Source organism: Homoserinimonas sp. A447, assembly GCF_054489325.1.
Genome location: NZ_JBTMWW010000001.1, coordinates 2989606 through 3044751 on the forward strand (window position 1 = coordinate 2989606; position 55146 = coordinate 3044751).

Genomic DNA, 55146 nt, shown 5'->3' on the forward strand with positions numbered 1-55146 from the left:
GCGCTTCTCGAAGAGCAGCTCAGCCACCTTCTTGGCGCGGGAGATCTCGGACAGCACCGCAGCATCCGTCGCCGTCAGGGTGAGCACGCCGTCGTCATCGCGCTCGATCACCAGCCGGCCGTAGCGGGACACGGTCTCGACCATGTCGACCGCGACCGACTGGGGGATGGCGAACTTGCTGTACTTCTCCAGCGTGGCCAGCATGTCTTCGGCGGTGTGGCCGGCGGCGCGGGCATTCCACAGGCCGAGGCGCGTGATGCGGTAGGTGTGGATGTGCTCGGGGGCACGCTCCAACTCGGCGAAGACGGCGAGGTCGTGGCGGGCGTCGGCAGCGTCCGGATGCGCGACCTCCAGCAGCACGGTGCGGTCGCTTTGAACGATGAGCGGCCCATTAGTCATAACGTTCTAGTCTACGCCCGTCCCGCTTACCGTCAGTGGGCGGGGGACACCCCGGCGATACTCGACAGCGGCAGGGTGCGCTCGATGTCGGAGTTTCGGTCGCGCGCCCGCAGGCGGCCGCCGACGATGCTGGCCGGCTCCAGTTGCAGTTCGGTGGTCGAACCGTTCGGCATGGTGACGCTCACGGTGAGGGCGAGTTTGCCGCGAACGGCCGCATCCAGTTGCTTGATCAGCCAGGCGTGGTCGTTCTCGCCGGCGTCGGGCTCCCCGCCGACGCGCAGTCGTGCGACGAGCTCGGCGGCCGGGTCGCTCGTCGCGTGGTGCGCCACCTTCGCGGTACGGCGGCGTTGCAGCACGACGATCTCGCCTTGCGAGTTCTCCGCCGCCACCGGATAACGCGCGTCGCTGAGCGTCCAGAAGACCAGGTCGAGCGGGAACCGGCTCACCACCCGGTGCGTTCCGGTGCGGGTCAGTCCGAGCCCGCTCAGGCTCTGGTCGACGACGATGGTGCCGAGCAGGTTGGTGTCGTCGGAGCGCAGATAGCTTCGCGCGCCGTACTCCGCGTTCTCCGGGTCGACCCCGCCAGTGAGCTCGCCGATGCGAACCAAGCCGTACCGGGCGGCGCTCTCCGCGATGAGGTACGACAGGGGCTGCGGGATGCCGGTCAGTGAGATCGACTCCAGGTATTCGAGGATCGAGTTGGCGGTCTCACCGGATGCCAGTGCCCGGTTCACGCTGGACGCCGACACCCGGTAGGTGGCGGCCAGTGCGCGGTTCTCGGCGTCCGCGATCACCCGCAGCCGTGCATCCACCGCAGGAGTGAGCGGACCGGGCGCGACCACCGACAGGTCGTGCTGCAGGTAGACCTTCTCGACCTCGGTGGGGAGGAGGGGGCGCAGTGCCGCCTCAGCCTCAGTCGGCTTGCCGTCCAGCAGCAGGGCGCCCTGACTGCTCGGCGCCTCCCCTCCGGTGATGCCGAGAAGCTCGGCACTCTGGGTGAAGGTCGCGATGCGCTGCTGCATCCACTCGCCGCCGGCCGGGTAGAGCCAGGCCAGATGGGCTCGAAGCCCGTCGCCCCATTTTGCCTGCGAGTACCGGCGGAGCACCCGCCGCACTTCGGGCAGCACCCCGCTGACCCAGCCGTCTACCAGCACCAGCCACCGCGCGAGGGTGGGCTCCAGCAGCCAGTCGTTTCCGCGTTCGGTGACCAGCCAGGCGCCGGCCTCGCGGGTGGTGAGGCCGGCCTGGTCGGCGACGGACAGGTACGCCGCAACCGAGTCCAGGTCGGTTGCGATGGCGTTCGCCAGTCGTTTCTTGTCTGGCAGGGCGATGCCGCCCTTGGCCAGCTCGCGTGCCGGCTCCCGCTCCAGCTCGAGCAGCAACGCGGTCACCACGGTGATGGCGCTGAACGCCCGCTCCGCGGCGAGGCGGTCGATGGCGTGACGTTCCGTTTCGGCGACCGGGGCGGGCGGATGCCCCACCGGGTCTGCGGCGAGTTCTTCCCGGGACGGCAGTCCGAAGACCGGCCAGGACCGCAGTTGCTCGATGACGACGTCGTAGACCTGGGCGCGATCGTCGGTGGTCTCGGCGAGCAGGAACCGTACCGGCCTCTCGAGGCGCCGCGTGACATCCGCCTGCTCCCAGCCGAGAGCGGTGGCGACCTGCGCGATCGTCGACGGGGTTTCCGCGGTGGCCAGCTCGCCGGCGGTCGCCAGCAGCGCGAGGGTGCTGCGGTCGAGCCGGCTGAGCGCCTGCTGCACCGAGGTGCTCTCGAGCAACGATTCGGCGAGGTCGAAGAAGTCCTTGATGCCGGCGGCGGGGAAGGTGCGTGCCTGCAGCGCGCTGACCAGCGCGGGGTCGTCGATCAAGCGCAGGCGCGTGGCGAGAGACAGGATGTCGTTCATTCGTCCCCCCGCCGATTGTCGTGTGCAGCTGGGTCGGCGTCGGTGCCGACCTTCCTAGCTTGTCCTATTCCCGGCTCGGCGGCTGACGTTGCTGATAATCAGGAGCGCGATCGTCAGCAGCATGGCCGACGGCAGGGCGAAAAGCGGCAACATGAGAACGATCGGCCAGACGCCTTGGCCGGATCCGATCTCGGTGTTCGCACCCACGGCGGTGCCGACGATGACGGCGATGAAGGATGCGAGTGAGGCGAGCACGAGAACAACGATCAGGTAGGCCATGATCCGTTGGCTACGATTAACGGTACCGGGAGCGCCATTTGTCACACCCACAACAATACGTCCATCGGGTGCCCGTAAGCTTACGAGTTACGACTCGTGCATGAGAAAGAGGTACGCCATGCCTACCGGCAAGGTTAAGTTTTACGACGAAGAGAAGGGCTTCGGCTTCATCAGCTCTGATGACGGCCAGGAGGTCTTCCTTCACGCCTCCGCCCTGCCATCCGGTACCACCGCGGTGAAGGCGGGTACCCGTCTCGAGTTCGGAATCGCCGACGGCAAGCGGGGCGCGCAGGCGCTGTCCGCGCGCATTCTGGATGCTCCGCCCAGCCTCTCGAAGATGAGCCGCAAGCCGGCCGACGACATGGCGATCATCGTGGAAGACCTGGTGAAGATGCTTGACGGCATCGGCACCAACCTGAAGCGCGGACGCTACCCGGAGTCTGGCCACAGCCACAAGATCGCGGCGATGCTGCGCAAGGTCGCGGACGAACTGGATGCCTGAGACCCTGGCAACGCCCGCCGACTTCGAGCTGGCTCGTGCGGCACTGCTCGACATGACCCCGGCGTCGACCATCGGCGAGCGCGCAGGCTCGATCGATGAGGGCGATGGGGTAGTCACCCTCTACTTCGACACCACCATGCCCGGTTACAAGGGCTGGCGCTGGACGGTCAGCATCGCCCACATCGAGGGGGGCGACCCGACCGTTCTCGAGACCGAGCTGACCCCGGGGGAGACGGCGTTGCTGTCCCCGGCCTGGGTGCCGTGGGCCGATCGCCTCGCCGACTACAAGGCCGGCCAGGCCGGGCAGGCGGCGGAGGAGCTGGACGACGACGACAGCGACGACGACGACGATGATGATGACTTTGATGATGAGGACGTCAACGACGATGACGAGGCGTTGCTGCACAGCGGCGATCTCGACGGTGTCGACATCGATTCACTCGACGATGAAAATGACGACGACGAAGATCATGACGACGAGTCGGATGACTTCGGCGGGTCAGCGCTTGCGGTGGGTGTAGACGAGGCCGATGAGGCCCAGGACGAGTCCGGTGACGCAGGCCCAAACCCACCAGCGATCGGCCGGGGTAAGCGCCGGGCCAAGCACTAGTACGGCGACGAGAGCGACCAGCCACAGCCCGATCCCGACGAGGACCGGTTTGCGGTCATCCGTTTTCGGCGGCACCGGGTCGGGCCGCCGTTCGGAGTCTTTCAGCCACAGCCGCATGGGTTAAAGGTAGCGATTCGTCAGAGGTTCTCGACGACGTATTCGATCGACGCGATCAGCTGGCGGATGTCGCTGGGCTCGACCGCGGTGAAGGTTGCCACCCGCAGCTGGTTGCGTCCGAGCTTGCGGTACGGGTCGGTGTCGACGACGCCGTTGGCGCGGAGCGTCTTGGCGATGGCGGATGCGTCGACCTGGTCATCGAAGTCGATTGTTACGACGACCTGCGACCGGTGGTCGGGGTTGGTGACGAACGGGGTCGCGTACGACACCGACTCGGCCCACTCGTACAGGGCAATCGAGGACTCCCGGGTGCGGGCATCCGCCCAGGCCAGCCCGCCGTTGTCGTTGATCCACTGCACCTGGTTGTCGAGCAGCAGCAGTGTGCTGAGTGCCGGGGTGTTGAGGGTCTGGTTGAGTCGCGAGTTGTCGATCGCGTTCTTCAGGCTGAGGAATTCGGGGATGTAGCGTCCGCTGGCCGCGATGCGTTCCACCCGTTCGATGGCCCGGGGGGAGAAGAGGGCGAGCCACAGCCCGCCGTCGGAGGCGAGGTTCTTCTGCGGGGCGAAGTAGTAGACATCCGCCTGGGACGCGTCGAAGTCGATGCCGCCGGCCGCGCTGGTGGCGTCGATGACGGTGAGCGCATCCGCCTGGACCCGGGTGACCGGGGCCATGACGCCGGTCGAGGTCTCGTTGTGCGGCCAGGCGTAGACGTCGACCCCGTCGGTGACGACCGGCTCGCTGCGGGATCCCGGGTCGGCGCTGATGACGGATGGCGCATCCAGCCACGGGGTTGTCGCCGCCTTCGCGAACTTGCTGCTGAACTCGCCGAACACCAGGTTCTGGCTGCGCTGCTCGATGAGGGAGAATGCGGCGGCGTCCCAGAACGCAGTGGAGCCGCCGTTGCCGAGCACCACTTCGTAGCCGTCGGGGATGGCGAACAGCTGGCCGAGGCCGTCCTGCACCCGCTTGACCAGGTTCTTCACCGGCGCCTGCCGGTGGGAGGTGCCGAGCAGTTCCGCACCCGCAGTAGAGAGGTACGCGAGTTGCTCGGCGCGGACCTTGGAGGGTCCGCATCCGAACCGTCCGTCGGCGGGCAGAAGGGCTGAGGGGATTGTGAGCTGCGGCATAGAGAAATCTTATTGGGGTGCCAGAGGTTAGGCTTGCCTATGACGTTCGAGGACGGTGAAGGGCGACGATGGCTGATCTCATTGACACCACAGAGATGTATCTCCGCACGATCTACGAGCTCGAAGAAGAGAACATCATCCCGCTGAGGGCGCGCATCTCTGAGAGGCTCGGCCACTCCGGGCCGACGGTTTCGCAGACCATTGGTCGGATGGAACGTGACGGCCTGGTGCGGGTTGAGGATGACCGGCATCTTGCGCTCACGACCGCCGGGCGTTCGAAGGCCGTTGGCGTGATGCGTAAGCACCGCCTGGCTGAGCGTCTGCTTGCCGACGTCATCGGCCTCGACTGGGCGCTCGTCCACGAGGAGGCGTGCCGCTGGGAGCATGTGATGAGCGAGCAGGTGGAGCGGCGCATCCTGGAACTGCTGGAGCACCCGACGCATTCCCCGTACGGCAACCCGATCCCGGGGCTGGATGAGATCGGCGACCGTACTACCTCGAAGTTCTCTGATGGCGTGGTCAACGTCGTCAACTACACCCTGGGCGCGGTGGGGCCGATCACCGGTACTATCCGCCGGCTGGGGGAGCCGGTGCAGTACGAGTCCGAGCTGCTCGACCAGTTGCGAACGGCCGGGGTGGTTCCGGGTGCGGTGGCTAGCTTCACCGGTTCCGGCCGCACCTTTCGTGTCGAGGTGGAGGGCATCCCTGAGGGCATCGAGCTGCCCATCGAGGTGGCGCAGCACGTCTACGTCGGCATCTAGCTAACTCGGGGCCGCTTTTCGAGGGCTAAGGATTTGTTTCCGCCCATAGAAGCCCGGCCCACCCGAAACAAACCCTTAGCCCTCGAAAAGCTTGAGCGGCAAGATACCGGCGCAATCCGTTTATTTAACGGAACGGTCACGTGGCGTGGCTGCGTCACATCCGCTTCGCTGAGTGCGTTAATGTGGAACCCTGTGATTCTTCGTCAGCCAGTCGGGAGAGAAACATGAGTGAGGGCCGCGCCATCCACGCCTTGGATGCCCGCCGCCCTGCCGTGCGGAGGCAGCCGGTGCTGCTGCTGCACGACAGTCTCATACGCCCCAGCGGACGTCGCGGCGCACTGTTCTGTGCGTCCGGACACCAGGCACTGCCATGTCGGCAGTGCCTTTTTTCGTGTCCGGCGTCGCGCGCGACCGACTCGGAGTTCCACAGGAATTATCGGACCCCTGGAAGCCGTCCAGGGCGAAATCGATGGGAACAGTATGCGCACACTGGTGCTGAACGCCGGGTTTGAGCCCCTGGCCGTAGTTTCTTTCAAGCGAGCACTGGTGCTGGTGATGAATCAGAAGGCAACCGTGCTCGCGCACGACGCCGAGCATCCGGTCTGGGGCTTGTCGGCGTCGTATGAGCGGCCGTCGGTGATCCTGCTGACCCGGTATGTGCGCATCCCGAATTCGCGGCTGCTGCCGGTCAGTCGGCGCGGGGTGCTGCGGCGCGACGACCAGCGCTGTGGTTACTGCGGTGGTGCCGCGACCACGATCGACCACGTGTTGCCGCGCTCCCGTGGCGGGGTGGACAGCTGGGAGAACCTGGTCGCCTGCTGCCTGCGCTGCAACAACGCGAAGGGCAACCGCACGCCCGGCGAGATGGGCTGGAAGCTGTTGTTCCGTCCGCAGCCGCCGCACGGCACCTCCTGGCTGGTGCGTGGCGTAGAGCGCGCGCAGCCCCAGTGGGAAGAGTTCCTGGCCCCCGCCGCTGCCTGATTCTGTGGGTCGAGTAGCGCGCGACGAAGGAGCACGCGTATCGAGACCTCTTAAGCAGGTCGAGCCCGTCGAGACCAGCCGAGCTTGCCGAGGCGCCCCCTCCTCTCCGCTAAACTCAACTCACCAGCCTCTGTAGCTCAACGGAAGAGCAGTTCCGTCCTAAGGAAACGGTTGGGGGTTCGAATCCCTCCAGGGGCACACTTCCTTTTGCCTCGATTGCCTTGTATTTGTAGGAATCTAGCGGGCCGCTGAGATTTAAGATCGGTGTTTGCCCACATTTGGGTGAAGACCGGGCACGAGGTCGCAGGTTCAGGGTAGATCTTCGTGGACTGTGGCGGGCGGTGTTGACCCCGCACCCGGACTCTGCCATCCCTGAAGGCGGCAATCGGGGCACGATCTCGGGGCTCGCGGAAATGCATCAATCCTTCTGGGCGGTGCCGGGTGCGAACCAGTCTGCACCTGGCGGCGGTGGCACCCAGCGACGACACCGCCCTCTGATTTATGCGTATGCATTGAATCTGGTAGGATGGAAGCACCAAAGCAGCCGCGCCGGCCTGGGGCACAAGCAGCCCGTTGAACGCGTATCGCACGACGCAAATACGCCTTCCAGCGTGCGGGCGCGGCAAAGAAAGGAAGCTTCATGAGTCGTCTAGAAAACAAGGTCGCCATCGTGACCGGAGCCGGTTCAGGCATGGGCGAGTCCCACGCTCGCGTGCTCGCTGAGCACGGAGCCCGGGTCGTGCTGACCGATGTCAACGCTGAGGCTGGCCAAAAGGTCGCCGACGAGATCGGCGAGAGCGCACTGTTCATCAAGCACGACGTCACAAATTTTGACGCCTGGGCCGACGTGGTCAAGCAGGCGAACGACAAGTTCGGCCCCGTCAACGTGCTCGTCAACAACGCGGGCCTCTCAGGCCCCATGGCCAAGATTGAAGACCTGTCTCTTGAAGACTACGACCGCACGGTCGCCGTCGATCAGCACGGCGTCTTCTACGGCATCAAGGCTGTTCTGCCGGGCATGCTCGAGAACGGCGGCGGCTCCATCATCAACATCTCGTCGGTCGCGGGCTTCGTCTACCAGGCCACGAACGCCGCCTACGCTGCGGCGAAGTTCGCTGTTCGCGGCCTCACCAAGGCTGTCGCCATCGAATACGCCGACAAGGGCATCCGCGCCAACTCCGTTCACCCCGGAGCGGTCTGGACGCCGCTGCTCGCCGGTGTTCCGAAGGAAGACGTCGACGCGTTTGCGCAGACTATCCCCGTGAAGCGCATGGCCGACGTGCGTGAAATCTCCGACCTCATCGTCTTCCTCGCATCGGATGAGTCGACGTACATCACCGGCAGCGAGCTCGTCATCGACGGTGGTGCCACGGCAATCTAGCTGTACCCGGTCAGTACGTTGGTGACCGATAGAAGAGAAGGCCTGCAGTCTGAGTGGTGCCATACGCACTCAGGAGCTGCGGGTCTTCTCGCGTTCCACGGCAGAGTGGGAAGCACTCACCCTCAGGGCACGTTCCTGCAACGGCGGACTGTCTGCAAGCCTTAACCCCCGCGACTCCCAACCTGTCCACAGCTGCCACGTTTAGCTATTTACTGCGAAGGCGCTCAGCGTAATCTTGCTTAGTCTCGTCCCTATATAGGTACTTCTCGATCGTCTCCGCGCGCACTCGCCCCTCACTGACATCGTTGAGGGTCTCCGCTGCGCTTCACAGATGCGGAGATTGAGGAACTTGTCCACACGGTTGGTAACTTGGTGCTCCTCAGCAAGGGGAAGAACTCGTCGGCAGCGAACAAGGAGTTCGCAAACAAGAAGTCCACGTACCTTCAGCCGCGAGTATCAGACTATCCACGCAGTCTCGAGACGCTTGGATACGAATCTTGGACGCCGAATACCGTTCGAGAGTCAACCAAATTCGCCCATCGGGCATCACTCGAGCAGGGCCACGAATTTTGGGACTGCTGGGGCAGCGGCCGTCATAGGGCAGGTTCCGTGGCCGCCTAAGGGCCCTTTGTCATGGCCGCTGATGTGCAGGAGGATGGATGGTGAAGTCGACGCCATACCGGAGTCGACGCTCAATCGTTTTCTATACCAAGAGAGGTGTGCCATGACTTTCCCGGTTCTCCAAGACAAGGTCATCATCGTCACCGGCAGTGGACAAGGAATGGGGGCTGCAACTGCGCGCTTGGCAGCGGCTGCGGGTGCAAAGGTAATCGTGGCTGACTGGAATGAGGCCAGCGGTCAAGCGGTGGTCGATGGCATCAGAGCAGATGACGGCGACGCCACGTTTGTGAAGACCGACGTGTCCGACCCTGCCTCCGTCGAGAACATGGTGAAGCAGACCGTCGAAACCTATGGGCGCCTCGATGGGGCTGTCAACAACGCGGCAATCAAGCCTGACACGTCACCGCTCTCAGAACTCGACGAGAACTACTTCGACCGTCTCATTAGCGTCGATCTCAAGGGCGTGGCACTGTGCCTCAAGTTCGAGCTTCGACAGCTAATCAAACAGGGTGAGGGCGGATCGCTCGTAAACATCTCCTCAACGAACGCATTCCGCCCGCAGTACAACCAGGGCATCTACACGGCCGCCAAGCACGGGGTCGTCGGCCTCACCAAGAGCGCTGCTCTGGAGAACGGCCCACACAACATCCGAGTAAATTCAGTCGCCCCGGGCGCGATCGAGACTCCGATGCTCACCGAGTCCATAGCAGACAACAACCTAAAGGCCGAAGACGTCGCGGCTGCCCTGTCGGTGCTCAACCGCTTCGGCAAGCCCGAAGAAGTCGCCGAAGGCAGTGTCTGGCTGCTCTCCGACAACTCGAGCTACGTGACCGGTTCGGTGCTGCACGTCGACGGTGGCTACACCGGCCGCTAGTCCGGGCCTGACCCGGCTGCTGCCCTACTAACGATCGATGCTGGCAGCCGTTTTCGGTTCCTTGACTTCTCAGTGGTCGAGAAACGCACCCAGGCGAAAAGGACTGCCACCATCCACGTCGCGCTCAACCTGGGCGGCGTCGTTCTCAGCATGATTGGGCTTGGCCGCCCTCGGCACTTCCGGTTGGTTGGACGGCAAGCTCGCTTACCGCTACGGCGTTCGCGTCGCCAGAGAGGCGACCCAGGCTGAGGGGTTCAGCTCAGCCCAGCTGGTCGCCCGTGATTGCTGCACACTCGTGCGCCATTGATGCTCCTGCAGTCGCGATATTCGACCAGGCCGTCGCGCACTCGGTTGTGCCCACATTGTGCCCACATTCCGTAAGAAACCCCGTGATTGAGACCAGTGTATGGTGAGTAGGAAAGCCTAGAATCTCGGGGATTTTAGACCCGCAACGCGTAAGTAGCGGGCACGAAATAGGATTCGAATCCCTCCAGGGGCACGGTCGCGTCAGCATCTATTTTCCGTATGTGCACCGCTGCGAAGCGAATGAGCTGGGATTGGATTGCGATGACCATGGACTTGCGCTGGTTGACCGCGCCGGATCAAGAGGTTGCGGCGGCCATGGCAGCCGTGCGTCACGACTCGCGGCCGACCTGGGTGCCCACAAGGAGGCAGGTTCTCGCGCATGTCAACCGCTGCCTCATCCTCTGGTACCTCTGCATCGTCTTCATGGTCATCGGTATCCGCGTGGACGGCTACCAGGACGGTCAGGTCATGGCGTCAGACATCAGCGCCCTGATGGTGTCGATAACGATCCTGGCCGCCTGGCTCTACGGCACCTATTGGCTGCAGGTCTGGGCCGGCAAGCCTTCGTCGCCGCGAGCACGCCTGAAGCAGTGGCGCCAGACCCTGACCGCTCTCGCAAATGGCTACGAGTCACGGCCCAGCCAGGTCGCAACCTTCTCCTCCCTCATCAGCGCCGGGAGCCGCCGTGTGCACCAGTACCCGCGATACGTCGCAGACGGCGTCGAGTTCGGCAATCTTGTGCGTGGAACCGCCCGGTCGAACGGGTGGCACTACCTCGCCGTCAAGCTGCCAGCGCCGTTACCGCACCTGACTCTCGACGCAACGTCGAACAATCGGATGGGCAGCGACTTGCCCGCCGGTGTCGAACGCGGCCAGCGGCTCTCTCTCGAAGGCGACTTCGACCGATGGTTCCAGGCCTATTCGCTTCTCAAGTACCGGAACGAAGCGCACTACATTCTCACCCCGGATGTGATGGCAGACCTCATCGATAACGCTGGGCGATTCAACGTCGAGATCGTCGACGACAACCTTGTCTTCTTTACCTCGCCGGCCGTTGATTTCACGGAAGCCGAGCACTGGCACTCTCTTCATGCCGTCCTCACGACGGTTGCCCCGCGCATCACCGCAAAGGCGCGACGGTACCTCGATGAACGGGTGCCAGGTCAGGAGGTGCCGCGGATGCTTTCGGCGATCCGCGCCGAGCTCGAGAACCCCGGTATCGCCTGGGTACCGCCGGAGCCTCGTATTGGGCCGGACGGACGCCGACTCAACATACGCGACCGTAACAAGGGCGTGTGGCCAATAATCGGCGCTGTCGGATGGTTCACCCTTCTCGCATTTCTTTACGCGGTCCCCGGGATCTTCGCGTTCGCAGGACTCATGTCCATCATCGACGGCAGGTAATCCGGCCGGAGGGGTGATCCTGAAGTACCCGGGTAGCACGCCGAAACACAGATCGCTGGCCTGAACCGATCTCTCGCCACAGACTGGGAGCATGCCCGAACTCCCGGAAGTGCACGCGCTCGCCGCCGACCTTGACGGCCGTCTCCACGGCCGGGTGGTCGCGCGGCTGGACCTCCTGTCGTTCGCCGCACTGAAGACCTTCGACCCGCCAGTTTCCGCGATAGAGGGGCAGAGCATCCGCGGTGTGACGAGGCACGGCAAGTTCCTCGATTTCATGATCGGCGACCTTCACCTGGTCATGCACCTGGCCCGGGCCGGATGGGTGCGGTGGAACGACGGCACCCGTACCATGCCGGTGCGCCCGGGGAAGAGCCCGCTGGCCGCCCGCCTGATCCTCGACGACGGAACCGGGCTCGACGTGACAGAAGCGGGCACCAAGAAGAGCCTCGCCATCTACCTGGTCAGGACGCCGACGGATGTCCCCGGTATCGCCCGGCTTGGGCCTGACCCCCTGAGCGAGGACTTCACCGAAGACCAGTTTCTGGGCATCCTCACCGCCGCCGGCCGGGCACAGATTAAAGGAGTCCTGCGCAATCAGTCGACGATCGCCGGCATCGGCAACGCCTACTCGGATGAGATTCTGCACGTCGCCCGGATGTCGCCGTTCAAGCCGGCAGCGATGACGACGGATGAAGCCGGTCGCCTCTTCGACGCCTTGCAGACGACCCTGCGCGAAGCCATCGCGCGCTCGGAAGGACTGGCAGCATCCGAACTCAAGAAAGAGAAAAAGTCCGGCATGCGCGTGCACGGCCGAACCGGCGAAGCGTGCCCGGTCTGCGGCGACACCGTGCGGCAGGTCATCTACTCCGACTCCACGCTGCAGTACTGCCCGACCTGCCAGACCGGCGGCAAGCCGCTGGCCGACCGGGTGCTGTCCCGGCTGCTGAAGTAACGGACGGCTGCCGCACCGAGGCTCAGGCCACGAGCGGAGCCGCGTGGGACGCACCGGAAATGGCGCGGAACTCGCCCTCATTGCCGAGCAACTGCGAGAACACCCGCGTGCTGACGGACGCGCTGTCTGGAGCCACCGACCGGAGATCGAAGACCCAGCGCAGGGTGCTCGGCTCGATGATTTGAAGCTCACCTGCGGTTCCCGAGACCCGACGCATTGCGGCCAGCGATCGTAAGTTCTCGTCTCGCACCAAAGCTGTCAGCGGCAATCCCATCGCCTGGAACGCCGCGATGGACGAATGCTTGACTACAGCGTTCGCCCCGGTACCACGCGCTTCCGGTGCCAGGTAGGTGCCAACCTCGAAACGACGCCGCTCGTCATTGTGGGTGAAGCCGAAGAACCCCAGCGGCTGGTCGTCGCCGAGCAGCCAGAAGAACCGCCGACGCGGGGCAACGATCGCCAACTCGACGTACTCGGCGAGCGTCGAACATCCGGAAACCGGCCAGTCCCACCCCGCGTGCAGCGCGGCGGCAAAACGGTCCGCCCCGATTTCCGCCGGCAGGATCCGGAACCGCGTCTCATCAAGCGTTGTCACGGACTGAGAGTAGATCTGCGACGCCCCCGGGGCACCCCAACAACGGGTGAACAATCAGCGGCAGGATGCGCCTACGACCGCCCGGGAACCCGCTTCGTCTCGTGCGCCCAGATGGCGATCTCGACCCGGTTGCGGGCACCGAGCTTCGTCATCAGGCTGGCCAGGTGCGTCTTCACCGTGCTGAGCGTGATGTAGAGCTCGCTGGCAATCTCGCTGTTGCTCAGCCCGCGAGCGACGGCCGCGAGCACCTGCTCTTCGCGTTGGGTGAGCGGCTCGATCGGTTGCGCGGTGGGCGCCGGCGGTGCGGCATCCGCGAATGCCTCCAGCAGTCTCACCGTCACATTCGGGGCGATCAGGGCGTCACCGCTGGCTGCGGCGCGCACCGCCTGCCCGAGGAGTTCTGACCCGGCATCCTTGAGCAGAAATCCGCGAGCACCGGCACGCAAAGCGGCGTAGACGTATTCATCGAGGTCGAATGTGGTGATGATGACGACCGCCATCGGGTCGGGCACACCCGGCCCCGCGATGGCGCGGGTGGCCTCGATGCCGTCCTGACCGGGCATCCGGATGTCGAAGAGGCAGACATCCGGTCGCAGGCTCCGGGCGAGGGCAACGGCTTCGTTCCCATCGGATGCCTGGCCCACCACTTCGATGTCGGGCTGCGCGTCGAGGATCATGCTGAGCCCGGTGCGCACCAGCTCCTGGTCGTCGGCGATGAGCACGCGGATCGTCATGTGGTCCATCCAACACGAGGGAGTACCGCGGTCACGACCCACCCGCCGCCGGGCGCGCGGACGGACTGGCAGGTGCCGCCGAGGAGAGAGGCGCGCTCCAGCATTCCAGTGATGCCGTAGCCCGGGGTGGAGACCGGCGCCACCTCACCGTCGTTGGTCACCGTCAACCGCACACCGCCCTGGTCGGCCTCCACGACCACGTCGATGAGGGAGGCGCCACGGGCGTGGCGGCGAGCGTTCGTCACCGACTCCTGCACCATGCGGTAAACCGCGGCTGCGACCGTCGGCGGGATGCTGGCCGTGTCACCGGCCACCCGAACATCCACGCGCGGGCCGGCCACTTCTTCGTTCGCGAGCTGCTCGATGTCGGCGAGGCTCCTGCCCGGCGCCAACTCCGGCGCTTCGCCCTGACGCAATACGCGCACCATCGAGCGCATCTCGGCCAGCGTCCTGGACGCCTCCGCCTCGATCACGCGGAGGGCATCCGTCGCGGCCTCCGGCTTCAGCGCCGCGACGGCCAGCCCGGCCTGGGCGCGGATCGCGATCGCCGACACGTGGTGCGCAACCGTGTCGTGCAGGTCGCGGGCGAGCGTTTCGCGTTCCAACAGTTTCGCGCGGTCCAGCTCCCGCATCCTCGCGCGGGCTCGGAACCGGAGGGCGACCCCCAGCGTGACCACGCTGGCGCTGAACGCAGCCTCGCCGATGAGATCGCCGAGGGTCGTCCCTGCGATCGCGGAAGTTGAGAGGTTGGCCAGGAGCAGGCCGGATCCGACGATCAGGGCGCGACCGTTGCCCCAGCGGAACAAGGCGTAGAGCGTGAAGATGACGAACCCGCTGGCGAAGAGAACGGAATCACCCATCAGCAGGGACGCCGCCGCCATCGCCCCGACCGCGATTGCGAGCATCAGGAGCGGACGCGTCCGCCGCCAGAGCACGCTGGGCGCTGCAGCGATCACCATGACCGCAGCCAGCAGCGGCTGGGTGAGATCGGTGCGGAGGATGGCCTCAAGTACGGCCGCCACGATGATGAACGCCAGCAGGGCCCAGTCCCGCCACACCCGCGGCGGCGGTGAGGGAACTGCGCCAGGCGCGTTCCACGCGGTGCGCAGGAGACCGGTCACCTGCTCATGATACGAGGGCATCATCGTCGGACGGCGGATGCGCGGCGGCGGATGACCAGCTCGGCGACGCCGGCGTTGATCACCCAGGCGACGCCCATGAGCAGGGCGTCGGTGAAGCTGTCGAGCGGTCCAACGCTGAGGATCCAGATGGCGAGCACGACGGCTTGCGTGCCGGCTGCGATGCCGAGTGCGTAGGCGCGAGTCATCCAGGCACCGTGGGCGCCGAAGTCCCGCTTCTTGATCGCGACTATCCCGAGGATGATGCTCGCCACCATCGCCGAACCGAAGGCCAGGCGGATGCCCATCAGCAGCGGGCTGTCACCGTCCGGCGATGAGTAGAACGCGGCCATCCACACACCCGACAACGCGGCGACGAGCCCGGCCGGGATCAGGATGCCCCCGGCGATGCGGTGCCACCCCCGCCGGCCGCGCAGGGCCGGGACGAATTGGAATGCACCCAGGAGCGTATAGACGGTGGCGCCGACAATGTGTGCGACAACCGGGACCGGTGAGGCGAAGAAGCGGGCGTTGTCGGCGGTGACGGCGCCACCGGTGAGATCGGTGAGGCGGAAGGCGCCGCCGAGCACCGGGATGAGGCTGAGCAGGAGGAGCCCGGTGACGGCCAGCCATCCGCTGCGCTGGCGGGCTACTCGACCAGCAAGTTCTCGTGTCATGACTTGATGCTCGCCTGATCCAGCGCGGAAAACATCGGGAGGGCGGACGAGGCAGAAGCCGTACTTTCGGCTGACCGGATTTGGGCCGGAATGCCGATGCCGCCCGAACCTGCACGCGCAAAAATCGAAGCATGACAACACACACCACCATGACGGCGGCCGTCTACCGCCGGTTCGGCGCCCCCGAGGTCGTACACCTCGAACAGGTACGCAAGCCCACCCCGAAGGCCGGCGAAGTGCTCGTCAAGGTTCACGCCAGCACCGTGAGTGCCGCCGACTACCGGGCACGCAGCCGCGACATCCCCGGCGGCCTTAGCGTTCTCGCCGCTTTCGGTATCGGCCTGTTCCGCCCCAGCCGGCGCGTGCTCGGAATGGACGTCGCCGGCGTCGTCGAAGCGGTCGGCACAGGCGTCACCGGCTTCACCCCTGGTGACCGGGTCATCGCGATGCTGGGCGGCAAGTTCGGTGGCCACGCGGAGTACGTCTGCGTCCCGCACGATGGCGCGATCACCCGCGCCCCCGCCAACCTGACCCTCGAGCAGGCGGTCACCCTCCCCTTCGGCGGCACCACCGCCCGCGGCTTCCTGAACCAGGTCGCGATCAAGCCGGGCGATTCCGTGCTGGTCAACGGCGCATCCGGAGCCGTCGGAACCGCCGTCGTCCAGCTGGCCAAGCACCTTGGCGCGCACGTGACCGGTGTCACCAGCGCGGCCAATCGCGAGCTGGTCACCTCACTCGGCGCCGACCGCGTCATCGACTACACGGCGGATGATTTCCTCGCCGAGGGCGAACAATATGACGTCATCGTCGATTGCGTCGGCAATGCCCCGTTCGCTGAGGCCGAATCCTCGGTCAAGCCCGGCGGCGCGCTGCTGCTGGTGATCGCCGACCTGAAGGCGCTCGTGCAATCCCGCGGACAGAGCCGGAAGAGCGGCAAGCTCATCACCCCCAATATCGGCAAGTACACCGCCGACGACCTGGCGTACATCGTCAGCCTCGCCGAGTCCGGCCGCTACCAGCCGGTCATCGACCGTACCTACGACTTCACCGAGATCGTCGAAGCGCACCGCTACGTCGACACCGGGCACAAGAAGGGCAACGTCGTGTTGCGCATCACCACCCCAACGAACCACCGAAACCAAGGAAGCTAACCATGACAATCACCGAACCAAGCAGGCCGCAGCGCCTGAAAATGAGTGGCCTGCATATGGCCACCCTCATCGCTGGCGTGCTGGCGATTGCGGGATCGCACCGCCTCTTCGAAGACATCGACAACGTGTGGTGGGGGCTGTCCGCGCTCGCCGTGGGTGTCACCCTCATCCTGGTCGGAGCTGTGGGACTCGGCCGCAGCATCCGCACCGCACCGGTCGCATCCGCCGGCTACCCGACGAGGCTGGAGGGCCAGCTCGACCCGGCGCTGTCTCGCGGCATGTGGCTGGTGAAGTGGCTGCTCGCGATTCCGCATTTCATCGTGCTGGCATTCCTGTGGGCCGCCTTCCCGGTCGTCGTGCTGGCATCCGGCGTGATGATCCTGTTCACCGGCCGCTACCCGGCCACGCTGTTCGAGTACGTCGTCGGCGTTCTCCGCTGGAACTGGCGGGTCATGTTCTACGCGACCGGAGTGCTGGCCACCGACCAGTACCCGCCGTTCACGTTGGCGCGCACCGAGTTCCCGGCCACCTTCGACGTCGAATACCCCGAGCGGTTGTCCCGCTGGAAGGTGCTGGTCAAGTCGTGGCTGCTCGCCCTCCCGCACCTGCTCATCATCGGCATCCTGGCCGGGCTGGCCTGGGTCTTCTCCGACGGCCCAAGCGCCGGTGGACTGGTCGGGTTGCTGGTGTTCATCGCCGCACTTGTCCTGCTCTTCACCGGAGCGTACAACCGCGGGCTGTTCGACCTCGTGATGGGCATCCACCGCTGGGTCTACCGGGTCTACGCCTACACCTCCCTGCTGCGCGACGACTACCCGCCGTTCCGCCTCGACCAGGGTCCGCTCGAGCGCAGCCAGCTCGCGACGGCGTAACAGCGGAGTAGCATGCCGGATAACAGGGTGGTGAACGATGGATGCGGCAGAGCCGAGCACGGTGACGACGCTTGCCGGGTACGCGCGGGCGCGCACCGAGTTGCGTGAGCTGCTGGCGGATGCGACGCCGGCCGCCCTGCGCCGCCGCTCCATCGGCACCCGCTGGACCAATGAGCAACTGCTGTTCCACCTGGTGTTCGGCTACATGGTCGTCCAGGCGCTCATCCCCCTGGTCAGGGTGGTGAGTCGCCTGCCGCTCCCGTTTCAGCGGGGGTTCGCCGGGCTGCTCAATGCCGGCACGGTGCCGTTCGACTTCGTCAACTACTGGGGTTCCGTGTTCGCAGCCACCTGGTTCAACCACAAGCGGATGGCGGCCAAGCTCGACCGGGTGCTGGAGTCCCTGGCTCGCAGCCTGACGAGTGCACCGGAGGCGCGGTTGCGGCGCACCATGCGGTTCCCGGACCACTGGGACCCGTTCTTCGAACCCGAAATGTCGCTCGCCGAGGTCTATGCCTACCCGACGAAGCACTTCGACTTCCACCGGAGGCAGCTGAGTCTCTGAGTGGGAAATTGGGTCTCGTGCTTGGCCGGAGACAGGCCGATAATGGGCAGCAACCTCGACCGACAGGGAGCACATCATGGCAACCAGGCTCAACCCCTATCTGGGATTCCGCGACAACGCGCGGCAGGCGATGGAGTTCTATCAATCCGTTTTCGGCGGTGACCTGACCCTGAGCACCTTCGCGGAGCTGCAGGCCAGCGAAGACCCGGCGGAACAAGAGCTGATCATGCACGGGCAGCTCGAAACCGAGAGCGGCTACACCCTCATGGGGTCGGACACCCCGAGCGTGATGGAATACCAGCCCGGAACGAACTACTCGGTGTCATTGAGCGGCGGCGACGATGCCGAACTGCGCGGCTACTGGGAGAAGCTCATCGATGGCGGCACAATTCTCGAACCACTCGTCGAGGCGCCGTGGGGTGACAGCTTCGGCATGTGCATCGACAAGTTCGGCGTCAGATGGCTGGTGAACATCTCCGGCGCGGGCGAGAACGGTCAGCAGGCTCCGTAGTTCTACTCCGGGACTTCGGCGCAGATTGCGGTCATCTCGAGAAGGTAGTCGGCGAACGGGTCGAGTCCGGCATCCGCTCGCCGCTGCTCCAGGCCTGCCTCGTCCTCGATCGGGGTTGCCGGCTCTGGCCCGTCCGGCCCGCACCTCATCTGGGTGCCATAGGTCTGCGGCTCGCCGGCGCCGGCGGCGACCCGGTCTTCCAGGTAGGCGAGGTTGCCTGGGGAGGCCTGGTCGACGTCAACCGCTTTGCGCAATTGCTCCAAGGCGAACCGCTGGAACTCCGGGTCGAGGTCGGAATGCTGCGCAATCGCCCAGGCCGCCTCCTCGCCGTCGTCTCCGACCAGGGCGATGGTGGGCCAGCCGAACTCGAGAATGATCTGCTCGAGACGGTCGGTGCGGGTCTGACTGCTTTCCCCGCCGCCGTCCGGTGCCTGGTCGCGCTGCAGCATCGCAACCAGTTCGTCGTGGAGTTCCTGGTTGAACGGGCCGGTGGATGGTGGTGGCGCGACGGGCGTCGTGCTCGTGGCTGTGGGCGACGGCGACGGCGGGGGCGATTCGGGATGCTGGGTCGTGCACCCAGCCAGGGCGACGAGTATGGTCACTGCCGCGCACATCCGCAGCGCTGCTCGCATCGTCCGGCCTCCCACTTCGGCAATTCTGGCAGCGGAGGCGCATCCGCCGCTAGCCGGTGCTGTCGCGAAAGCAGGAGAAATCGCCGCTACGCCGAAAAAACTTCCTTCATTCGCTGCGGATGTCCGAAAGGAGCCCTCAAAGCGGCGGGGGAAAGGCGGGGGTCAGGTTGTGGCGGTGCGCATCGTGAAGACGGGGGTGCCCTCGGCGGTGTCCAGGGAAAGGGTCACCCGCAGGTCGCCGATCTCTGAGAGAGCGGATGCGTGCGTTCCGCCGCAGGGGATCATCGCCTCACCGTCGGGCAGGGAGCACACCCACTGGCGGCGATCGGTGAGCAGTTCGCCGTCGCGATCGATGCGCACCGGTGCGCCGGCGGCGACCCAGGATGCGAGTTGGGCGTTGACCGCATCCGTCACCGCGGGCAGCGCTTCCGCGAAACCGTCGGTGACGAACCCCTTGCGGCGCAGGGACTTGTTGAGGCGATACGTATCGAACGACCCGTTCTGCACGATCGTCGACGTGTCGTTCGCGGCCTGATCGAAGTCCGGTGAGCCGAGGGCATCCGTCGGTGCCTCCTTCGTCCAGCGGTCGGCGAGGGCCCGGTTGAGCGCCAGCGAGGCGAGGTGGCAGGCGGTGTGGCCGAGTGAGAGCTCGCGGCGATAGCCGGCGTCGACCGCCACAGTGACCTCCTGTCCCTCCGGCGGCGCGACCTCGAGCAGGTGCGCCACCACGAAAGCCCAGCCCTCCGTGCCCTTGCGCACCGGGATGTCCGCCCCGAGATGCAGCTGCGTGCCGTCGGTTGCCCCGACCACGCAGTTCATCACGTCGGCGGTCGTCGGGCCCCAGGCGATGGTGGCGCGGTCGGGTCCCTGGTCTGGCCAGCCGGCGTCCACGGGGTGACACGGCGTCGCATCCAGCAGCACCGCGGTCAGCCCGTCGTCGAGCAATTCGGTGTGCAGCACGGTCGCCGTGCCGCCCGTCGCTCCGGCGGGGTAGGTCACGATCGTGTCGGTTGTGGGGAGGGCCATTCTCCTATTCTCTCGTGCATGTTCGGGAGCACCGCCGTATCGTGTGGGGCATGTGGACCATCATCGTCATACTGCTCATCATCTGGCTGGCCGTCTCGGTTCTGGGATTCGTGATCGAGGGACTGTTCTGGCTCGCCGTTTTCGGCATCATCCTGTTCATCGCCACCGCTATCGTGGGCTGGGTGCGAGGGCGCGTGAACAAGTCCTGACGCCACACCAGAGTCGAAGGAGCCGGCAGTGACAACCTTCGACTTCTTCGACGGGCGAGAACTCACCCGGCCGAACGTTAGGCCAGCCGACGCTGAGGCGGCTGCTGCTGAACTGTTCGGCATTGTCGGGACCGCCCGCGAGCTGGGCAGCAACCAGGACCGCAACTTCCTCATCGAGGCAGAGGCCGAGGGCTACCTGTTCAAGGTCGACAACGGCGCGTTCTCCGAGCAGGAACTGCTCGCCCAGGATGCTGCGCTGGTGCACCTGGCCGAGCGTGGGGTCCGCGTTCCCCAGCCGATTGCCGGCCTCGACGGAATGACCCGCCAGCAATGGCAGCGGGAGGATGATTCGCAGAGCGTGCGGATGTTGAGCTACCTCGACGGTGTGCCACTCGCCAGCGCCACGACCTTCAGCGACGAGCAGTTGGACGGCCTCGGTGCCATCTGCGGAACTGTCGCCCGCGGCCTCGCCGACTTCGAGAGCGAGGGCCTGGACCGCAAGCTGCAGTGGGACCTCCGCAGTGCCACCCGCGTCATCGACCGCCTGATCGACAGTGTGGCGGATGTCGGCCGTCGCGAGGTGGTCGCCTCCGCAGCCGAAGCCGCCGCCCGGCGGCTCGGCAGGGTCAGCGACCGCCTGCGCGTGCAGCCCATCCACGGCGATGTGACCGACGACAACGTGCTCGGTGAAGACCGCGACGGGGTGTTGATCCCAACCGGCGTCATCGACTTCGGCGACCTCGCCAACAGTTGGCTGGTGGCCGAGCTCGCGGTGACGCTCGTGTCTGTACTCCACCATGTTGACGACGCTCGGTCAGCGCTCGCGGTCGTGGCTGCCTTCAACCGTGAGGTGTCGCTCGCCGACGACGAGGTCGTCGCCCTCTGGCCGCTCGTGGTGCTGCGGGCCGCCGTGCTGGTGGTGAGCGGTGAACACCAGGTCGGCCTGGAGGCGGGCAACGACTACGCCGCCGAACGAACCGACCACGAGTGGCAGCAGTTCCAGATGGCGACGAGCCTGGACTGGGGCGAAGCGGAGGAGGCGATCCGCGCGGCACTAGGCCGCTCGGGCCGACTGCTGGCCGGGAAGGTCGAACTCCTGGACTTCTCGGTGACTTCCCCCCAGGTGAACGAGGGCGGCTGGCTGCAACCGGATGCCGAGTGGGCCATCGCCACGGACGCTCTGACCAGGGCATCCGTTGCTGCCGCTCCCTACGGCCAGTGTCGGTTGACGCGCTCGGTTGCGAACTCGACCACCGAACCGGAGACGCTCGCCCTGGCGTGGGAGTTGTTCGCGGCGGCTAACACCGACGTGCTCGCACCGCAGGACACTGATGTGCTGCTGGTGACGGATGACACGGTGCGCCTCTCCGTGGACGGGTCGGAATTGAGGTTGTCGGGCCTCAACCCGACCGTGGCGGTAGGCGACCACGTGGCGGTGGGGGAGTCGCTCGGCACCCTCCGCGACCAACGCGACGGACTGGGCAGGCTGCGGGTGCAGCGGGTAGCGGCAGGCCAGGCGGAGGTGCCGACCTTCGTCGCGCCATCCGCAGCAAAGGAGTGGAAGGCGGTCACCGACCCGGCGACCAGCATCGGCCTCGCCCCAGCGCCGAACCCGTTCGACGCCGACGCCGAGCTTGAGCGGCGGTCCCACATTTTCGCCAGCGCGCAGGAGCGGTACTACCTGAGACCGCCGCAGATCGAGCGCGGCTGGAAGGAGCACCTGATCGGGGCAGACGGACGCGTCTACCTGGACATGGTGAACAACGTCGCCGCGATCGGGCACAGCCACCCCCGCCAGGTGAAGGCGATCGCCGACCAACTCGCGCTGCTGAACACCAACTCGCGATTCCTGTACCGCGCGCTCGCCGACCTGAGTGAGCGGCTGGTCGAACTCGCGCCAGACCCGTCGCTCGACACAGTGCTGCTGGTCAACAGCGGCACCGAGGCTGTCGACCTCGCGCTGCGCCTCGCCCAGGTGCACACCGGCCGACGTCCGGTGGTCGCGTTGCGGGAGGCATACCACGGCTGGTCGATGGGGGCGGATGCCGTCACTACCTCGGCCTACGACAATCCGTTCGCGCTGGCGAACCGTCCGGACTGGGTCGAGGTGGCAGAGGTCCCGAACTCCTACCGCGGCAAGTACCGCGGTGCCGACAGCGCCGAGCGCTATCTCGATGACCTTCGCGACCAGCTGGACGGGATGGTCGACGCGGGCCGAGACCCGGCCGCGTTCATCTGCGAGTCGATCCTCGGTAACGCGGGCGGTGTGGTGCTGCCCGACGGGTACCTGGCCGGTGCGTACGAGGAGGTGCGCGAGCGCGGCGGACTGTGCATCGCCGACGAGGTGCAGGTTGGCTACGGCCGCCTCGGCCACCATTTCTGGGGTGTCGAGCAGCAGGGAGTTGTGCCCGACATCATCACCATCGCCAAGGCGATGGGCAACGGCTACCCGCTCGGTGCGGTGATCACCCGCAAGGAGATCGCCGAGTCCCTGTCGCGGGAGGGAAACTTCTTCTCCTCGGCCGGTGGTAGCCCGGTGAGCTGTGCGGCCGGTCTCGCGGTGCTGGATGTCATCCGGGACGAAGGGCTACAAGCCAACGCTGCCGAGGTCGGCGACCACCTGGTGGCAAGGCTGCGTGAACTGGCCGAACGGCATCCGGTCATCGGGGCGGTTCACGGGATGGGGCTGTACCTCGGTATCGAACTGGTGCGGGATCCAGACACCCTGGAGCCGGCGACCCTGGAGACGGAGGCGGTCTGTGAGCGACTACTGCAACTCGGGGTGATCATGCAGCCCACCTCGGAACGTCAGAACGTGCTGAAGGTGAAGCCACCCATGTGTCTCAGCCGTGCCAGTGCGGACTTCTTCGTCGACGCGCTCGACGAGGTGCTCACCAACGGCTGACGTGGTCAGCGCACGGTGTCCCAGGGAGTGCTGACGGATTCAGGGTCGAAACCGAGCGCGGTCACGGCCGACTGGAACGATGACTGGCGTTCCGCGGAGTACAGCGCATAGGGGTCACGCACCGGCACGCCGAGCTGCTCTGACATCCAAGGCAGGTCTCGTACGGCGATGCGCGCTGAAGAGTCGACGCTGCCGTCGCCCGACAGGTTTGAGGCGAAAATGCCGGCAGCCGAACGTGGCAGGAAGTCCTCGTAGACGATCGGTTCGGCGACGAGCCAGCCACCATCGAGCAGGGCGAGCAGGTCGGTTGGCGCGCCCTCGGCACCGGCCTGGACTACGGTGAAGTTGAAGAAGGCGTGGTCACGTTCGAGCAGCTCCCGCTCGGTTGCCGCGCAGAGTTCACCCCAGACTTCCCGCGCCACCTCGGGGCGCGGCCTGCCGCTGGCGGTCTGGCGGGCGTCGACCTCCGCGACCATGGAGTCGTAGTGGTCTCGGCCCGACTGGGTCAGCGCAATGCCGCGGGCCTCCACCTCGCCGAAACGGACTCGCAGGTCGCCGGTGCTGGTCGATCCGTCCGGTTCCCGGAATGCCCGTGGTTCGGCCAGAGCCCGGAAGGAGGTCTGGCGCAGCAGGAGGTCAGGACCATCCCACCGCGGTGGACCCTGAATGGCATCGATCATCTGGATGCCGCGCTCGCTCATCCGCCGGTACAGCTCGTCGATGTCGAGAACGCGCGGAGTGAGGTGGTTGATGTGGGTGGATGCCACGCCGCCGATATCCGCGGCGACGCTGGAGATCGCATCCAGCGCTTCGTACCAGGCCCGGTCCACTGGCTCCGGCGACAGCGCGAATGCTGCCGTCGCCAACTCGATGAAGCGGTCAGCGTCGCTGGTGTTCAACCCCCGCCTGCTGCTGGACCGGTCGGCGATCTCCAGCAGTTCGTCGGAGAACAGGGTGCGTGCGCCGATGAAGTCGGTGAGCTGTTGTTCCAGTTCTGGGGAGAAGAACCGGCGGTCCTCAGGGACCAGGAGGGAGGTGAAGACCCGGAACGGGTTGCGGGCCAGTTCGTCGCGGTCGATCGGGCGGAACGCCGTCGACACCACCGGGATCGGGTTGGGCTTGGCGTCCCGCAGGTCGTAGAACCCCACCGGCTCCATGCCGATCGCCCCGAAGACGCGGGCGACCTGGGCGAGTTCACGCGGACTCCCCACGCGGATGGCACCGTGGCGCTCAGCCGTCACCCGGTCGATGCTGCCGAACCGGTCTGCGGTGTCGGGGTTCGCCGCCACGAAGTCGCGGTTCACCTCCTGCGAGACGTCGACGAGCGTCGTGTACGCCGGAACTTCCGTGCCATACAGGTCGGAGAGCGCCTGGGCGAAACGGGCGCGAAGCTCCCATTGGGGGATGAGGTCCACTGGGGTGTCCAATCTTGTCCGATCAACGGGATAGTGGCACGCTACCGTTCGCGAGCCGGTTCTGGGGAGCGGCTAGCCCCGCTTCAGCGCCTCCGCGAGCAGCTCGGCCAGGTGCACGCCGTCCACCCCGCCCAACTGGGTCGCCTGCGTGCGGCAGGAGAACCCGTCGGCGAGGAGCGTCGACCCGGGCGATGCCGCTCGCAGTGCGGGGAGCAGCGCGTTCTCGGCTACCGCCACCGAGACCTCGTAGTGCCCCTTCTCCATGCCGAAGTTGCCCGCCAGCCCGCAGCATCCGCTCAATTCGGTGACCTCGGCACCCAGGGTCTCCAGGTAGGCCAGGTCGGTGCCGTAGCCCATGACCGCGTGGTGGTGGCAATGCGGCTGAACGACGAGCTCCTGCCCGTCGAGGCGGGGCGGGGTCCAGTTCTCGGGGCCGAGCGGGGCCGGCGCCGTGAGCAGTTCGGCCAGCGTGTAGGTGCCATCGGAGATCGCCGTGGCGCGCGGGTCATCGGCGAACAGCTCGCGCAGGTCTGAACGCAACACGGCCGTGCACGACGGCTCCAGCCCGACAATCGGAATGCCTCGTGCCACGACCGGATGAAACTGGTCGATGAGGTTCGACAGGATGCGGCGGGCGCCGGTGAGCTGGCCGGTGGTGATCCAGGTCAGGCCGCAGCAGACCGGGTTGGCCGGCGCGATGACCTCGTAGCCGGCCGACTCCAGCACGGTGATGGCGGCGCGGGCGATGTCGGGCGTGAAGTTGTCCGAGAAGGAGTCCACCCAGACGAGAACCTGTTTCTTCGAGGTGCCGGTCGCGGCCGGGCGTCCCTTCGACCGGCTGAACGACCTGTCGGCGAAGCGAGGGATCGAGCGACGGGTGTCCATGCCGCCAGCCCAGAGCACCAGCTTCTGCAGGGGGCGGATGCCCAAGGCCGCGTTGGCGAGGCGCGACACCGGTGCCACCAGTCGTGCCCAGCGTGGCAGCCAGCCCAGCACGTAATGGGTGATCGGGCGCATCCGCCCCTCGTAGGTGCGGTGCAGTACCTCCGACTTGTACGCCGCCATGTCCACACCGGCGGGGCAGTCGCTGGCGCAGGCCTTGCAGGACAGGCAGAGGTCGAGCACGTCGTGTACTTCCGGCGACTTCCAGCCACCGGTGACCAGCGTGCCGTTCGCCATCTCCTGCAGCACCCGGGCCCGCCCGCGGGTGGAATCCTTCTCGTCGCCGGTGGCCAGGTACGACGGGCACATGAAGCCGCCGGCTGCCGTGTTATCGGCACGGCACTTGCCGATGCCGACGCAGCGATGAACGGCCTTGGTGAAGTCGCCTTCGTCGTGGGTGAACGCGAACCCGTTCACCCGTACCAGCGGCAGCGCGGCGGGGCGGCGCAGGTTCCGGTCGATCGGCTGCGGCCGCACCAGTACGCCGGGGTTCATCAGGTCGCGCGGGTCGAACAGGTTCTTGAAGCCGGCGAACGCGGTAATGAGTTCTGCGGAGTACATCAGCGGCAGCAGCTCGCTACGGGCTCGTCCGTCGCCGTGCTCCCCGGAGAGGGATCCTCCGTGCCTGGCAACCAGTCGTCCGGCATCCTCCATCAGCGATCGCAGGGCGCTGCCGTCCCGCTCCAGCGGGATGTCGAGGCGCACGTGGATGCAGCCGTCACCGAAGTGGCCGTACGGCATGCCTTCGACGCCGTGGCTGGCGGTCAGTTCGTCGAACTCCCGCAGGTAGGCGCCCAGGTTCTCCGGCGGCACGGCGGCGTCCTCGAATCCGGGCCACGCCTGCTTCCCCGCCGGTGTGCGGCCGGCGAGTCCGGCGCCGTCCTCGCGGATGCGCCAGATCGATTTAGCCTCGGCCCCCGGCGGGATGATGCGGTGGTCAAGCGCTCCGGATGCTGCGGCCAGCTTCTCGGCGCGGTCGAACGTCTCAGCCTCATCGCTTCCCGACAGCTCGATGAGCAGCCAGCCGGCGCCGCGGGGCAGGTCGGCGACCGCAGTGTCTCCCTGCGAGTTGCGCACGGCGTCGACAAGCCGGGCATCCAGCCCTTCGATCGCACCGGGGCGGTGCGTCAGCAGGGTGGGCACCGCATCCGCTGCTGAAGGCATATCGGGGTAGCCGAGCACCACCAGGAAGGGGGCGAGCGGCGTGTCGACGAGCCGCACGGTGGCTTCGAGCACCGACACGCAGGTGCCCTCGGTGCCGACCAGCGCACGTGCCAGGTTGCGTCCGTTCTCGGGGAGCAGGTGCTCGAGTGAGTAGCCGGAGACCTGCCGGCCGAAGGTGCCGAGTTCGGTGCGGATCAGGCCGAGGTTGTCGCTGACGAACGTGTCGAGGCCGACCACTTGCTCCAGGGACTGCCCTGCCACGAACCGTTTGCCGCTGCCGTCGACGACGTCCAGTTCGAGCACATTGTCGGCGGTGCGGCCGAATTGCAGCGAGTGGGAGCCGCAGGCGTTGTTGCCGATCATCCCGCCGATGGTGCAGCGCGCCCAGGTGGAGGGGTCCGGCCCGAAGCGGAGGCCGTGCGGGGCGGCCGCCTTCTGCAGCGCCCCCTGCACGACGCCGGGCTGCACGCGAGCGGTGCGCGCCTCAGGATCGACGTCGATGATCCGGTTGAAGGACCGGGAGAGGTCCATGACGATGCCGGGACCGACCGCGTTGCCGGCGACCGAGGTGCCTCCGCCGCGCATGGTGACGGGTGTGCCTGTTGTGCGGGCGACCTCCAGCGCCGCGAGGATGTCGTCGGTCTCGCTGGGGAAGATGACGACCTCGGGTACGACGCGGTAGTTGGAGGCGTCGGTGGAGTATTCGGCGCGCCGCCTGCTGCCGGAGTCGACCTTGCCGGGCAGCTTCTGCTCAAGCAGCCTCGACAGCTCGCTGCGTTCCGCGGCTTCGGATCGAGGGGAGATGCTGGCAATCGACATGAGTAGCATGCTACTACCAGTCCGCGGCCACCTAGGAGCTGCGTTGCAATAACTGCAACTCATCGTTGCGCTGTTTGTTCGCGGCTGTCAGGGTCTGCCTATGGCCGAACGAACTGCCCGAGGCGATGGAGCCTCGAAGGTGATGGCAACGCTGGAGATTCTCAGTGCTGCCGATCACCGCTCACCCGACGGTATGACTGTCGCCGAAGTTGCACGCGCACTCGGCCGGGACAAGTCAGTGGCTTCCCGGCAACTCAAAGGCCTTGCAGAGTCCGGATTGGTGGAGCGCGACGAGACGGGACGGTTCCGGCTGAGCTGGCGACTGTTCACCCTGATGGCGCAGGCGGGCGATCAGCGCCTCATTCGCGCTGGAATCCCATTGCTGCGAGTACTTGCAGGGACCGTGCGCGATCGCGCGCACCTCAGTGTCTTGAGCGGCCAGCAAGTGCTCACCGTTCACACCGAGAGCTCGACCCGATCACTCGAAGCGGTTGGTTGGGTGGGCCGCCTGGTTCCAATCTGGAATACCTCGTCGGGCATCGCGCTGGTGATGAAGCACGATGACGCACACATTGCGAGCGTTCTCGACGAACTTCACGATTTCACCCGCCCGGAGACGCAGAAGATCATCGATGCAATTGCCGTGGCCCGTTCGAGGGGATACGCAGTGGCAGATGGCCTTTTCGAACCGGACCTGATGGGCATCGCTGCTCCGGTCCACGATGGCCATGACCGCATCGTCGCTGCCGTCAACGTGTCAGGTCCAACTTTTCGGGTGAAGCCGCAGCTCAAACAGATCGCATCCCATGTGGTCGCCACGGCCACCAAACTCTCCGCCGCACTCGTCTACGACTAAGGCGTACCGCCATTTCCGACCACCAACCGCACAACAACGATCTTGGAGGATCATATGCGCCGTATCCCACTACCCTTCTTCAGCTCTCGGCTGCGATTGGATGCCGACCTGTACCTGCCGGACGACGATGGCACGGGTGCGCCATATCCGGTGATCATCCCGTGCAGCGGGTACCAAGGGCTGAAGGTCATTCACCCGGAGCGTTTCGCCCGCACGCTCGGGCCCCGTGGCTTTGCGGTGCTTGCGTTCGATTACCGGGGTTTCGGGCTTTCCGAGGGCGAGCGCGGCAGGCTCATCCCGCAGGAATGGGCCGAGGACGTCCGGGCTGCAGTGGACCGGGTCTCCGCTCATCCAGACATCGACGCGAACCGGATCGGACTGCTCGGCTGGGGTCTGGGCGGCGGGGTGGTTGTCTACGAGGCGGGCGACGATGAGAGAGTCAAGGCCGTTGCATGTTGCAACGGAATCGCCGATGGGTACGAGTCCACCCACAAGATGCACGATGAGGTGTCGTGGAACAGCCTGCTGACCCGCGTCCAGGAGGACCGTGGTAACCGCTCCAAAAATGGACGCTCCGAGATCACCGATCCCTGGGACATCGTCCGGCTCAACCTTGACCCGCGAACAGACGGTTACGTCGGGGAGACCCTGTATCAGGCTCCCGGTTTCGGCTCAGGAGTCACCCTCGAGTCGGCAGACCGCCTGCTGCAGTTCCAGCCGCGGGAGCAGGTCGCAAAGCTGTCTCCGCGCCCGCTGCTGGTTGTGCACGGGACTGACAACCAGCTCCATAAAGTCGAGGAGGCACAGCTGATGTACGACTCCGCGCAGGAGCCGAAGGAGCTGATGCTCCTCGAAGGTCGCGGTCACACGGAATGGATGTTCGACGACAACCCGACCTTCCAAAGTGTTGTCGATCGTCTCGACGGGTTCTTTTCCACTGCTTTCGCAAACATCACTGCAGCAGGGAAAGTCAACTCGGTATGACCATCGTCGACTACCTGATGGCGAATGCCGGTCAAGTGCTCTTCCTCATGCAGCAGCATGTCGAAGTTGTACTGATCAGCGTTGGAACAGCTGCGGTGATCGGAGTCGGCCTTGGGTTCTGGGCCGACTCCCGACCCATGCTCCGTCGGGCGTTGCTTTCGGTGACCGGCACTCTGTTGACGATTCCGTCATATGCCCTGTTCGCTTTGATGATCCCGTTATTCGGTTTGGGTGCCGGCCCGACGTTGGCCGCACTCGTCATTTACGGCATCTTCCCGATCCTCCAGAACACGGTCACCGGTATCGCCGGGGTCGATCCAGCCATCATCGACGCGGCACGCGGCCTGGGCATGAGCAACCGGCGACGATTGAGCACGATCGTGCTACCTCTGGCCTGGCCGGTGATCCTCAACGGGATTCGGGTGGCGACGATCATGCTGGTTGCAACAGCCGCCATTGCCGCCGCTGTCAATGGTCCAGGACTGGGTGAACTCATCTTCCGTGGCCTGGCTCGAATCGGCGGTGCCAATGCTCTCAACGAGGTGCTCACGGGCGTTATCGGCGTCGTCTTGGTCGCGCTCGCCCTCGATCTGATCTTCCTGCTCACCGCAAAACTCACGACACCGCGAGGTCTCAATGTCTAACGCATCCACCCCAGATTCCGGCACCATGATTCAGCTTGATGGCGTTACCAAGCACTATCCGAACCAAGAACGTGCGGCGGTGAACGAGCTGTCGCTGTCTATCAACGCTGGCGAATTCGTCGTCTTCGTCGGCCCTTCGGGTTGCGGCAAGACCACGACCCTGCGAATGATCAACAGGCTCGTCGAGCCGACAACTGGCAAGATCTGGATTGACGGTGAAGACGTCACGCACGTGGATGCGGATATCCTGCGCAGGCGGATGGGCTATGTCATCCAGCATGTTGGGCTGTTGCCGCATCTGACTGTCGCAGACAACGTCGGAATCGTGCCCAAGATGAACGGAGTGCCGCAGGACCAGCGTCGTCAGCGCTCCGACGAGTTGCTTTCACTGGTCGGACTCGACCCGGCACAATTCGGGGCCAGATATCCGCGCCAGCTTTCCGGCGGCCAGCAGCAGCGGGTTGGTGTGGCCAGGGCACTGGCTGCCGATCCGCCGATCATGCTGATGGATGAGCCCTTCGCTGCCGTTGACCCTATCGCCCGCAAGATGCTGCAGGATGAGTTCCGGCGGTTGCAGAAACTCCTGGAGAAGACGATCGTCTTCGTCACCCACGACATTGACGAGGCGCTGCGGCTTGGTGATCGCATCGCCATCTTCGACAACAGTTCGCGGGTGGCGCAGTTCGCAACCCCCCTCGAGATCCTGACCAATCCAGCTGACGAATTCGTTACGGAATTCGTGGGTGCCGGCGCGGCAGTCCGGCGGCTCTCCCTACTCACGGTGGGTGACATCATCCGGAAAGACGCGGTTCGCGCCACCGAACCGGTGATGAACCCGATAACCGTTGCGGAAGACATGACGGTGCAAGGCGCACTTGAGCAAGCGTTGACCCGGCGCGCAGCCGGAATCAGCATTGCGTCCGTCGAACAGGGGACCATTGAGATCAGCCTCCAGGAGTTGTTGCTGGCGGCAGCCGATACGGCAGAGGTACCGGTATGAGCACTGTCCTGACCACGCGGTCCTCCGGAACGCAACGCTCGGCCAGTCTCTGGGTGCTGCCTGCGATTGCTGTTTCGATCATCGCCGGAGTCTTTCTCTATATCAATCTCGCCAGCTTGGACTCGATCGAGGCGCGAGCGTTGGCTCCGTCCACGATCCTGGACGCCACTCGAGAGCACGTCGGCCTCGTTGTTGTCTCGACGATTGCAACGATCCTTATCGGCATCCCACTGGGAGTCCTTCTTACTCGGAGAGTCGCTCGCCGCATTAGCCCTGCAGTGCTGGCATTCGCCAGCGGAGGCCAGGCGATCCCGTCAATCGGCGTGCTGGTGCTGCTTGCCATCCTGTTCGGGGTCGGTTTCTGGATGGCGGTGGTCGCCCTGGTCGCCTACGCCCTCCTGCCGGTGCTGCGCAACACAATGGTGGGAATTCAGCAGGTGGACCCCACAGTGATTGACGCCGGACGCGGCATGGGCATGACCCGGGGCATGGTGCTCCGCGGCATCGAGCTGCCGTTGGCAGTGCCGCTGATCCTCGCCGGCATCCGGGTTGCATTGATCCTCAATGTCGGAGTAGCAACGCTTGCCACATTCACGAATGCCGGCGGACTCGGGTCCATCATCACTACCGGAATCGTCCTCAATCGTCTTCCGGTGCTCGTTGTCGGAAGCCTGCTCACTGTCGCCCTTGCCCTCCTTGTGGATTGGCTGGCTGGCGTCGGCGAGCGATATCTACGGCCGAAGGGCCTCTGATAGCAGGTCTAGTTTCACCACCATCACGATCAAAGGAGATTGACATGCGGAAAACTGCCCTTCTGGCAATGGTGGGCGCTAGCGCGCTCATTCTGAGCGGATGTTCGCTCAGCGGCAATGCGCCGGGTGACACGTCGACCGGTGAGAAGGTCGACGGACCGCTGAGCGGAGTCACCATCTCGGTCGGGTCCAAGGACTTCACCGAGCAGCTGGTGCTATGCGAGATCACCGCCCAGCGCCTCGAGTCACAAGGTGCGACCGTTGAGCGTGTCTGCAGTCTCAGTGGGTCGGCCACCGTCCGTGCAGCCGAGGAAAGCGGTGACATCGATCTCTACTGGGAATACACGGGAACCGGTTGGACGGCCCACCTGACACAGACCGAGGTCGTGCCCGACGCGACAGAACAGTATGAGAAGGTCCGCGACATGGACCTGGAGGAGAATCAGATCGTGTGGCTGCCACCGGCATCCGCCAACAATACCTACGCAATCGCGGTGAGTGCCGAAACCGCCGATCGGTTGAAGGTGAAGACGCTGTCGGACTACGCAGCGTTGTCGATGAACTCTCCGGAGGAAGCCAGCTTCTGCGGGGCAGCCGAATTCTTCGGGCGTGACGACGGGTGGGAGGGACTCAAGAAGTCGTACGGTATCAATGTGCCGCAGGACAAGGTCGCGACGCTGGCAGAAGGCCCGATTTACAACTCGATCGCAACCGGCAATCCGTGCAACTTCGGTGAAGCTTTTGCCACCGACGGAAGGATCGCGGCGCTGGGCCTGATCGTTCTCGAAGACGACAAGAACTTCTTCCCGTTCTACAACTTGTCCCTGACGGTCAGGCAGGACGTGCTGGACGCCCACCCGGAGATCGAGGAGGTCATGGCAGGCGTGACCGAATTGCTGACTAACGAGTCGCTTCAGGCGTTGAATGGATCCGTCGATGTCGATGGCCAGTCCCCGGAGGCTGTTGCTGCGGCCTGGCTGAAAGAAAACGGTCTCTCGGCTTGACCACTACCTCCCGAGTAATGCCCGGGACCGCCACTTCACTTTCAGTGGCGGTCCTGCAGACCGCGCCAGTCCGCGGCGCCGTCGTCGAGAACCTTCGCGAAATCCACGAGTTGGCCGCGGCTGCCGGGCCTGCCGACCTCATCGTCACCTGCGAACTCTCCGTCTCCGGGTACGCGTTCAATGCTGATCGACTGCCCCCAGCGCTCGATGTCGACGACCCACGACTGGCTGTCCTCACGGCGTCCGGCAGCGTGGTGAGTGTCGGACTGGTCGAGAGAAATGCTGGCGGCCAGCCCTACAACTCGTCCGTCTTATTCGGGGCCGCTCGACGTGTTCAGCGCAAACTGCATCCGGTCTCGTACGCACCGTGGAACGAGCACCTGCTGTATGCGCCCGGCGACCGCATGGAACCAGCCAGCGTGAACGGTGTCGCTGTCACCACTCTGATCTGCAACGATGCGTGGCATCCGGTCATGCCGTGGCTGGCCGCCCACGCGGGCGCTGAAGTGCTCCTCGTCCCCACCGCGAGCATCGGCGACAACTCGGCCAGCGAGTCGGCGCAGAGCTGGGAGCTCATCCTCACTCACACAGCACGCATACTTCAGTGCTACGTGGTTTTCGCCAACCGGGTAGGAGAAGAGGACGGCCACAACTTCTGGGGCGGTTCAAGGATCATTGACCCGTGGGGCCGAGTGCTTGCTCAAGCCGGCAGCGGAACTGAAATCATCCACGCCACACTTGACCTGGACGCCCTGCGACGACTGAGAGTCGATGTTCCGCTGCTGGCAGAGGCCAGGCCACAGCTGATTGCGAGCTTGCTCGCCGACCCTGACCGGGATAGCCGTGTTTGATGCCCACGTGCATGCCGCCCCCGACGTGATCGACCGGATCGGCTTCGATGACGAAATTTGCGCACAGTATGAGGCAGCGGGCTTCACCGGGTTCGTGCTTAAGTCCCATTATGAACCGACGGTCGGTCGTGCTGCGGCGCTGAGTCGGCGCAGCTCCCTGGACATCGTCGGAGGCGTTGCTCTCAACCACGCGGTTGGCGGAATCAACCCGGCGGCCGTGGCGGCGGCTTTGGTCAGCGGTGGGCGGATGGTGTGGTTTCCCACGGCGGACTCTCATACCCAACAGCAGGCGGGGCTGCCGAGGCTCCGCGACCTGGACTTGAGGCTGGAGGTTGGAGCGTTATCATTGCCTCCGCTCGTGAGCAGTCACGGCGGCACGGCGCAGCGCGCTCGCCATATCCTGGACCTGATCGCGGAACATGATGCTGTGCTGTGTACCGGCCATGTCAGCCGGACGGAGTGCATCTGGCTGGTCGACGAGGCACAGTCTCGGGGAATTTCACGGATTCTCCTAACGCATCCGTCGTATACGGTTCCGGGAATGAGCCCCGCGGAAATCGGTGAGTTGGCAGAGCGTGGCGTTCACGTGGAGATCACTGCTTTCCAACTGTGGCACCAACCGGGAATGCATATCGACCTGCTGGCGGAGGTCGCTCGCGAAGCCGGATCCATGCTCGTGCTCTCTTCCGATGCAGGTCAACCCGACAGCCCGCCCCCGCCCGAGGCGCTGGGGTTGCTGGTCGAGGCGCTCGCCGGTGCCGGATGCGACAAGGCGGCGTTGGTGGAGGCTGCAGGCTCGATTCCCAGGAGTCTCGTCCTCGCCTGAACCGCGGTTCACTCTGCCGGGGCTAGGGTCGACCCCCAGTGCTGGGGCGTCGCCTCCCCGGCCGCCGCCGCCACCTGCCTCATGAGCAGGAGCGCGGTCGTCGTGAGGTGATCCCGCATCAGGGCCGCCGCGGCATCCGGGTCCCTGGCGCGGATGGCATCGATGATGGGCACGTGCTCCACCAGCACGTCCCGGATGCTGCGGGAACGGTCGATCGTCGAGACGCCGTGTGCCTGCGTGACATCCCGCAAGGACTCCACCATCCCGGCCAGCCGCTCATTGCCGGTGGACAGGATCACCGCGCGATGAAGCTCGCGATCAAGCCTCGTGAACTCGCCCACGTCATGCTGCTCCACAGCGCCGGTCAGGCCGCGCGCGCGATCGCCCAGTTCCTGCAGCAGCTCGTCGCTTCCATGCCGGGCGGCGTGAGCGGCGGCCGGCACTTCCAGCAGCAGTCGGGCCTCGAACACCTTCTGGATGTCCTGCACGCTGACCCCGCGGATGCGCACACCGCGGTTGCGTTCGATGGTGACCATTCCGGCATCCGCCAACCGCAGCACGGCGTCGCGCACCGGGGTACGGGAGACTTCCAACCGTTCGGCCAGCCCATAGATGGAGTGCAGGGAGCCGCCCGCGAGCGCGCCGCTGACGATCTCCTCACGAAGCAGCGCATGCACCCGGTCGGTCGTGCTCACTCTGGCGGCCATGGTGTCATTGTGCCCTGCGCGTCGCTGCCTGCGCACATTTTCTGCAGGTGGTGGGTCACGACCAGCCGGTGAGCTTGTCTGGGTTGCGGGTCACCCAGATGTGCTCGATCAGGCCCCCGGAGATCGCGACCGAGGCGACGGCGAGCACGCGCCCTGCGTGGTCCTGCGCCGTGAGCCCGGCCCGCCCGTTCACGGTGGTGACCGCGAAGTTCAGGTCCGGTTGCCGCTGGTACAGGGCGAGCAGGTAACGGGCGACCTGCTCGCCCCCGCGGATCGGCTCGATGGCGGCGCTGACGAGCCCTCCACCGTCGGGGACTGCTGTGGCATCCGGGTCGAGAATGCTGATCAACGCTGCGAGGTCTCCAGTTTCCAGTGCTGCCTTGAAGACAGAGACGACCTGCGCGTGCTCCTGCGCTGACACGTGGTCGCCTCGGCTGTTGCGGATGCGACGCCGGGCCGACGAGGCGAGCTGACGGCACGCCTCGGCCGACCTGCCGACGATCTCGCCGACCTCGGCGAAGCTGTACCTGAAGACCTCGTGCAACACGAACGCGACCCGCTCCGCCGGGGTCATCGATTCGAGCACCACCAGCAGGGCCATGCTCAGCGATTCGTCGAGGCTGACCCGGTCGGCCGGGTCATCCGTTCGCCAGGACGACGCCTGGCTCGTCCACTGTGCGGCGGCCGACACCGGCTCGGGAAGCCACTCGCCGACGTAACGTTCCCTCCGCGCGCGTGCGGAACCGAGCATGTCGAGGCAGATTCTGGTGGTCACCGTCACCAGCCAGCCTGCGGGAGAGTCGACCTCCTGCCGTCTGTCATCCGGAAGCGCGTACCAGCGGGCGTAGGCATCCTGAACCGCATCCTCAGCCTCAGACACGGAACCGAGCAGCCGGTAGGCGACATTCAGCAACAGGCCGCGATCCGATTCCCCAGCGCTCACGAGGTCGTTCCCCTTCCTTGAAGCCTCTACAACGTATGACGAACCATGCCCCTTAAACGTGAGGCCTCACGTTTTTCCACGCTACGTCGTCGTGGAAGTAGGGGCACCAACGCCCCGCCTTCGAGAAATGCGAGAACCCAGATGATCGACGTACTCATCATCCTCATCGCCATTGCAGCCAACGCCGGAATATCGCTTGCCACTTTCGCCGGCGCGCAGTTCGTGGTGGGCAACTTCGAGGAAGTCCACGTTGCCGACCCGTGGGTTCCCGTACTGGCCGCCCTGCAGGCGGCCGGAGCCGCCGGGCTCCTATTAGGACTCCTCGGGGTGCCCGGAATCGGCGTCGCAGCCGCCGTCGGTCTCGTCTTGTTCTTCACCGGCGCGGTCGTGGTGCACCTGAAAGCAGGCGCCTACCGCAGCCTTCCCAGTCCAGTGACTTTTCTCGCGCTTGCCGTTGTCACGCTGGTGGTAATGCTGAGCTGAGACCTGTCGAACTGCCATACTGTTCGAGACAGTTTTCGGGGGAATCTAACTGCAGGGTGGGTTATGCACGGCGAGGCAGGTCAGGGTGACTCTGCCGCTCGCTACGCCATCATCGGCGCTGGGCCTTCCGGCCTGGCCGGTGCGCGCAACCTCAGCAAGCTGGGTATCCCGTTCGACGGGTATGAGTCGGCCGGCGAGGTCGGCGGTCTCTGGAACATCGACAACCCGCGCAGCACCGTGTACCAGTCCGCGCACCTGATCTCGAGCAAGACGACCACCGAGTTCACCGAATTCCCGATGCCGGATGGCACGCCCGACTACCCGAATCATGCCCAGTTGCGACGCTACTTCGCCGCGTTCGCCGAGCACTTCGACCTCGTGAAGCACTACGTGTTCAACACCGAGGTCGAGTCAGTCGAACCCGAGGGCGGCAAGTGGCGGGTGACGACCACGAAGGGGAGCCGCCTGTACGACGGCGTCATTCTCGCCAACGGAACCCTCGCCGAGCCGTCCGTCCCCACCTTCCCGGGGGAGTTCACCGGCGAGATCATCCACACCAGCCAGTACAAGTCGCCGGATGTCTTCCGCGGCAAGCGCGTGCTGATCATCGGTGCGGGCAACAGCGGCTGCGACATCGCGGTTGACGCCGTGCATCACGCCGCCTCAATCGATATGAGCGTGCGCCGCGGCTACTACTTCGTGCCGCGCTACCTGTTCGGTAAGCCGGCCGACACCCTCAACCAGGGCCGCCCGCTTCCCGCCCGCATCAAGCAGTTCGTCGACTCCCGCGTGCTCAGGATGTTCACCGGGGACCCGGTGCGGTTCGGTTTCCCCAAGCCCGACTACAAGATCTACGAGTCGCACCCCATCGTCAACACGCTGGTGCTGCATCACCTCGGACAGGGCGACCTGAGGGTCCAGGCGGATGTCGACCACTTCGAGGGTGAGACTGTCCACTTCAAGGACGGGAGCGCATCCGACTACGACCTGATCGTGCTGGCCACCGGCTACAAGTTGAACTACCCGTTCATCGACCGCACGCACCTCAACTGGACCGGTATGGCGCCGAAGCTCTTCCTCAACATCTTCGGTCTCGGAACCGACACCCATGCCTTCAACGGCATCTATGTGCTGGGGATGATCGAAGCGAGCGGGATCGGCTGGCAGGGGCGGTACGAGCAGGCCGAACTGGTCGCACAATACCTGGCGGCACCAGCGGATGCCCGGCAGCTGTTCGAGGCGGAGGCGGCGGGACCCTGGCCCGACCTGACCGGCGGCTACAAGTACCTCGCCCTGGAGCGGATGTCGTACTACGTGAACAAGGACGCCTACCGCGGCGTGGTGAAGCGCCACATCAAGCGGATGCAGAAAAGCGGGTCGAGCTCGTCGAGACCCCCTGAGCCTGCCGAAGGGCACACGAGCGGGGAGCGCAAGTGAACATCGACGAGGTCACCCTCAACTTCAACCCGACGTCGCTGCTCGCGCTCGACGTGGTGCTCGCGCTGATCATGTTCGGCATCGCGCTCGCCGTGAAGGTCGACGACTTCCGGGCCGTGCTCCGCATGCCGAAAGCCATCACCGTCGCCCTTGCCGCGCAGTTCCTGCTGCTGCCGGCGGTCACCTTCGGGCTCACCTTCCTGCTGAACGTCGGCCCGTCGATCGCGCTCGGGATGATCCTGGTCGCCTGCTGCCCGCCCGGCAACATCTCGCAGGTTCTCACCAACCAGGCCCGCGGCAACGTCGCCCTCTCGGTGTCGATGACGGCGGTCGGCAACCTGCTCGCCATCTTCCTGATGCCGATCAATTTCGCGTTCTGGGGCAGCCTGCATCCGACAGCGTCCACCATCCTGGAGGCGGTCGAACTCGACGCCGTCGACATGCTCATCAAGATCGTGGTGATCATCGGACTGCCGTTCGCGCTCGGCATCCTGATCGGCAACCGCTGGCCGAAGGTCACGGCGAAGGTGCAACCCTGGGTTCGCCGCATCAGCCTGGTTGCCCTGCTCGCCTTCATCGTGATCGCGCTGATCGGCAATTGGGCCTACTTCATGGCCTACATCGGCGTCGTTCTCCTCGCCGTCTTCCTGCACGACGCGGTCGCGCTGGCCCTCGGCTGGTCGACCGCCAGGCTGAGCGGGCTGGACGTTCCCAGCACCAAGGCGGTCACCTTCGAGGTGGGCATCCGCAACGCTGGCCTGGGTCTCGGCCTGGTGTTCGCCTTCTTCGACGGCCTCGGCGGCATGGCGATCGTCGCCGGCTGGTGGGGCATTTGGGACATCATCGCCGGGCTGGCACTCGCCACCTTCTGGGCGAGGCGACGCGCCAAAAAGGGGGAGCTTCGGTGACATCTGAAAGAGCAGGTCGTCGGGTCTACGTGACCGGGGGCAACGGATTCCTCGGGAGCTCGGTCGTGGCCGGCCTCGCCGCCCAGCTCGGGGTGGGCGTCGACCTGGTCGTCAGCGGTGACCTCCGTGAGCCACCCACGCGGGTCGATGGCGTCGTCTACGAGACAGCGGATGTCACGCAGGCCAACGACCTGCTGGAACAGTTCCAGCGCCACAAGATCAACACCGTCGTGCACCTGGCCGCGGTCGTCAACCCTGGCCGCGACCTGTCCAGGGAGGACGAGTACCGAGTCGACGTCGAGGGCAGCCGCAATGTGCTGGATGCCTGCCTCGCCACCGGGGTGCGGCGCATCGTGGTGTCGTCGAGCGGCGCCGCGTACGGCTACCACGCCGACAACCCGGCCTGGCTGGTCGAGACGAACTCGATCCGCGGCAACGAGAGTTTTTCCTACTCCCACCACAAGCGGCTGGTCGAGTTGATGCTCGAGGAGGCGCGCGTCTGGCATCCGGAACTCGAGCAGGTGGTGTTCCGTATCAGCACCATCCTCGGTGAAACCGTCGACAACCAGGTCACCGCCCTGTTCCGGAAGAAGCGGCTGCTGCGCGTCTCCGGCTCCGAGAGCCCGTTCGTCTTCGCCTGGGACCAGGATGTCGTCGCCGCCATGGCGCGCGCTGCGACCGACGGCCCCCCGGGTGTCTACAACCTGACCGGTGACGGTGCGCTGACCGTCCGGGAGCTGGCGCGCCTCATGGGCAAGAAGACCGTGACGGTGCAGCCGTGGATGTTGAAGCTGGGACTCTGGGCCGGGCAGGCGATCGGCGCGACCGCTCACGGCCCGGAGCAGGCGAAGTTCCTGCAGTTCCGGCCGGTGCTGCTGAACACCAAGCTGAAGCAGGAGTTCGGCTACACGCCGAAGCACACCAGCCGCCAGGCGTTCGAGGCCTGGCTGGCATCGCGCTCCTGACCTGCTCCCAGCTTCTGCGGGTAAGATGGCGGCAGCTAACGGTCCGCCGAGCCTTCGGTCTACCGGGCGGTCTGCCGAGGCTCGAACGATTGGGCCCCCATGATTGAAAACGTCCCCACCCCGCGGGTATTGAACCGCGATGACATTGTCCTGCACAATGGCCTGCTGTCCCTGGTGAATCACACCACGACGCCGCATGACGCACTGATCGAAGACCTGCTGTTCATCCGCCGCGTGCTGGACGTTGCGGGCATCCGCTACCTGCTGGTGCGCGACGACCACGCCCAGCCGGTGCTCGCCGTCGACCGCCGCGACCGCAAACTGCTGCAGGAGGCCCTCGCCGAGGCGTGCCAGAACGAGCCGTTCTACGCGAAGCCGGCCCGCGTCACCGAGGCAGGCCAGGTGGTGAAGGCGGATGCCCGGCGCCCGGCCATGCTGCTGGCCGAGGGTTCCTGGGCCCCCGGGTCGAAGATCCGCGCGTTCTCGGTGTTCCGTCCGAGGGTCGAGCCGGTCGGGCTGCTTGCCTTCGGCGCGTCCAACGGCGTGCGGGTGGAGTTCTGGAGGCATGACGACGACGAGATCAGCGCGCCCAACGCGAACGCGTTGATGCGCCCGTCGCTGCCCCGCGCAGAGGCGATCGAGGACACCGTCGAACGGTACGGCGAGACCTGGCCGACGCTGGTCGGCATGTTCGACCGCCTGGGCGGCGACGTCGACTTCGACATCGACCTGGTCTTCTCCTGGGTGGATGGCGCCGAGTTGGAGTGGCAGCGTGCGCGTGCCCGCCGCATGGCCAGTTACGTCGTCGGGGAGGGTGACGGTTCTGAGGCGCGCTTCCGCCAGCTGGACGAGCTCAAGTATGCGTTGCGCTCGGTGAACCTGTTCGCACCGTGGATCCGCAACATCTACATCGCGACCGACTCGCCGCGTCCGGCCTGGCTCGACGAGCATCCGCGCGTCACGCTGATGCGCAGCGAGCAGTTCTTCCGCAACCTCGACGACCTGCCGACGCACAACTCGCACGCGGTCGAGAGCCAGCTCCACAACATCCCGGGGCTGAGCGAGCACTTCTTATATTCCAACGACGACATGTTCTTCGGTCGCCCGGTGCGCCCAGAGATGTTCTTCTCTCCAGGAGGCGTCAGCAAGTTCATCGAGGCGCGCACCCGCATCGGCCTCGGCGAGAACAATGTGGCCCGCAGCGGGTTCGAGAACGCGGCGCGAGTGAACCGGGCGCTGCTGCAGCAGAAGTTCGGCCGCGTCATCACCCGCCACCTCGAACATGCGGCGACACCGCTGCGCAAGTCGGTGTTGCAGGAGTTGGAGAACGAGTTCCCGGAGGACTTCGCCCGCACCAGTGCGAGCGCGTTCCGCCAGGCCACCGACGTGTCGGTGACCAACTCGCTGTACCACTACTACGCGCTGCTCACCGGGCGGGCGATCGTGCAGACGAATGCCAAGGTGAAGTACGTCGATACCACGGCACTTTCCGGCATCCGCCTGATGAACTCGCTGCTGAAGAAGCGGTCATTCGACTTCTTCTGCCTGAACGACGGCAGCTTCCCGGAGCTTTCAGCCGCCGAGCGCGCCGTGGCGGTGCAGTCATTCCTGGAACAGTACTTCCCGATCCCTGCACCCTGGGAGAAGCTGGTGGTCGTCCCCGTCGAGCAGGCGCAGTAGCGCTACCCGAAGTGCCCCGCGCAACAGGCGCATTCCTCCGCAACGGGCACTATGGCAGCAGAGCTAGCCGACGACGGCGAGCTCGCGCGTCGGCGGATGCCGGTCGTCGGCGTACGCAGGAACGTGCGGGTTGACCGCCGGCGGGATGGTGATGCCGCTCTTCGCCAGGATGGCCGCGGTCTCCTCGGCCGTGACGTAGGCGACCGTCGAGTATTCGCCGATCGGCACCACCGAGTGCAGCACGGTGTCGTCGTACACGTGGATCAGGTTGAACGCCTGCGCACCGTTGCGGCCGCGGGTCCCCCCGACGGGCACGTTGAGGTCCTGCGTGTAGCAGGTGGCCGACGCGACCGACACCGGAACCCCGGCAAAGGTGGCCGTGGTCGAGTAGTGCAGATGGCCGGCGATGATGCTGCGGATGTCGCTGCCGCGCACCACGGCCGCCAGCTGCTTCTGGGTGCGCAGCTCGACGGTGACCGCGAGGTCGAGCACGCTCGGCACCGGCGGGTGGTGCATGGCGAGGATGCTGCCGTGGGGTGCCGGGGTGGCGAGCACGTCTGCGAGCCAGGCGAGCTGGGCATCCGTCACCTCGCCGTAGTGGTGACCGGGCACCGTCGAGTCGAGTGCGATCACTCGGAGGCCGTTGACGTCGAACACGCGGTCGACCGGGCTGGTCGACGGATGCTCGTCGAGCAGCGAGTCGCGGAACCTGCCGCGATCGTCGTGGTTCCCCATGACCCAGATCACTTCGGCGCCGAGCCGCCGGGCCGCCGGCTCCACGATGGTGCGAAGCTTGGCGTAGGCATCCGTCTCGCCCTTGTCGGCAAGATCCCCGGTGAAGACGATCGCCTCGGGGCGGGAACCGGATGCCTCAAGCTCGGCGAACAGTTCGCGCAGCTTGCCCTCGGCGTCGACGGCCCCGTATAGGGGGCCGTCCCCGGCGACGAAGTGGGTGTCGCTGAGGTGCAGGATGAAGTGGTCTGGTCTCGGGTGTTGAGCCGTATAACCGGTCATGCCTACAGTCCAACACTCTTAGATGGACGAAGTATGAACATCCTCCGGCAAGTTGCACCCCCGTTATGGTGACGGCCGGTTATGTCGTGGGGTGGGTTCACCCGTGAGGGGGAGGCGTCGGCGACAGTGGCCTCGCTAGGCTCGGTCGGGTGAAACGCATCCTCTCGCTCATCGCCGTGGTCGGTGCCCTCGTCCTCGGGGTGGCTGCGCCGGCATCCGCTGACGTCGACGACTTCTTCTTCGAGAGCTTCGACGGCCGGTATGAGCTGTCGCGGGATGCCGACGGACACTCCCTGCTGACCACCACCGAGACCCTGGTGGCGGTGTTCCCCGACTTCGACCAGAACCGTGGCATCCGCCGCCTGCTGGTGGACGACTACGACGGGCATCCGACCGACATCGAGGTGCAGAGCGTCACCGACGAGAACGGTGACCCGCGGCACTACGAGACCGACACGGAGGATGAGTTCCTCGAGCTGACGATCGCCGACGACGGCGTGTATGTGCACGGCGAGCAGACCTACGTGATCACCTACACCCAGCGCAACGTCACCCGTTTCTTCGCGGACACGGATGCGGACGAGTTCTACTGGGACACCAACGGAACCGGCTGGGGGCAACCGTTCGGCGAGGTGACCGCAACCGTCACGCTGGATGCCGGGTTGCTGGCTGCGCTGAATGGAAACGTCGCGGCGTTCACCGGGCGGGAAGGCGAGAGTGGGGCGGCGTCCGTCGCCACCACCGACTCTGGCTTCACGTTCACTGCTACCGATCTCGGACCGCGCGAGAACCTGACTTTCGCGATCGGCTTCGAGCCCGGGACCTTCGAGCCGCGCGACAGCGGGTTCTTCGCCGCCCCGTGGCCTGCCGTGTCCTCCATCTTCGCGCTGATCGGCCTCCTCGCTGCGGCGCTGGCCGGCTTCACCCGCGCTCGCCGACTGCGCGACGCCCCGGGGCGCGGCGTGATCATCCCCGAGTACGTGGTGCCGAAGAACGCGAACGTGTTCCTCTCCTCGGTGATCATCGGCAAGCAGGCGAAGGCCACTACTGCGGCGATTCTCAGGTTGGCGGTGGCCGGGAACATCCGGGTGCTCGAGGTCGGCGGCAAGAAGCCGCACTACCAATTGCAGTTCGTCACCGCCGACGGTACGGACGCCGACGAGCGTGAGTTCCTGCACGCCCTGTTCGGCTACACCCTCGACTTCGAGGAGGTTCGCAGCCTGCAGAAGGCCGACCAGAAGGCGGCCACCGCCATCGGCAAGCTGATGAAGCGGGTGACGGCGGATGCGACGGCGAACGGCTTCCGCCGAAAGGTTCCGGTCGGCGCGATCGCCCTGGTGTGCCTGCTCGCCGTCGCGGCGGCGGTCGGCTCGTTCATCTTCGGCGTGATCTCGCTTGATGAGTCGTACGGCGGCGCCTGGCCGCTGCTTCCCATGGGGGTTGGGGTGGCGGCAGGCATCGTGAGCTTCGTGTTCGTCGCAAAGGTCCCACTGACGGAGACTGGCGTGGAGTTGCGCGACTACCTGCGTGGGCTGGAAATGTACATCGAGCTGGCGGAGGCGGACCGCATCCGCTACCTGCAGTCACCGCAGGGTGCGATCACCACTCCGGTTGCCGCTGGCGACACGGCCGAGGTGGTGAAGTTGAACGAGAAGCTGCTGCCGTACGCGGTGTTGTTCGGTCACGAGAAGGAGTGGGCGGCCGAGCTCGGGCGCTACTACGAGGAGCTCGGCCAGCAGCCGACCTGGTACGCCGGGCACGGCGCGTTCAACGCTGCACTGTTCTCGAGCAGCATCGGCGCGATGGCGGCGAGTACCGCCTCGGCGTACAGCAGCTCGTCCGGAGGTTCGGGCGGCGGTGGTTCCTCCGGCGGTGGCGGCGGAGGAGGTGGCGGCGGAGGCGTCTAGTCTCCGTCAAGCGGGTCGAGCTCGTCGAGACCAGCCGAGCTTGCCGAGGCTAGCCGACCAACGTCAGCATCAACCGCGATTCCCCCACGGCCTCAACCTCGTGCCGCACCAGCTTCTCGATCCGCATGATCCCGCCGGGCAGCAGATCGGTGACCTCCCCGCCCGCGGTCACCCGCAGGTGACCGTCGAGCGCCTGCAGCAGCAGCGTCTTCGGGGCGGCGTGGTCTTTCATGGTGTGGCCGGCCGGGAAGGTCAGCACGACGACGCGTACGTCCTCCGACTTCAGCGCTGTGGTGTGCCCCAACTTGTCGGGCAGGATCGGCGAGAGCTCGCGGATATCGGCGACGACGGTGACGGTGTTCTCCATACCCCCACGGTAGCCCTACCCTTTAACCCATGCCCGAGAGCCCGTTGACGCCGTCGCCGTACGACGTGCTCGGGGTTCCGCCGACGGCGACCACCCACGAGTTGCGTAAGGCGTACCGGCGGATGCTGCGCGAGGCGCATCCGGACACCGGCGGTTCCGAGGCGCGCTTCCATGCGGTGCAGCGGGCGTGGGAGCTGGTCGGCACGTCGTCGAGCCGGGCGGCCTACGACCGGGGTCAGGTTTCTGTCAGGCACAGTGCCGCCCAGCCGGGTGCATCCTGGGTTCCTGCGCCGCCGCGTGCCCGCAAGGACTCCCGCCCGACGGCCCGGTCGTATGGGCATCCGGGGGGTTGGCGTCGCGAGCGCTACCTGACGCTGGTTCGCGAGTGGGCCGGCCGCGGAACGGACATCGCCGATCCGTACGATGCGGCCCTGGTGCGTTCCGCCCCCCGCGAGCTTCGACACATGCTGGCGGATGCGCTGGCCGAGGAGGCGACGGCCAGCACCCTGGCGACGCTCGGCATCGGCTACACGCTCTGGCACGACGTGGCGACGGATGTTCGTGCCGCCAATCCGCGCTTCACGGGCGGTGTCTCGAAGGTCGACCACGTCGTACTCGGCCCGACCGGCTTGTTCGCGGTGCTGTCCGAGGACTGGGGCGGACCGGTGCGAGCCCGCAAGGGCGACCTGATCGGCGAGGTGCTGATGCCGGGGGAGCGCCCGATGCACCAGCTGTCCCTTGAGGCCAAGTGGGTGGCGCGGGCTGCTCGGGTGAAGTTCACGGCGCTGGTGATCGTGGTTCCGGATGACGCGACCGACGAATCTCTCATGGTGCTCGGCAAGATGCGCGGTGTGCCGTCGGTGGTGGTGCAGCGGTCGCGACTGCTCGACCTGCTGCGCAACGGGCTTCCGGGCCCAGAGCAGACCAGCAGGGGTCAGATCGGCGGTACCGAGCTGTTCGACATCCGCACCCGGCTGCAGAACGCCATCCGCTTCGTCTAGGCAGACGACTCAATAATGCCGTTCGGCGGCCACCGGGCTCAGCGGTAGCCTTCCCGGCGCACCGGGAGGCTGGTTTCGGGGTCGACCTGTCTTCGAGTGCCGTCGGTTCGCCATCCATGAGCGGGTCGCCGTGCCCTTCGTGAGCCGCAGAAATGAAGGAGGTTTTCGCCGATCAGCGGAGAATGGAGGAGAAACCGTGCCTGATCGATCTGAATCTCCTTCTTTTCGGTTGCGGATGCCACGGTGCGGCAGCGCGGTGACGTACGCCTGCAGCGAAAGCTGTTTCCGCGGAGCCATGCCGTGTTGTTGGCTTTCACCATGAGACTTCTTGTGCTGGGCGGCAGCGAGTTCGTCGGTCGCGCGTTCGTCGATGAGGCGTTGGCGGCGAACTGGGAGGTCACCACGCTCAGCCGCGGCACGAGTCCGGCACCAGTCGGCGTCACTGCGCTGCACGGCGACCGCAACGAGATCGATGGATTGACCGCACTCGGCGACGGCGAGTGGGATGTGGTGGTCGACACCTGGTCGTGGGCTCCGGTCGCGGTTCGCCGCTCAGCCACGCTGCTGCGCGATCGCACCGAACGCTACGTTTATGTGTCGAGCCGTTCGGTCTACGCCGACCCGGTCCCGGCCGGCGCCGACGAGGGCGCGGCTCTGGTGATCGCCGACCCCGACGACGAGCACTTCGACGACTACGCCCGGGCGAAGGCCGGAGCCGAACTGGCCGTGGTCGAGGAGTTCGGGGTGCGCGCGATCCTGGCCCGCCCCGGGCTGATCATCGGCCCGCGGGAGAACATCGGCCGCCTGCCCTGGTGGCTGAACCGCATCGCAGCCGGCGGCCCGGTTGTGGCACCAGGATCACCGGATGCCGGCATCCAGTATGTGGACGCCCGCGACCTGGCCGCATTCAGCCTCCTGGTCGCCAAGAGCGGCCACGGCGGCCCGTTCAATGTGGTGAGCCCGGTGGGTCAGGCGACGGTCGGCGACCTGCTGCGGGCGTGCTTCGAGGTGACCGGTTCCGACGCAGAACTACGGTGGATCGACACCGAGAAGATCCTCGCCGCCGGCGTGAAACCGTGGATGGACCTGCCGGTCTGGCTGCCGCCGGGGGAGGACCACGAAGCCATGCACCAGGGCGATGTGTCGAAGGCGGTGGCGGCCGGTCTGCGCATCCGCCCCCTCCTCGAAACGGTGGCCGACACCTGGGAGTGGCTGCAGTCGATCGGCGGGGAGGCGCCGCAGCGGCCGGACCGCCCGACGCTCGGGCTCGACCCGGCGATCGAGGCGAAACTCCTGGGCGGCTAGCTTTTCGCGACACCCCACTACAGGGGTGGGACGGCTCCGTGCGCTAGTTTCGGAACGTAGGCTGGAGATTCACGCCACACAACTTTTGGGGATGCGCACTGCAGTGAAGGTCATCAGCTATAACCTCCGCAAGAACCGCGCGGTTACCGAACTCGTGGATCTCGCAGAACATTTCACGCCGAGTGTCTTGTGCCTGCAGGAGGCCGACACCAGCGCCCTGCCTGCCGAGATCGGTGCCCTGCACCTGGCGGACTCGACCAGTCGCAACCGCCTGGGCCTGGCGCTCTACTACTCGCGCGAGCGGTTCACCGCTGTCGAGACACAGGCGTTCGAGCTGAAGAAGTCGTTGCACGATCGGGTGCTCACCCCGGCGCATGAGCGACTCATCGGCACGCGCCTGATCGACGGCAAGGACGACCGCGAGCTGGTTGTGGCGTCGTTCCACGCGGCGCCGCTGACGGCGCTCAACTCCCTGCGCCGGCACCAGATCAAGACCGCGCACGAGCAACTGCGTGCCCTCGGTCCCGGGCTGCCAACGCTCATGGTCGGCGACTACAACTACCCGATCTTCAAGGACAGTCTGAACACCCGGATGCTCGCGTCCGGGTACGACCTGACCCTCAGCGACAAGCGAACCTACACGCGCTACAAGTTCTTCCGCGGGCACTTCGACCTGGCCACGTCTGTCGGGTTGGACATCGACAGCGTGCAGACGCTGCCGCGCGGAACGTCGGACCACCTCCCGATCCTGGTGACGGCGTCGTACCGCGAGGAGCTGGCCGACAAGCTCGCCGGCTGACGCGTCAGGCCGGAGCCGTGGCCCCTCTTCATCCGCCTGTTGAGCTCCTCTCACCCGCCGCGCGGTACTTTCAGTGGATCGCGCCCACGGATGCGACCGCGATCCACTGAAAACACCGCGCGCCGCAGGACGGCAATCGCACCGCTGAGCATCCCCTGAAAGCAGGCCTTCCGCCTGCGCTTTACTCTCGCTCGTAAAGCCGAGGAGGTTTCGATGACGGTGAAACTGAACAACAAGGCCTACGCGCACGCGAAGAGCCTCATCGCCGACGGCAAGGCGACGCACGATGAGCGCGACGACTGGAGTGAGCACGCTCCGAGCACGGATGACCAGAACAAGTTCATCGAGAAGCACGGATACGCGGAGTACTCGAAGTGGCACCTCGGCGTCGACGACGACATGCCGGACGACACCAAGGGCCACTACAGCTTTCCGTTCGGCGACTTCGCGAAGGTGCACCGCTGCGCGGTGATCTCGCTGGAGAGCCGGGCCGCCCAGTACGACCACGACGAGATTGCGGAAGCGTCGAAGGACCTGCTGAATCGCATCGACGACGAGGGCTGACGGCTGATGCCGAAGAGCCGCAATCCGTTCGTCGCGCTGCGCCGCCGGCAGGTGTTGCCGCGGTGGGTCCGCAGGATGGATGCGGCCGCGGGTCGCCGCATCAACTCCCGCACCACGCATCCGCTGGTCGACCGGGGGTACTCGCGCCTGTCCAGGTCGGCGAACCGCGGTGCGCTGTGGTTCACCATCGCGGCGGTGCTGCTGGTGTTCGGTCGCCCGAGGGCAGCCATCCGCGGGTCGGCGTCGCTGCTCGGTGCGAGCATGCTGGCGAACCTGGTCGGAAAGCAGATTTTCGGCGGCGACCGTCCACTGCTCAAGAACATTCCGATTGGGCGGCAGCTGAAGAAGTCGCCGACCTCCGGGTCGTTTCCGTCGGGGCATTCGGCGAGCGCCGCCGGGTTCGCCGCCGGGGTGGCGTTCGAGTCTCCGCGCGTCGGGGCGGCGATCACGCCGGTCGCCGCCGGAGTCGCCTACTCCCGCCTGCACACCGGAGCCCATTGGTTGTCGGATGTGGTCGGCGGCGTCGCGCTCGGAGCATCCGTCGCCTGGCTCTGCACGCTCATCGTCAAGCCGCGGCCGGCGCCCGCGCAACCGGCCAGGGAGGGCGGCGTTCCCGTTCCCCTGCCGGCCCTGGCCGACGGCGCCGGGGCGTTCATCGTGGTGAACCCGTCGTCGGGCACCAGCACGATTTCGGCTGACCCCCTCCCGCTCGTCGAGCAACGGTTGCCGGCTGCGCGGGTGCACCAGCTGCGGGAGGGCGACGACCTGGCGGCCGTGGTGCGGGAGGCCGTGGAATCCGCTCGCCCGGTCGTGCTCGGGGTGTGCGGGGGAGACGGAACAGTCGCGGCGGTGGCGCAGCTCGCCCGCGCGGCCGACCTCCCCTTGCTGCTCATTCCGGGCGGCACCTTCAACCATTTCGCGGGCACGGCCGGTATCGCCTCGGCGGCGGCCGCCATCGACGCGCTGCAGGCCGGCCACGGCGTGTTGGCGGATGTCGCGGAGCTGACGGTTGACGACAACCCTCCGGTGACCGTGCTGAACGCCGCATCCGTGGGCCTCTACCCGGACTTCGTCGAGCAGCGGACGGTCGGCGAGGAGAGGCTCGGCAAGTGGGTGGCCGGTCTGCTGGCTGCGGTGCGCGTGCTGTGGCGTTCCGACCCGGTCGACCTCGCCATCGACGGGCGACCGGCCATGGTCTGGTCGTTGTTCGTCGGGGTGAACCGAAACAAGGCGGGGTCGGTGACCCCGCTGCGTCGCCTTCGCCTGGATGATGGGCAACTTGATGTGCGCATCCTCCACGCCGGTACCCGCGCGCGTGCCGTCGGCTCGCTGGTGTTCGGCCGGAGTGGGGGAGTGTTCCTCCGGCGGCTGGGACTGCTGTGGGGCGCTCCGACAAATGAGAGCTTCACGGCGGGAGAGTTGTCGGTGGCGGTGAGTCCACGACCGGATGGCACTCCGGGCCTGGCCCACGACGGCGAAGTGTGGCTGGTCGCGCGGGGCGGGGGCTACGCCTGGCGCATCCGGAACGTCCCGGGCGGGTTGCGGGTGTACAGCTCGAGTTTGTGAGGGTGCAGTGCCGACTACCTGATCATGAACCGGTTGCTGCCCGGCCGCCCGTCGCCGTCCTGATCGGCACCGTCGGTGTCGGTCACGTCGACCGCCTCCACCTGGGCGTATGGAGGTCCGTGGTGCAGCCAGTCGAGCATCCGCTGCACCGCGTCCGCCGGCCCTTCGAGCTCCGCCTGCACCGTGCCGTCGGGCAGGTTGCGCGCATATCCGGCCACGCCCAGCTGCTCGGCTTCGGCCTGCGCACTCCACCGGAAACCGACTCCCTGCACCCGGCCGCGCACGATTACCCGCTTGCGAATCATGCATTCCAGTCTGCACCGCCCCACGTTCAGGCGAACCACGTATTCTTAAGGGGCGGGTCACCGCGTTACGAGGGGAAGTTTTTGGTCGTCGAATGTATTCACGGTCTCGATGAGGCGCTGTGCGACCTCTGCAATCCGAAGCCCGTTCCGAAGATCGAAGCTTCGGCCCCCAAGGTGGTGCGCCCACGTGCCAAGTCGAAGGCGCGAATTGCTGGTGCTGCCGGACCCACCATTCAGAGTGTCGACCAGCGGATCTACCACGTGACCCACCTGCGCAACCTCGAGGCGATCGTGCACAGCGGATGCCTGCTGTCCGATTCGCACGGAGCCCAGCCGACGGTCGACATCTCCTCTGCCGACAACCGCGAGGAGCGCCGTGCGGCGAACGTCGACGGCGAGCCGGTCGCCGGTTTCGTGCCTTTCTTCGTGAGCCCCGATTCGGCGCTGTGGCGTGACATCCGCAGCTCTGCGCCTGACCCCCGGCTGGCTCCGGCCGTGCGCGAAACGACGCCGGCCGAGTATGTGGTGCTGGTGACCACGATTGGCAAGGCCGGGCGCGATGACAGCGTGGTGGCGAGCGGCGATGCGACGGATGCCGACACCAGGTTTGCGACGACGCCGGAGCAGGCGACCCGCGAGCTGGGCCGGATGCGTGGCGACGAGGACCTGCTGGGGCGCGCCGAACTGCTGGTGCGCGAGCGCCTGCCGTTCGATGCGGTGACCCTGATCGGCGTCGCCAATGACCGGGCTCGTAATGAGGTCCGGGACATTCTGGCGGCGTCGGAGTTCACCACGAAGGTGTCGGTCTACCCGCCCTGGTTCACCCGCGACTAGCCCACCGAACTCACCTCTCACCAGCCGCGCGGTGTTTTCAGTGAAACGCGCTCGCGGATGCGGCGGCGTTTCACTGAAAACACCGCGTCGCGAGGATGCTCTCCGAGGAATGCCTACCTCTGCGGCACCACCGTCAGCACGCGCGTGATGTGCTCCAGGTACGACTCCATGAACCCGCGAAGGAACTGGGCGGTTCCTTCATTGGTGACGTCGCCTTCATCCGTGATCAGCCCCTCGGTGATGTGGATGTACGCCTCCGGCGCGGTCATCTGGCGGGAGTCGCAGAAGCTGAGTGCGCTGCGCAGGCTCTGCTGGGCGACCGCCGTGCCGATGCCGCCGATGGAGCCGCCGATCACACCGGATGGCTTCCCGGCGAACGAGTTCTCGCCCCACGGCCGGCTCGCCCAGTCGATGGCGTTCTTGAGTGCACCGGGGATGCCGCGGTTGTACTCCGGGGTCACGAACAGCACGGCGTCAGCAGACTCGATCGCCTGCTTCAGGGCTCTGCCTTGTAGCGGGTAGTCGGTGTCGTAGTCGTAGCTGTAGAGCGGGAGATCCCGGATCGGGATCTCGGTGAACTCGAGCTCATCCGGCGCGAGTTTGATCAGTGCCTGGGACAGCTTCCGGTTGATGGATGCCGTTGCCAGGCTTCCGACGAAATATCCGACGGTGTACGGGGGTTCGTGGTGCTGGATGGTGGCCATTTGCGTACTCCTTTTCCTTGGTGGACCACGCTAGGTCGGGCGTCTGGGTTGCTTCTGCAAATTTGTGATTTGACATCGTTCACGGTAGATGTAACGTGTATCTAACACGGAAACGCATCAAGATAACATTTCCTTAACATGGAACTCCGATATGGCGACTCTGACGCGACTCCGCTTGGCAATGCAGCAGGCCTGGTCACAGGTGGACGAACTAAGGAGTGTCAGAGCAGATGCGCGCAATTGTTTTCGAAGAGGCCGGCACGCTGAGTCTCGTAGAACGTCCAGAGCCGATCGCCGGTTTCAAGGAAGTGGTCATCGAAGTCGCGGCAGTGGGCGTTTGCGGCACTGACACCCACGTCTTCGACGGCGAGTTCGAGGGTACCGTCTTCCCGCTGGTCCCCGGACATGAGGCGACGGGCACTGTCGTCTCGGTGGGGGAGGGAGTCTCCTCCGTTGCGGTCGGCGACCACGTCGCCGTCAACCCGAGCACCACCTGCGGGGAGTGCGAGTTCTGCCTGAATGGCAAGTCGAACCTCTGCCGCAACTGGAACGGCCTCGGAGTGGTCGCCTCAGACGGCGCGTCGCAGGAGCGCTTCGTCGCCCCGGTGGCCAACGTGTTCAAGCTCAACCCGGAGACCGACATCTACCAGGCGGCGCTCATCGAGCCTCTCGCCTGCGCCATTCGTGCGTACGACATCCTTCCGCGCAAGATGGGCGAGCACTACTTGGTCTACGGAGCGGGAACCATGGGGCTGCTCATGGCGCAGCTGGCTCCCCGAGCCGGCGCGGCAAGCGTCACGATCGTGGATGTCAATGAGAGCCGACTCGAGGTCGCGCGCGAGCTCGGGATCGAGAACGTCTACCAGAGCGCCAACGAGGCGGGCCGTGACAAGTGGGATGTCGTCATCGACTGCACCGGAAACATCCGGGCGATAGAGGATGGGTTGCCGCGGGTCAAGGCTGGCGGAACGTTCCAGAACTTCGGTGTCGCCCCGGCGGAGGCGTTCGCCAACTACTCGCCGTTCCGGGTCTACCGGGACGAGATCAATATCGTCGGCACCATGGCAGTGCTGAACTCGTTCGGGCGCGCCGTCGAGATGTTCGAGGCCGGCGCCATCAACCCCGACCCGATGATCAGCCATTCGTTCACGCTCGACGACTACGCCGCGGCGCTCGAGATGTTCCGGAAGGGAACAGGGCGCAAGCTCCAGATCCGTCCGAACGACACCGAATCACGCGTCTTCTAGCCCCGACCGGGCCCCAAAGACTGCAGCAGCAGGGAGCATTCCAGTGTCAACACAGACAGAATCCGCACGCAAGGTTCGCCGGAACCGCATCATCGGAGCGGCCGCGATAGTCGTGCTCCTGGTGGCGATGTTCTTCGGAACGAAGATCGTCACCGGAGACGAGGCGCTCGCCGCCAAGGGCTTTGACGCTGAAACCTGGGCGGAAGACAAGTACACCTCCGAGCTCCTGCCGGCCATCCTCGACCGGTCGGAAGACATCGTCGACGTCAGCGAAGCGATCGCGGCTGACCCGGCGGCGGCCGCGGATGATTACGGCGTGGTGAGCGGCACCTCCGCCCCCGTTTACACCGTCACCTTCACCGGGGTCGCGGGCGCAGTCGAGGGCGGCATCATGCCGGTGGCCGTCGAGGGCCTGCCGAGCGACCTCCTGGTGCGGGTGCAGATGGGCCCGGCGATCGACGGCACCGCCCTCCGGGACGCATCCGGCCTCGTGCATTTCCCCGAGTTCGTCAACCAGATCGACTACCAGGATGCCGGTTCGGCGCTGAACAACATCATCAAGGACACCGTGCTGGCTGACCTGGATGCCGCCAGCCTGACCGGCAAGACAGTCACCATCACCGGGCCGTTCCAGCTCATCAACCCGCAGGCCTACCTGATCACCCCGGTCAAGATCGACGTCGAGTAGGGCAGCATGAGCGAGCCGAGCATCAACGAGCATGGGGACACTGTGGTCCTGCGCGCGGTCGACATCACCAAGCGGTACGGCGGAGTGCATGCCCTGAAGGGCGTCAATTTCGAGGTGCACCAGGGGAAGGTGACCACGCTGTTCGGTGAGAACGGTGCCGGCAAGTCGACCCTGATGAAGATCCTGTCCGGCGTCGAGTCGCCGACCACCGGTCGGCTGGAGTTGTACGGCCGGGAGGTCGAGTTCACGACCACGGTGGACGCCCGCGAGAAGGGTGTGTCGATCATCCACCAGGAGTTATCGCTGGCGCCCAACCTCAATGTGCGCGACAACATCTTCATGGGGCGGGAGCTCCTGAACAAAGCCGGCGGCGTCGACTACCGGGCGGAGGATGCCGAAGTGCGCGCGTTGATGGCGCGCCTCGAGGAGAAGATCGCACCGACCGCCCTGGTCTCCAGCCTGCGCCTCGGCCAGCAGCAGATCGTGGAGATCGCCCGCGCGCTGTCGGTTGACGCCCGCATCCTGATCATGGATGAGCCCACCTCCGCCCTGAGCGCGTCAGAAGTCGAGGTGCTGTTCAAGGTCATCTCCGATCTCACCGCATCCGGCGTCTCCGTGGTTTACATCTCGCACCACCTCGAGGAGGCCCTGCAGGTCACTGACTTCGCAGTGGTGCTGCGCGACGGTTCCCTGGTGGCGGCGGATGTCGTGGGCAACGTCGACATGGAGTGGATCGTTGCCAACATGGTCGGCAAGAATTTCGACCTGGGTGAGCCGCCGGCACCGCTCACCCACGGCGACGTCGCGCTCGCCATTGACGGTGTGAGCGTCGAGGATCCGTCCAGCGCCGGTCGCTTCGTCGTGGACAACGTCAGCATCAACGTTCGTGCCGGGGAGATCGTCTGCATCTATGGGCTGATGGGCGCCGGACGCACCGAGTTGCTCGAGGCCGTCGCCGGACGCACCAGCCTGGCCTCCGGAACAGTGCTGGTCAATGGTGCGGACATCGCGGCCCTCGACGTTGCACAGCGCATCGAGATCGGCCTGGCGTTGGTTCCGGAAGACCGCCAGCGTGACGGCCTGGTGCAGACCATGAACGTCGGGCACAACCTTTCGTTGGCCAGTCTCGCTTCGATGGTCAAGGGGTTCTTCCTCGCGAAGCCCTATGAGAACCAGGTGGTCCGCGACCAGATCGCGGCGGTCGGCGTCAAGACGGATGGGCCGGAAGCGCCGATCGGCTCCCTCAGCGGTGGCA

The 55146-nt window shown here is 65.9% G+C and carries 57 protein-coding genes and 1 tRNA gene (2 of these 58 cut by a window edge); 39 read left to right on the forward strand and 19 right to left on the reverse strand.

The window, feature by feature from the left end:
* The 3 genes in view from ACX3O0_RS14805 to ACX3O0_RS14815 are tightly spaced (at most 54 nt apart) and all read right to left on the reverse strand, a layout consistent with a single transcriptional unit that may run on beyond the window.
* Window positions 1-399 carry the start of a DNA repair helicase XPB gene (locus ACX3O0_RS14805; RefSeq protein ID WP_459108217.1) on the reverse strand. 1245 nt of this gene lie to the left of the window's left edge, so 399 of the gene's 1644 nt are visible here — the first part of the coding sequence; its start codon is at window positions 397-399; its stop codon lies beyond the left edge, outside the window.
* Window positions 400-431: 32 nt separating this feature from the next.
* Window positions 432-2303 (reverse strand): helicase-associated domain-containing protein, encoded by a 1872-nt coding sequence (locus tag ACX3O0_RS14810; RefSeq protein ID WP_459108218.1) that lies wholly within the window; start codon window positions 2301-2303, stop codon window positions 432-434.
* 54 nt (window positions 2304-2357) lie between these two features.
* A complete protein-coding gene (locus ACX3O0_RS14815) occupies window positions 2358-2582 on the reverse strand; it encodes a hypothetical protein (protein WP_459093131.1) in 225 nt (74 codons plus the stop codon).
* Window positions 2583-2700: 118 nt separating this feature from the next.
* On the opposite strand from ACX3O0_RS14815, the gene ACX3O0_RS14820 reads away from it, so the two are divergent.
* Both ACX3O0_RS14820 and ACX3O0_RS14825 read left to right on the forward strand, forming a co-directional pair.
* Entirely contained in the window at window positions 2701-3084 is a 384-nt protein-coding gene (locus tag ACX3O0_RS14820; protein WP_459093132.1) for a cold-shock protein, read from the forward strand.
* Window positions 3077-3694 (forward strand): DUF3027 domain-containing protein, encoded by a 618-nt coding sequence (locus ACX3O0_RS14825; RefSeq protein ID WP_459108219.1) that lies wholly within the window; start codon window positions 3077-3079, stop codon window positions 3692-3694. Before ACX3O0_RS14820 ends, ACX3O0_RS14825 begins: the two co-directional genes overlap by 8 nt.
* On the opposite strand, the gene ACX3O0_RS14830 is transcribed toward ACX3O0_RS14825, so the two are convergent.
* Both ACX3O0_RS14830 and serC read right to left on the reverse strand, forming a co-directional pair.
* The gene (locus ACX3O0_RS14830) at window positions 3584-3811 is read right to left on the reverse strand and encodes a DUF2530 domain-containing protein (protein WP_459108220.1); all 228 of its coding nucleotides are present in this window, start codon (window positions 3809-3811) and stop codon (window positions 3584-3586) included. The genes ACX3O0_RS14825 and ACX3O0_RS14830 overlap by 111 nt on opposite strands.
* A gap of 20 nt (window positions 3812-3831) precedes the next feature.
* Window positions 3832-4938: a phosphoserine transaminase gene (serC, locus tag ACX3O0_RS14835; protein ID WP_459108221.1), complete on the reverse strand. Its 1107-nt coding sequence runs from the start codon at window positions 4936-4938 to the stop codon at window positions 3832-3834.
* A gap of 68 nt (window positions 4939-5006) precedes the next feature.
* Between serC and ACX3O0_RS14840 the strand changes: the two genes are divergently transcribed.
* From ACX3O0_RS14840 to ACX3O0_RS14875, 8 genes are all read left to right on the forward strand, one after another.
* Window positions 5007-5699 carry a metal-dependent transcriptional regulator gene (locus ACX3O0_RS14840; protein ID WP_459093136.1) on the forward strand — a complete coding sequence of 231 codons (693 nt, stop codon included), beginning with the start codon at window positions 5007-5009 and terminating at the stop codon, window positions 5697-5699.
* 480 nt (window positions 5700-6179) lie between these two features.
* Window positions 6180-6680 carry an HNH endonuclease gene (locus ACX3O0_RS14845; RefSeq protein WP_459108222.1) on the forward strand — a complete coding sequence of 167 codons (501 nt, stop codon included), beginning with the start codon at window positions 6180-6182 and terminating at the stop codon, window positions 6678-6680.
* Window positions 6681-6806: 126 nt separating this feature from the next.
* A tRNA-Arg gene (locus ACX3O0_RS14850) sits at window positions 6807-6878 on the forward strand.
* A gap of 442 nt (window positions 6879-7320) precedes the next feature.
* On the forward strand, window positions 7321-8061 hold the full coding sequence (locus ACX3O0_RS14855) for an SDR family NAD(P)-dependent oxidoreductase (RefSeq protein WP_459108223.1): 741 nt from the start codon (window positions 7321-7323) through the stop codon (window positions 8059-8061).
* 318 nt (window positions 8062-8379) lie between these two features.
* Entirely contained in the window at window positions 8380-8682 is a 303-nt protein-coding gene (locus ACX3O0_RS14860; RefSeq protein ID WP_459108490.1) for an HNH endonuclease family protein, read from the forward strand.
* A 103-nt stretch (window positions 8683-8785) separates the two neighbouring features.
* Window positions 8786-9556 carry an SDR family NAD(P)-dependent oxidoreductase gene (locus ACX3O0_RS14865; protein WP_459108224.1) on the forward strand — a complete coding sequence of 257 codons (771 nt, stop codon included), beginning with the start codon at window positions 8786-8788 and terminating at the stop codon, window positions 9554-9556.
* A gap of 567 nt (window positions 9557-10123) precedes the next feature.
* Window positions 10124-11266, forward strand: a complete 1143-nt coding sequence (locus ACX3O0_RS14870) for a hypothetical protein (RefSeq protein WP_459108225.1) — start codon at window positions 10124-10126, stop codon at window positions 11264-11266.
* Window positions 11267-11357: 91 nt separating this feature from the next.
* Complete coding sequence (locus tag ACX3O0_RS14875; protein WP_459108226.1) at window positions 11358-12218, forward strand: Fpg/Nei family DNA glycosylase; 861 nt, start codon at window positions 11358-11360, stop codon at window positions 12216-12218.
* Window positions 12219-12240: 22 nt separating this feature from the next.
* Here ACX3O0_RS14875 and ACX3O0_RS14880 read toward each other — a convergent pair whose 3' ends face one another.
* The 4 genes from ACX3O0_RS14880 to ACX3O0_RS14895 all read right to left on the reverse strand — a co-directional run bounded on the left by ACX3O0_RS14880 (window position 12241) and on the right by ACX3O0_RS14895 (window position 15342).
* The gene (locus ACX3O0_RS14880) at window positions 12241-12813 is read right to left on the reverse strand and encodes a GNAT family N-acetyltransferase (protein WP_459108227.1); all 573 of its coding nucleotides are present in this window, start codon (window positions 12811-12813) and stop codon (window positions 12241-12243) included.
* A gap of 71 nt (window positions 12814-12884) precedes the next feature.
* Window positions 12885-13547 carry a response regulator gene (locus tag ACX3O0_RS14885; RefSeq protein WP_459108228.1) on the reverse strand — a complete coding sequence of 221 codons (663 nt, stop codon included), beginning with the start codon at window positions 13545-13547 and terminating at the stop codon, window positions 12885-12887.
* A complete protein-coding gene (locus tag ACX3O0_RS14890; protein ID WP_459108229.1) occupies window positions 13544-14668 on the reverse strand; it encodes a sensor histidine kinase in 1125 nt (374 codons plus the stop codon). Before ACX3O0_RS14890 ends, ACX3O0_RS14885 begins: the two co-directional genes overlap by 4 nt.
* A 20-nt stretch (window positions 14669-14688) precedes the next feature.
* Complete coding sequence (locus tag ACX3O0_RS14895) at window positions 14689-15342, reverse strand: DUF2306 domain-containing protein (protein WP_459108230.1); 654 nt, start codon at window positions 15340-15342, stop codon at window positions 14689-14691.
* A gap of 131 nt (window positions 15343-15473) precedes the next feature.
* Here ACX3O0_RS14895 and ACX3O0_RS14900 point away from each other — a divergent pair, with 131 nt between their 5' ends.
* The 4 genes from ACX3O0_RS14900 (at window position 15474) to ACX3O0_RS14915 (ending at window position 18438) form a co-directional block, all read left to right on the forward strand.
* Entirely contained in the window at window positions 15474-16493 is a 1020-nt protein-coding gene (locus ACX3O0_RS14900; RefSeq protein WP_459108231.1) for an NAD(P)-dependent alcohol dehydrogenase, read from the forward strand.
* 2 nt (window positions 16494-16495) lie between these two features.
* Window positions 16496-17365 carry a DUF4389 domain-containing protein gene (locus tag ACX3O0_RS14905; RefSeq protein ID WP_459108232.1) on the forward strand — a complete coding sequence of 290 codons (870 nt, stop codon included), beginning with the start codon at window positions 16496-16498 and terminating at the stop codon, window positions 17363-17365.
* A gap of 37 nt (window positions 17366-17402) precedes the next feature.
* Entirely contained in the window at window positions 17403-17927 is a 525-nt protein-coding gene (locus ACX3O0_RS14910; protein ID WP_459108233.1) for a DinB family protein, read from the forward strand.
* Between the two features lie 76 nt (window positions 17928-18003).
* Window positions 18004-18438 carry a VOC family protein gene (locus ACX3O0_RS14915; protein WP_459108234.1) on the forward strand — a complete coding sequence of 145 codons (435 nt, stop codon included), beginning with the start codon at window positions 18004-18006 and terminating at the stop codon, window positions 18436-18438.
* 2 nt (window positions 18439-18440) lie between these two features.
* Here the strand turns inward: ACX3O0_RS14915 and ACX3O0_RS14920 are convergent, their stop codons facing one another.
* Window positions 18441-19070, reverse strand: coding sequence for a DUF6624 domain-containing protein (locus ACX3O0_RS14920; protein ID WP_459108235.1), 630 nt, complete (start codon window positions 19068-19070; stop codon window positions 18441-18443).
* Between the two features lie 162 nt (window positions 19071-19232).
* Window positions 19233-20096, reverse strand: coding sequence for a metal-dependent hydrolase (locus ACX3O0_RS14925; RefSeq protein WP_459108236.1), 864 nt, complete (start codon window positions 20094-20096; stop codon window positions 19233-19235).
* 50 nt (window positions 20097-20146) lie between these two features.
* Between ACX3O0_RS14925 and ACX3O0_RS14930 the strand changes: the two genes are divergently transcribed.
* Together ACX3O0_RS14930 and ACX3O0_RS14935 are read left to right on the forward strand one after the other, a co-directional pair.
* On the forward strand, window positions 20147-20305 hold the full coding sequence (locus ACX3O0_RS14930) for a hypothetical protein (protein ID WP_459108237.1): 159 nt from the start codon (window positions 20147-20149) through the stop codon (window positions 20303-20305).
* A 28-nt stretch (window positions 20306-20333) separates the two neighbouring features.
* Window positions 20334-23210 (forward strand): aminotransferase, encoded by a 2877-nt coding sequence (locus ACX3O0_RS14935; RefSeq protein WP_459108238.1) that lies wholly within the window; start codon window positions 20334-20336, stop codon window positions 23208-23210.
* A 5-nt stretch (window positions 23211-23215) separates the two neighbouring features.
* On the opposite strand, the gene hglS is transcribed toward ACX3O0_RS14935, so the two are convergent.
* Both hglS and ACX3O0_RS14945 read right to left on the reverse strand, forming a co-directional pair.
* Complete coding sequence (gene hglS, locus ACX3O0_RS14940) at window positions 23216-24625, reverse strand: 2-oxoadipate dioxygenase/decarboxylase (RefSeq protein WP_459108239.1); 1410 nt, start codon at window positions 24623-24625, stop codon at window positions 23216-23218.
* 72 nt (window positions 24626-24697) lie between these two features.
* On the reverse strand, window positions 24698-27550 hold the full coding sequence (locus tag ACX3O0_RS14945) for an FAD-binding and (Fe-S)-binding domain-containing protein (protein WP_459108240.1): 2853 nt from the start codon (window positions 27548-27550) through the stop codon (window positions 24698-24700).
* A gap of 142 nt (window positions 27551-27692) precedes the next feature.
* Between ACX3O0_RS14945 and ACX3O0_RS14950 the strand changes: the two genes are divergently transcribed.
* The 8 genes from ACX3O0_RS14950 to ACX3O0_RS14985 are packed head-to-tail and all read left to right on the forward strand — an operon-like array spanning window position 27693 to window position 34467.
* The gene (locus ACX3O0_RS14950; protein ID WP_459108491.1) at window positions 27693-28406 is read left to right on the forward strand and encodes an IclR family transcriptional regulator; all 714 of its coding nucleotides are present in this window, start codon (window positions 27693-27695) and stop codon (window positions 28404-28406) included.
* A 54-nt stretch (window positions 28407-28460) separates the two neighbouring features.
* On the forward strand, window positions 28461-29390 hold the full coding sequence (locus ACX3O0_RS14955; protein WP_459108241.1) for an alpha/beta hydrolase: 930 nt from the start codon (window positions 28461-28463) through the stop codon (window positions 29388-29390).
* Window positions 29387-30034, forward strand: a complete 648-nt coding sequence (locus tag ACX3O0_RS14960) for an ABC transporter permease (protein WP_459108242.1) — start codon at window positions 29387-29389, stop codon at window positions 30032-30034. Before ACX3O0_RS14955 ends, ACX3O0_RS14960 begins: the two co-directional genes overlap by 4 nt.
* Window positions 30035-30059: 25 nt before the next feature.
* Window positions 30060-31034: an ABC transporter ATP-binding protein gene (locus tag ACX3O0_RS14965; RefSeq protein ID WP_459108243.1), complete on the forward strand. Its 975-nt coding sequence runs from the start codon at window positions 30060-30062 to the stop codon at window positions 31032-31034.
* Window positions 31031-31786: an ABC transporter permease gene (locus tag ACX3O0_RS14970; protein WP_459108244.1), complete on the forward strand. Its 756-nt coding sequence runs from the start codon at window positions 31031-31033 to the stop codon at window positions 31784-31786. Before ACX3O0_RS14965 ends, ACX3O0_RS14970 begins: the two co-directional genes overlap by 4 nt.
* 44 nt (window positions 31787-31830) lie before the next feature.
* Window positions 31831-32790, forward strand: a complete 960-nt coding sequence (locus ACX3O0_RS14975; protein WP_459108245.1) for a glycine betaine ABC transporter substrate-binding protein — start codon at window positions 31831-31833, stop codon at window positions 32788-32790.
* Between the two features lie 44 nt (window positions 32791-32834).
* A complete protein-coding gene (locus tag ACX3O0_RS14980; RefSeq protein WP_459108246.1) occupies window positions 32835-33641 on the forward strand; it encodes a carbon-nitrogen hydrolase family protein in 807 nt (268 codons plus the stop codon).
* Entirely contained in the window at window positions 33634-34467 is an 834-nt protein-coding gene (locus tag ACX3O0_RS14985) for a DUF6282 family protein (protein ID WP_459108247.1), read from the forward strand. Before ACX3O0_RS14980 ends, ACX3O0_RS14985 begins: the two co-directional genes overlap by 8 nt.
* A gap of 8 nt (window positions 34468-34475) precedes the next feature.
* On the opposite strand, the gene ACX3O0_RS14990 is transcribed toward ACX3O0_RS14985, so the two are convergent.
* Window positions 34476-35174, reverse strand: coding sequence for a GntR family transcriptional regulator (locus ACX3O0_RS14990; RefSeq protein WP_459108248.1), 699 nt, complete (start codon window positions 35172-35174; stop codon window positions 34476-34478).
* 55 nt (window positions 35175-35229) lie between these two features.
* Window positions 35230-36117, reverse strand: coding sequence for an RNA polymerase sigma factor SigJ (gene sigJ, locus ACX3O0_RS14995; protein ID WP_459108249.1), 888 nt, complete (start codon window positions 36115-36117; stop codon window positions 35230-35232).
* A gap of 141 nt (window positions 36118-36258) precedes the next feature.
* On the opposite strand from sigJ, the gene ACX3O0_RS15000 reads away from it, so the two are divergent.
* The 5 genes from ACX3O0_RS15000 (at window position 36259) to ACX3O0_RS15020 (ending at window position 41590) form a co-directional block, all read left to right on the forward strand.
* Window positions 36259-36600 (forward strand): DoxX family protein, encoded by a 342-nt coding sequence (locus ACX3O0_RS15000; RefSeq protein WP_459108250.1) that lies wholly within the window; start codon window positions 36259-36261, stop codon window positions 36598-36600.
* A 63-nt stretch (window positions 36601-36663) separates the two neighbouring features.
* Window positions 36664-38037 carry a flavin-containing monooxygenase gene (locus ACX3O0_RS15005; RefSeq protein WP_459108251.1) on the forward strand — a complete coding sequence of 458 codons (1374 nt, stop codon included), beginning with the start codon at window positions 36664-36666 and terminating at the stop codon, window positions 38035-38037.
* On the forward strand, window positions 38034-38945 hold the full coding sequence (locus tag ACX3O0_RS15010; protein ID WP_459108252.1) for a bile acid:sodium symporter family protein: 912 nt from the start codon (window positions 38034-38036) through the stop codon (window positions 38943-38945). The genes ACX3O0_RS15005 and ACX3O0_RS15010 overlap by 4 nt, the downstream gene beginning before the upstream one ends.
* Entirely contained in the window at window positions 38942-39910 is a 969-nt protein-coding gene (locus ACX3O0_RS15015; protein WP_459092505.1) for an NAD-dependent epimerase/dehydratase family protein, read from the forward strand. Before ACX3O0_RS15010 ends, ACX3O0_RS15015 begins: the two co-directional genes overlap by 4 nt.
* Before the next feature lie 99 nt (window positions 39911-40009).
* Window positions 40010-41590, forward strand: a complete 1581-nt coding sequence (locus ACX3O0_RS15020; protein WP_459108253.1) for a stealth family protein — start codon at window positions 40010-40012, stop codon at window positions 41588-41590.
* 63 nt (window positions 41591-41653) lie between these two features.
* Here the strand turns inward: ACX3O0_RS15020 and ACX3O0_RS15025 are convergent, their stop codons facing one another.
* A complete protein-coding gene (locus ACX3O0_RS15025) occupies window positions 41654-42604 on the reverse strand; it encodes a phosphodiesterase (protein ID WP_459108254.1) in 951 nt (316 codons plus the stop codon).
* Window positions 42605-42753: 149 nt separating this feature from the next.
* On the opposite strand from ACX3O0_RS15025, the gene ACX3O0_RS15030 reads away from it, so the two are divergent.
* Window positions 42754-44511 (forward strand): DUF2207 domain-containing protein, encoded by a 1758-nt coding sequence (locus ACX3O0_RS15030; RefSeq protein WP_459108255.1) that lies wholly within the window; start codon window positions 42754-42756, stop codon window positions 44509-44511.
* A gap of 49 nt (window positions 44512-44560) precedes the next feature.
* Here ACX3O0_RS15030 and ACX3O0_RS15035 read toward each other — a convergent pair whose 3' ends face one another.
* Window positions 44561-44878 (reverse strand): cupin domain-containing protein, encoded by a 318-nt coding sequence (locus ACX3O0_RS15035; RefSeq protein WP_459108256.1) that lies wholly within the window; start codon window positions 44876-44878, stop codon window positions 44561-44563.
* 29 nt (window positions 44879-44907) lie between these two features.
* Between ACX3O0_RS15035 and ACX3O0_RS15040 the strand changes: the two genes are divergently transcribed.
* The 5 genes from ACX3O0_RS15040 to ACX3O0_RS15060 all read left to right on the forward strand — a co-directional run bounded on the left by ACX3O0_RS15040 (window position 44908) and on the right by ACX3O0_RS15060 (window position 50113).
* Window positions 44908-45879 (forward strand): J domain-containing protein, encoded by a 972-nt coding sequence (locus tag ACX3O0_RS15040; protein WP_459108257.1) that lies wholly within the window; start codon window positions 44908-44910, stop codon window positions 45877-45879.
* Between the two features lie 318 nt (window positions 45880-46197).
* Window positions 46198-47184, forward strand: a complete 987-nt coding sequence (locus tag ACX3O0_RS15045; RefSeq protein WP_459108258.1) for an NAD-dependent epimerase/dehydratase family protein — start codon at window positions 46198-46200, stop codon at window positions 47182-47184.
* A gap of 103 nt (window positions 47185-47287) precedes the next feature.
* Entirely contained in the window at window positions 47288-47983 is a 696-nt protein-coding gene (locus ACX3O0_RS15050; RefSeq protein ID WP_459092878.1) for an endonuclease/exonuclease/phosphatase family protein, read from the forward strand.
* A gap of 213 nt (window positions 47984-48196) precedes the next feature.
* Window positions 48197-48547 carry a hypothetical protein gene (locus ACX3O0_RS15055; RefSeq protein ID WP_459108259.1) on the forward strand — a complete coding sequence of 117 codons (351 nt, stop codon included), beginning with the start codon at window positions 48197-48199 and terminating at the stop codon, window positions 48545-48547.
* A gap of 6 nt (window positions 48548-48553) precedes the next feature.
* Entirely contained in the window at window positions 48554-50113 is a 1560-nt protein-coding gene (locus tag ACX3O0_RS15060) for a bifunctional phosphatase PAP2/diacylglycerol kinase family protein (RefSeq protein ID WP_459092521.1), read from the forward strand.
* 14 nt (window positions 50114-50127) lie between these two features.
* On the opposite strand, the gene ACX3O0_RS15065 is transcribed toward ACX3O0_RS15060, so the two are convergent.
* Window positions 50128-50418, reverse strand: a complete 291-nt coding sequence (locus ACX3O0_RS15065) for an acylphosphatase (protein ID WP_459108260.1) — start codon at window positions 50416-50418, stop codon at window positions 50128-50130.
* Between the two features lie 174 nt (window positions 50419-50592).
* On the opposite strand from ACX3O0_RS15065, the gene ACX3O0_RS15070 reads away from it, so the two are divergent.
* Entirely contained in the window at window positions 50593-51252 is a 660-nt protein-coding gene (locus ACX3O0_RS15070; RefSeq protein WP_459108261.1) for a DarT ssDNA thymidine ADP-ribosyltransferase family protein, read from the forward strand.
* Between the two features lie 113 nt (window positions 51253-51365).
* On the opposite strand, the gene ACX3O0_RS15075 is transcribed toward ACX3O0_RS15070, so the two are convergent.
* Entirely contained in the window at window positions 51366-51956 is a 591-nt protein-coding gene (locus tag ACX3O0_RS15075) for an NADPH-dependent FMN reductase (protein WP_459092527.1), read from the reverse strand.
* A 230-nt stretch (window positions 51957-52186) separates the two neighbouring features.
* Between ACX3O0_RS15075 and ACX3O0_RS15080 the strand changes: the two genes are divergently transcribed.
* The 3 genes in view from ACX3O0_RS15080 to ACX3O0_RS15090 are tightly spaced (at most 43 nt apart) and all read left to right on the forward strand, a layout consistent with a single transcriptional unit that may run on beyond the window.
* The gene (locus ACX3O0_RS15080; protein ID WP_459108262.1) at window positions 52187-53203 is read left to right on the forward strand and encodes a zinc-dependent alcohol dehydrogenase family protein; all 1017 of its coding nucleotides are present in this window, start codon (window positions 52187-52189) and stop codon (window positions 53201-53203) included.
* Window positions 53204-53246: 43 nt separating this feature from the next.
* Window positions 53247-53891 carry a DUF2291 domain-containing protein gene (locus tag ACX3O0_RS15085; RefSeq protein WP_459108263.1) on the forward strand — a complete coding sequence of 215 codons (645 nt, stop codon included), beginning with the start codon at window positions 53247-53249 and terminating at the stop codon, window positions 53889-53891.
* 6 nt (window positions 53892-53897) lie between these two features.
* Window positions 53898-55146, forward strand: partial view of a sugar ABC transporter ATP-binding protein gene (locus ACX3O0_RS15090; RefSeq protein ID WP_459108264.1) — the 5' portion only. It continues 320 nt past the right edge of the window; the window shows 1249 of its 1569 coding nt (coding positions 1-1249); the start codon lies at window positions 53898-53900; its stop codon lies beyond the right edge, outside the window.

What these genes read in the sequence shown, in the direction of transcription:
- ACX3O0_RS14810 (WP_459108218.1), bottom strand. Translation starts at nt 2,303, where the DNA reads ATGAACGACATCCTGTCTCTCGCCACGCGCCTGCGCTTGATCGACGAC.
- ACX3O0_RS14815 (WP_459093131.1), bottom strand. Translation starts at nt 2,582, where the DNA reads ATGGCCTACCTGATCGTTGTTCTCGTGCTCGCCTCACTCGCATCCTTC.
- ACX3O0_RS14820 (WP_459093132.1), top strand. Translation starts at nt 2,701, where the DNA reads ATGCCTACCGGCAAGGTTAAGTTTTACGACGAAGAGAAGGGCTTCGGC.
- ACX3O0_RS14825 (WP_459108219.1), top strand. Translation starts at nt 3,077, where the DNA reads ATGCCTGAGACCCTGGCAACGCCCGCCGACTTCGAGCTGGCTCGTGCG.
- ACX3O0_RS14830 (WP_459108220.1), bottom strand. Translation starts at nt 3,811, where the DNA reads ATGCGGCTGTGGCTGAAAGACTCCGAACGGCGGCCCGACCCGGTGCCG.
- serC (WP_459108221.1), bottom strand. Translation starts at nt 4,938, where the DNA reads ATGCCGCAGCTCACAATCCCCTCAGCCCTTCTGCCCGCCGACGGACGG.
- ACX3O0_RS14840 (WP_459093136.1), top strand. Translation starts at nt 5,007, where the DNA reads ATGGCTGATCTCATTGACACCACAGAGATGTATCTCCGCACGATCTAC.
- ACX3O0_RS14845 (WP_459108222.1), top strand. Translation starts at nt 6,180, where the DNA reads ATGCGCACACTGGTGCTGAACGCCGGGTTTGAGCCCCTGGCCGTAGTT.
- ACX3O0_RS14855 (WP_459108223.1), top strand. Translation starts at nt 7,321, where the DNA reads ATGAGTCGTCTAGAAAACAAGGTCGCCATCGTGACCGGAGCCGGTTCA.
- ACX3O0_RS14865 (WP_459108224.1), top strand. Translation starts at nt 8,786, where the DNA reads ATGACTTTCCCGGTTCTCCAAGACAAGGTCATCATCGTCACCGGCAGT.
- ACX3O0_RS14870 (WP_459108225.1), top strand. Translation starts at nt 10,124, where the DNA reads ATGACCATGGACTTGCGCTGGTTGACCGCGCCGGATCAAGAGGTTGCG.
- ACX3O0_RS14875 (WP_459108226.1), top strand. Translation starts at nt 11,358, where the DNA reads ATGCCCGAACTCCCGGAAGTGCACGCGCTCGCCGCCGACCTTGACGGC.
- ACX3O0_RS14885 (WP_459108228.1), bottom strand. Translation starts at nt 13,547, where the DNA reads ATGACGATCCGCGTGCTCATCGCCGACGACCAGGAGCTGGTGCGCACC.
- ACX3O0_RS14895 (WP_459108230.1), bottom strand. Translation starts at nt 15,342, where the DNA reads ATGACACGAGAACTTGCTGGTCGAGTAGCCCGCCAGCGCAGCGGATGG.
- ACX3O0_RS14900 (WP_459108231.1), top strand. Translation starts at nt 15,474, where the DNA reads ATGACAACACACACCACCATGACGGCGGCCGTCTACCGCCGGTTCGGC.
- ACX3O0_RS14905 (WP_459108232.1), top strand. Translation starts at nt 16,496, where the DNA reads ATGACAATCACCGAACCAAGCAGGCCGCAGCGCCTGAAAATGAGTGGC.
- ACX3O0_RS14910 (WP_459108233.1), top strand. Translation starts at nt 17,403, where the DNA reads ATGGATGCGGCAGAGCCGAGCACGGTGACGACGCTTGCCGGGTACGCG.
- ACX3O0_RS14915 (WP_459108234.1), top strand. Translation starts at nt 18,004, where the DNA reads ATGGCAACCAGGCTCAACCCCTATCTGGGATTCCGCGACAACGCGCGG.
- ACX3O0_RS14920 (WP_459108235.1), bottom strand. Translation starts at nt 19,070, where the DNA reads ATGCGAGCAGCGCTGCGGATGTGCGCGGCAGTGACCATACTCGTCGCC.
- ACX3O0_RS14925 (WP_459108236.1), bottom strand. Translation starts at nt 20,096, where the DNA reads ATGGCCCTCCCCACAACCGACACGATCGTGACCTACCCCGCCGGAGCG.
- ACX3O0_RS14930 (WP_459108237.1), top strand. Translation starts at nt 20,147, where the DNA reads ATGTGGACCATCATCGTCATACTGCTCATCATCTGGCTGGCCGTCTCG.
- ACX3O0_RS14945 (WP_459108240.1), bottom strand. Translation starts at nt 27,550, where the DNA reads ATGTCGATTGCCAGCATCTCCCCTCGATCCGAAGCCGCGGAACGCAGC.
- ACX3O0_RS14950 (WP_459108491.1), top strand. Translation starts at nt 27,693, where the DNA reads ATGGCAACGCTGGAGATTCTCAGTGCTGCCGATCACCGCTCACCCGAC.
- ACX3O0_RS14955 (WP_459108241.1), top strand. Translation starts at nt 28,461, where the DNA reads ATGCGCCGTATCCCACTACCCTTCTTCAGCTCTCGGCTGCGATTGGAT.
- ACX3O0_RS14960 (WP_459108242.1), top strand. Translation starts at nt 29,387, where the DNA reads ATGACCATCGTCGACTACCTGATGGCGAATGCCGGTCAAGTGCTCTTC.
- ACX3O0_RS14965 (WP_459108243.1), top strand. Translation starts at nt 30,060, where the DNA reads ATGATTCAGCTTGATGGCGTTACCAAGCACTATCCGAACCAAGAACGT.
- ACX3O0_RS14970 (WP_459108244.1), top strand. Translation starts at nt 31,031, where the DNA reads ATGAGCACTGTCCTGACCACGCGGTCCTCCGGAACGCAACGCTCGGCC.
- ACX3O0_RS14975 (WP_459108245.1), top strand. Translation starts at nt 31,831, where the DNA reads ATGCGGAAAACTGCCCTTCTGGCAATGGTGGGCGCTAGCGCGCTCATT.
- ACX3O0_RS14990 (WP_459108248.1), bottom strand. Translation starts at nt 35,174, where the DNA reads ATGGCCGCCAGAGTGAGCACGACCGACCGGGTGCATGCGCTGCTTCGT.
- ACX3O0_RS15000 (WP_459108250.1), top strand. Translation starts at nt 36,259, where the DNA reads ATGATCGACGTACTCATCATCCTCATCGCCATTGCAGCCAACGCCGGA.
- ACX3O0_RS15005 (WP_459108251.1), top strand. Translation starts at nt 36,664, where the DNA reads ATGCACGGCGAGGCAGGTCAGGGTGACTCTGCCGCTCGCTACGCCATC.
- ACX3O0_RS15020 (WP_459108253.1), top strand. Translation starts at nt 40,010, where the DNA reads ATGATTGAAAACGTCCCCACCCCGCGGGTATTGAACCGCGATGACATT.
- ACX3O0_RS15025 (WP_459108254.1), bottom strand. Translation starts at nt 42,604, where the DNA reads ATGACCGGTTATACGGCTCAACACCCGAGACCAGACCACTTCATCCTG.
- ACX3O0_RS15035 (WP_459108256.1), bottom strand. Translation starts at nt 44,878, where the DNA reads ATGGAGAACACCGTCACCGTCGTCGCCGATATCCGCGAGCTCTCGCCG.
- ACX3O0_RS15040 (WP_459108257.1), top strand. Translation starts at nt 44,908, where the DNA reads ATGCCCGAGAGCCCGTTGACGCCGTCGCCGTACGACGTGCTCGGGGTT.
- ACX3O0_RS15045 (WP_459108258.1), top strand. Translation starts at nt 46,198, where the DNA reads ATGAGACTTCTTGTGCTGGGCGGCAGCGAGTTCGTCGGTCGCGCGTTC.
- ACX3O0_RS15055 (WP_459108259.1), top strand. Translation starts at nt 48,197, where the DNA reads ATGACGGTGAAACTGAACAACAAGGCCTACGCGCACGCGAAGAGCCTC.
- ACX3O0_RS15060 (WP_459092521.1), top strand. Translation starts at nt 48,554, where the DNA reads ATGCCGAAGAGCCGCAATCCGTTCGTCGCGCTGCGCCGCCGGCAGGTG.
- ACX3O0_RS15065 (WP_459108260.1), bottom strand. Translation starts at nt 50,418, where the DNA reads ATGATTCGCAAGCGGGTAATCGTGCGCGGCCGGGTGCAGGGAGTCGGT.
- ACX3O0_RS15075 (WP_459092527.1), bottom strand. Translation starts at nt 51,956, where the DNA reads ATGGCCACCATCCAGCACCACGAACCCCCGTACACCGTCGGATATTTC.
- ACX3O0_RS15080 (WP_459108262.1), top strand. Translation starts at nt 52,187, where the DNA reads ATGCGCGCAATTGTTTTCGAAGAGGCCGGCACGCTGAGTCTCGTAGAA.